At 59.9% G+C, this 57,671-nt stretch carries 52 protein-coding genes and 1 tRNA gene (2 of these 53 running past the window's edge); 38 read left to right on the top strand and 15 right to left on the bottom strand.

The features are described from left to right. Together ppnN and queF are read right to left on the bottom strand one after the other, a co-directional pair. On the bottom strand, positions 1 to 315 hold the start of the coding sequence (gene ppnN / locus B3229_RS06720) for a nucleotide 5'-monophosphate nucleosidase PpnN (RefSeq protein ID WP_286870171.1). It extends 1,047 nt beyond the left edge of the window; only the first 315 of its 1,362 coding nucleotides appear in the window; its start codon is at positions 313 to 315; its stop codon lies off the left edge, out of view. A gap of 169 nt (positions 316 to 484) precedes the next feature. Further along, positions 485 to 1,330, bottom strand: coding sequence for an NADPH-dependent 7-cyano-7-deazaguanine reductase QueF (gene queF, locus B3229_RS06725; RefSeq protein WP_048786946.1), 846 nt, complete (start codon positions 1,328 to 1,330; stop codon positions 485 to 487). Positions 1,331 to 1,392: 62 nt separating this feature from the next. Between queF and syd the strand changes: the two genes are divergently transcribed. The 4 genes from syd (at position 1,393) to B3229_RS06745 (ending at position 4,089) form a co-directional block, all read left to right on the top strand. Further along, the gene (syd, locus tag B3229_RS06730) at positions 1,393 to 1,962 is read left to right on the top strand and encodes a SecY-interacting protein (RefSeq protein ID WP_286870172.1); all 570 of its coding nucleotides are present in this window, start codon (positions 1,393 to 1,395) and stop codon (positions 1,960 to 1,962) included. 569 nt (positions 1,963 to 2,531) lie between these two features. Beyond that, a complete protein-coding gene (locus B3229_RS06735) occupies positions 2,532 to 2,855 on the top strand; it encodes a YqcC family protein (protein ID WP_048786944.1) in 324 nt (107 codons plus the stop codon). Next, positions 2,855 to 3,631, top strand: coding sequence for a tRNA pseudouridine(65) synthase TruC (gene truC, locus B3229_RS06740; RefSeq protein WP_048786943.1), 777 nt, complete (start codon positions 2,855 to 2,857; stop codon positions 3,629 to 3,631). The genes B3229_RS06735 and truC overlap by 1 nt, the downstream gene beginning before the upstream one ends. An 11-nt stretch (positions 3,632 to 3,642) precedes the next feature. Beyond that, positions 3,643 to 4,089 (top strand): flavodoxin, encoded by a 447-nt coding sequence (locus B3229_RS06745; protein ID WP_286870173.1) that lies wholly within the window; start codon positions 3,643 to 3,645, stop codon positions 4,087 to 4,089. Positions 4,090 to 4,127: 38 nt separating this feature from the next. Here B3229_RS06745 and garD read toward each other — a convergent pair whose 3' ends face one another. Continuing rightward, the gene (gene garD / locus B3229_RS06750; protein ID WP_048786941.1) at positions 4,128 to 5,687 is read right to left on the bottom strand and encodes a galactarate dehydratase; all 1,560 of its coding nucleotides are present in this window, start codon (positions 5,685 to 5,687) and stop codon (positions 4,128 to 4,130) included. Positions 5,688 to 6,261: 574 nt separating this feature from the next. Here garD and B3229_RS06755 point away from each other — a divergent pair. The 6 genes from B3229_RS06755 to B3229_RS06780 all read left to right on the top strand — a co-directional run bounded on the left by B3229_RS06755 (position 6,262) and on the right by B3229_RS06780 (position 13,249). After that, positions 6,262 to 7,608 carry an MFS transporter gene (locus B3229_RS06755; protein WP_048786940.1) on the top strand — a complete coding sequence of 449 codons (1,347 nt, stop codon included), beginning with the start codon at positions 6,262 to 6,264 and terminating at the stop codon, positions 7,606 to 7,608. Between the two features lie 9 nt (positions 7,609 to 7,617). Then, on the top strand, positions 7,618 to 8,964 hold the full coding sequence (locus tag B3229_RS06760) for an enolase C-terminal domain-like protein (protein ID WP_286870174.1): 1,347 nt from the start codon (positions 7,618 to 7,620) through the stop codon (positions 8,962 to 8,964). Positions 8,965 to 8,974: 10 nt separating this feature from the next. Next, the gene (gene gudD, locus B3229_RS06765; RefSeq protein ID WP_286870175.1) at positions 8,975 to 10,306 is read left to right on the top strand and encodes a glucarate dehydratase; all 1,332 of its coding nucleotides are present in this window, start codon (positions 8,975 to 8,977) and stop codon (positions 10,304 to 10,306) included. Between the two features lie 45 nt (positions 10,307 to 10,351). Further along, entirely contained in the window at positions 10,352 to 11,122 is a 771-nt protein-coding gene (garL, locus tag B3229_RS06770; RefSeq protein WP_033752898.1) for a 2-dehydro-3-deoxyglucarate aldolase, read from the top strand. 19 nt (positions 11,123 to 11,141) lie between these two features. Continuing rightward, positions 11,142 to 12,026, top strand: coding sequence for a 2-hydroxy-3-oxopropionate reductase (garR, locus tag B3229_RS06775; RefSeq protein ID WP_286870176.1), 885 nt, complete (start codon positions 11,142 to 11,144; stop codon positions 12,024 to 12,026). Positions 12,027 to 12,106: 80 nt separating this feature from the next. After that, the gene (locus B3229_RS06780; protein WP_286870177.1) at positions 12,107 to 13,249 is read left to right on the top strand and encodes a glycerate kinase; all 1,143 of its coding nucleotides are present in this window, start codon (positions 12,107 to 12,109) and stop codon (positions 13,247 to 13,249) included. 192 nt (positions 13,250 to 13,441) lie between these two features. Here B3229_RS06780 and B3229_RS06785 read toward each other — a convergent pair whose 3' ends face one another. The 4 genes from B3229_RS06785 to pepD form a co-directional block, all read right to left on the bottom strand. Next, positions 13,442 to 14,506 (bottom strand): sugar ABC transporter substrate-binding protein, encoded by a 1,065-nt coding sequence (locus tag B3229_RS06785; RefSeq protein WP_286870178.1) that lies wholly within the window; start codon positions 14,504 to 14,506, stop codon positions 13,442 to 13,444. A gap of 24 nt (positions 14,507 to 14,530) precedes the next feature. Beyond that, the gene (locus B3229_RS06790; protein WP_286870179.1) at positions 14,531 to 15,529 is read right to left on the bottom strand and encodes an ABC transporter permease; all 999 of its coding nucleotides are present in this window, start codon (positions 15,527 to 15,529) and stop codon (positions 14,531 to 14,533) included. Further along, on the bottom strand, positions 15,526 to 17,031 hold the full coding sequence (locus B3229_RS06795; RefSeq protein ID WP_048785606.1) for a sugar ABC transporter ATP-binding protein: 1,506 nt from the start codon (positions 17,029 to 17,031) through the stop codon (positions 15,526 to 15,528). Before B3229_RS06795 ends, B3229_RS06790 begins: the two co-directional genes overlap by 4 nt. A 432-nt stretch (positions 17,032 to 17,463) precedes the next feature. Continuing rightward, entirely contained in the window at positions 17,464 to 18,921 is a 1,458-nt protein-coding gene (gene pepD, locus B3229_RS06800; RefSeq protein ID WP_286870180.1) for a beta-Ala-His dipeptidase, read from the bottom strand. A gap of 253 nt (positions 18,922 to 19,174) precedes the next feature. Between pepD and gpt the strand changes: the two genes are divergently transcribed. From gpt to B3229_RS06820, 4 genes are all read left to right on the top strand, one after another. Then, a complete protein-coding gene (gene gpt, locus B3229_RS06805; RefSeq protein WP_033752804.1) occupies positions 19,175 to 19,636 on the top strand; it encodes a xanthine phosphoribosyltransferase in 462 nt (153 codons plus the stop codon). A 176-nt stretch (positions 19,637 to 19,812) separates the two neighbouring features. Then, positions 19,813 to 21,060, top strand: a complete 1,248-nt coding sequence (frsA, locus tag B3229_RS06810; protein ID WP_286870181.1) for an esterase FrsA — start codon at positions 19,813 to 19,815, stop codon at positions 21,058 to 21,060. Positions 21,061 to 21,118: 58 nt separating this feature from the next. Continuing rightward, on the top strand, positions 21,119 to 21,517 hold the full coding sequence (gene crl, locus B3229_RS06815; protein WP_286870182.1) for a sigma factor-binding protein Crl: 399 nt from the start codon (positions 21,119 to 21,121) through the stop codon (positions 21,515 to 21,517). Positions 21,518 to 22,003: 486 nt separating this feature from the next. Next, the gene (locus B3229_RS06820; protein ID WP_286870183.1) at positions 22,004 to 27,970 is read left to right on the top strand and encodes an autotransporter outer membrane beta-barrel domain-containing protein; all 5,967 of its coding nucleotides are present in this window, start codon (positions 22,004 to 22,006) and stop codon (positions 27,968 to 27,970) included. Positions 27,971 to 28,223: 253 nt separating this feature from the next. On the opposite strand, the gene ompC is transcribed toward B3229_RS06820, so the two are convergent. After that, positions 28,224 to 29,336 carry a porin OmpC gene (gene ompC, locus B3229_RS06825; RefSeq protein WP_286870184.1) on the bottom strand — a complete coding sequence of 371 codons (1,113 nt, stop codon included), beginning with the start codon at positions 29,334 to 29,336 and terminating at the stop codon, positions 28,224 to 28,226. 255 nt (positions 29,337 to 29,591) lie between these two features. Here ompC and proB point away from each other — a divergent pair, with 255 nt between their 5' ends. From proB to B3229_RS06900, 15 genes are all read left to right on the top strand, one after another. Further along, positions 29,592 to 30,695, top strand: coding sequence for a glutamate 5-kinase (proB, locus tag B3229_RS06830; protein WP_048785595.1), 1,104 nt, complete (start codon positions 29,592 to 29,594; stop codon positions 30,693 to 30,695). 11 nt (positions 30,696 to 30,706) lie between these two features. Beyond that, the gene (gene proA / locus B3229_RS06835) at positions 30,707 to 31,960 is read left to right on the top strand and encodes a glutamate-5-semialdehyde dehydrogenase (protein ID WP_048785593.1); all 1,254 of its coding nucleotides are present in this window, start codon (positions 30,707 to 30,709) and stop codon (positions 31,958 to 31,960) included. A 361-nt stretch (positions 31,961 to 32,321) separates the two neighbouring features. Then, positions 32,322 to 33,053 (top strand): XRE family transcriptional regulator, encoded by a 732-nt coding sequence (locus B3229_RS06840; protein WP_048785591.1) that lies wholly within the window; start codon positions 32,322 to 32,324, stop codon positions 33,051 to 33,053. Between the two features lie 424 nt (positions 33,054 to 33,477). Next, positions 33,478 to 33,756, top strand: a complete 279-nt coding sequence (locus B3229_RS06845; RefSeq protein ID WP_033752796.1) for a hypothetical protein — start codon at positions 33,478 to 33,480, stop codon at positions 33,754 to 33,756. A gap of 201 nt (positions 33,757 to 33,957) precedes the next feature. Next, complete coding sequence (locus tag B3229_RS06850; protein ID WP_048785617.1) at positions 33,958 to 34,425, top strand: glycoside hydrolase family protein; 468 nt, start codon at positions 33,958 to 33,960, stop codon at positions 34,423 to 34,425. Beyond that, positions 34,422 to 34,769 (top strand): hypothetical protein, encoded by a 348-nt coding sequence (locus tag B3229_RS06855; protein ID WP_048785589.1) that lies wholly within the window; start codon positions 34,422 to 34,424, stop codon positions 34,767 to 34,769. The genes B3229_RS06850 and B3229_RS06855 overlap by 4 nt, the downstream gene beginning before the upstream one ends. Then, entirely contained in the window at positions 34,766 to 35,059 is a 294-nt protein-coding gene (locus B3229_RS06860) for a hypothetical protein (RefSeq protein WP_048785587.1), read from the top strand. The genes B3229_RS06855 and B3229_RS06860 overlap by 4 nt, the downstream gene beginning before the upstream one ends. Before the next feature lie 28 nt (positions 35,060 to 35,087). Further along, positions 35,088 to 35,213: a hypothetical protein gene (locus tag B3229_RS06865; protein ID WP_275043380.1), complete on the top strand. Its 126-nt coding sequence runs from the start codon at positions 35,088 to 35,090 to the stop codon at positions 35,211 to 35,213. Positions 35,214 to 35,255: 42 nt separating this feature from the next. Further along, positions 35,256 to 37,004, top strand: a complete 1,749-nt coding sequence (locus B3229_RS06870) for a glycosyl hydrolase family 28-related protein (RefSeq protein ID WP_048785585.1) — start codon at positions 35,256 to 35,258, stop codon at positions 37,002 to 37,004. A 188-nt stretch (positions 37,005 to 37,192) separates the two neighbouring features. Continuing rightward, positions 37,193 to 37,268 (top strand) — tRNA-Thr (locus tag B3229_RS06875). Positions 37,269 to 37,621: 353 nt separating this feature from the next. Next, entirely contained in the window at positions 37,622 to 38,629 is a 1,008-nt protein-coding gene (locus tag B3229_RS06880; RefSeq protein ID WP_286870185.1) for an alpha/beta hydrolase, read from the top strand. A 130-nt stretch (positions 38,630 to 38,759) separates the two neighbouring features. Further along, a complete protein-coding gene (locus B3229_RS06885; RefSeq protein ID WP_286870186.1) occupies positions 38,760 to 39,161 on the top strand; it encodes an acyl-CoA thioesterase in 402 nt (133 codons plus the stop codon). A 714-nt stretch (positions 39,162 to 39,875) separates the two neighbouring features. Continuing rightward, the gene (locus tag B3229_RS06890; RefSeq protein WP_286870187.1) at positions 39,876 to 40,865 is read left to right on the top strand and encodes a glycosyltransferase family 2 protein; all 990 of its coding nucleotides are present in this window, start codon (positions 39,876 to 39,878) and stop codon (positions 40,863 to 40,865) included. 2 nt (positions 40,866 to 40,867) lie between these two features. Next, positions 40,868 to 42,157: an oligosaccharide flippase family protein gene (locus tag B3229_RS06895; RefSeq protein WP_048785577.1), complete on the top strand. Its 1,290-nt coding sequence runs from the start codon at positions 40,868 to 40,870 to the stop codon at positions 42,155 to 42,157. A 16-nt stretch (positions 42,158 to 42,173) separates the two neighbouring features. Next, positions 42,174 to 43,169, top strand: coding sequence for a glycosyltransferase family 2 protein (locus B3229_RS06900; RefSeq protein ID WP_048785575.1), 996 nt, complete (start codon positions 42,174 to 42,176; stop codon positions 43,167 to 43,169). A gap of 104 nt (positions 43,170 to 43,273) precedes the next feature. On the opposite strand, the gene B3229_RS06905 is transcribed toward B3229_RS06900, so the two are convergent. Both B3229_RS06905 and B3229_RS06910 read right to left on the bottom strand, forming a co-directional pair. Continuing rightward, the gene (locus tag B3229_RS06905; RefSeq protein WP_286870188.1) at positions 43,274 to 44,842 is read right to left on the bottom strand and encodes a methyl-accepting chemotaxis protein; all 1,569 of its coding nucleotides are present in this window, start codon (positions 44,840 to 44,842) and stop codon (positions 43,274 to 43,276) included. A 391-nt stretch (positions 44,843 to 45,233) separates the two neighbouring features. Then, positions 45,234 to 46,196 carry a chemotaxis protein gene (locus B3229_RS06910; RefSeq protein ID WP_033788740.1) on the bottom strand — a complete coding sequence of 321 codons (963 nt, stop codon included), beginning with the start codon at positions 46,194 to 46,196 and terminating at the stop codon, positions 45,234 to 45,236. Between the two features lie 177 nt (positions 46,197 to 46,373). Here B3229_RS06910 and B3229_RS06915 point away from each other — a divergent pair, with 177 nt between their 5' ends. Continuing rightward, on the top strand, positions 46,374 to 46,766 hold the full coding sequence (locus B3229_RS06915; RefSeq protein ID WP_048785571.1) for a YgiW/YdeI family stress tolerance OB fold protein: 393 nt from the start codon (positions 46,374 to 46,376) through the stop codon (positions 46,764 to 46,766). A gap of 63 nt (positions 46,767 to 46,829) precedes the next feature. Here the strand turns inward: B3229_RS06915 and dbpA are convergent, their stop codons facing one another. Beyond that, the gene (gene dbpA, locus B3229_RS06920) at positions 46,830 to 48,212 is read right to left on the bottom strand and encodes an ATP-dependent RNA helicase DbpA (RefSeq protein WP_286870189.1); all 1,383 of its coding nucleotides are present in this window, start codon (positions 48,210 to 48,212) and stop codon (positions 46,830 to 46,832) included. Positions 48,213 to 48,619: 407 nt separating this feature from the next. Between dbpA and B3229_RS06925 the strand changes: the two genes are divergently transcribed. The 5 genes from B3229_RS06925 to yniD all read left to right on the top strand — a co-directional run bounded on the left by B3229_RS06925 (position 48,620) and on the right by yniD (position 51,744). Further along, positions 48,620 to 48,832: a hypothetical protein gene (locus tag B3229_RS06925; RefSeq protein ID WP_286870190.1), complete on the top strand. Its 213-nt coding sequence runs from the start codon at positions 48,620 to 48,622 to the stop codon at positions 48,830 to 48,832. 242 nt (positions 48,833 to 49,074) lie between these two features. After that, on the top strand, positions 49,075 to 49,842 hold the full coding sequence (gene lldR / locus B3229_RS06930; RefSeq protein ID WP_048786463.1) for a transcriptional regulator LldR: 768 nt from the start codon (positions 49,075 to 49,077) through the stop codon (positions 49,840 to 49,842). A gap of 18 nt (positions 49,843 to 49,860) precedes the next feature. Then, on the top strand, positions 49,861 to 51,048 hold the full coding sequence (lldD, locus tag B3229_RS06935) for an FMN-dependent L-lactate dehydrogenase LldD (RefSeq protein WP_048786465.1): 1,188 nt from the start codon (positions 49,861 to 49,863) through the stop codon (positions 51,046 to 51,048). Between the two features lie 44 nt (positions 51,049 to 51,092). Then, positions 51,093 to 51,521: an OsmC family protein gene (locus B3229_RS06940; RefSeq protein WP_033752779.1), complete on the top strand. Its 429-nt coding sequence runs from the start codon at positions 51,093 to 51,095 to the stop codon at positions 51,519 to 51,521. A 115-nt stretch (positions 51,522 to 51,636) separates the two neighbouring features. Beyond that, positions 51,637 to 51,744 (top strand): small membrane protein YniD, encoded by a 108-nt coding sequence (gene yniD, locus B3229_RS06945; protein ID WP_096072666.1) that lies wholly within the window; start codon positions 51,637 to 51,639, stop codon positions 51,742 to 51,744. A gap of 116 nt (positions 51,745 to 51,860) precedes the next feature. On the opposite strand, the gene B3229_RS06950 is transcribed toward yniD, so the two are convergent. The 3 genes from B3229_RS06950 to B3229_RS06960 all read right to left on the bottom strand — a co-directional run bounded on the left by B3229_RS06950 (position 51,861) and on the right by B3229_RS06960 (position 53,146). Beyond that, entirely contained in the window at positions 51,861 to 52,100 is a 240-nt protein-coding gene (locus B3229_RS06950; RefSeq protein WP_033752778.1) for a hypothetical protein, read from the bottom strand. A 109-nt stretch (positions 52,101 to 52,209) separates the two neighbouring features. Further along, entirely contained in the window at positions 52,210 to 52,380 is a 171-nt protein-coding gene (locus B3229_RS06955; RefSeq protein WP_094078501.1) for a hypothetical protein, read from the bottom strand. Between the two features lie 118 nt (positions 52,381 to 52,498). Then, positions 52,499 to 53,146, bottom strand: a complete 648-nt coding sequence (locus B3229_RS06960) for a CPBP family intramembrane glutamic endopeptidase (RefSeq protein ID WP_033788745.1) — start codon at positions 53,144 to 53,146, stop codon at positions 52,499 to 52,501. 217 nt (positions 53,147 to 53,363) lie between these two features. On the opposite strand from B3229_RS06960, the gene B3229_RS06965 reads away from it, so the two are divergent. After that, entirely contained in the window at positions 53,364 to 55,958 is a 2,595-nt protein-coding gene (locus B3229_RS06965; RefSeq protein WP_286870191.1) for a bifunctional diguanylate cyclase/phosphodiesterase, read from the top strand. Positions 55,959 to 56,223: 265 nt separating this feature from the next. Next, positions 56,224 to 56,520 carry an I78 family peptidase inhibitor gene (locus B3229_RS06970; RefSeq protein WP_216492215.1) on the top strand — a complete coding sequence of 99 codons (297 nt, stop codon included), beginning with the start codon at positions 56,224 to 56,226 and terminating at the stop codon, positions 56,518 to 56,520. Positions 56,521 to 56,663: 143 nt separating this feature from the next. Here the strand turns inward: B3229_RS06970 and B3229_RS06975 are convergent, their stop codons facing one another. Further along, the gene (locus B3229_RS06975; protein ID WP_286870192.1) at positions 56,664 to 56,912 is read right to left on the bottom strand and encodes a biofilm development regulator YmgB/AriR family protein; all 249 of its coding nucleotides are present in this window, start codon (positions 56,910 to 56,912) and stop codon (positions 56,664 to 56,666) included. A 404-nt stretch (positions 56,913 to 57,316) separates the two neighbouring features. Here B3229_RS06975 and B3229_RS06980 point away from each other — a divergent pair, with 404 nt between their 5' ends. Continuing rightward, positions 57,317 to 57,671: the start of a multidrug efflux MFS transporter gene (locus B3229_RS06980; protein WP_286870193.1), read on the top strand. It continues 917 nt past the right edge of the window; only the first 355 of its 1,272 coding nucleotides appear in the window; the start codon lies at positions 57,317 to 57,319; its stop codon lies beyond the right edge, outside the window.

Genomic DNA, 57,671 nt, shown 5'->3' on the forward strand with positions numbered 1-57,671 from the left:
CAGAATGTCGCGCAGCACGGCGAACAGGTTGGCCTGCAGCGAACGGATAATGCGTCCGTCGACAAACGCCTCTTCCGGCGGATTGATCAGTTCCAGCTTGACGCCGCGCTCGCGGCGCAGCACGTTGATGTCGAAATTTTCAAAGCGGGAAAGCAGTTCGTGGCTGCTGTCGGTCTGGCTGCCTGAATTCAGTACGGCAAGGGAGCAGTTGCGAAACAGCTGGTAAAGGTCGCTGCTCGCGGTGCGCTTGAGCATGTCCACTTCCAGCTGAGAGAGCAGATCCATCGAGCCAAGAGGGCTGATATGCGTAATCAAATGAACTCCGTTACACCCGCCTGGGTGACTAATGACACCGCCGTTGCGGTGGCGAAAATCCCTGGTCGGCGATCCTCCGATCGCCGCCTTTACCAGAGTGCCTTGTCGACCCTCAATGCTCAAGGGGAACGCAACCTCTGACGCGCAGGCTGCGAGAGGCCTCGCAAAGCTACTGACGCGCCAGACGAGAATATCCTGGCGTAAAAGGCACGTTGCTGCGCCACGGATTAATATCCAGGCCGCCGCGGCGCGTGTAGCGCGCATAGACGGTAAGCTGCTGCGGCTGGCAGAAGCGCAGCAGATCGTTAAAGATGCGCTCTACGCACTGCTCATGAAACTCATTGTGCTGGCGGAAAGAGATGAGGTAGCGCAGCAGCGCTTCGCGGTCGATGCGCGGGCCTTTGTAGCGGATCATCACCGAACCCCAGTCGGGCTGATTGGTGATCAAACAGTTGGATTTCAGCAGATGGCTGACCAGCGTCTCTTCCACGACTTCGCCGCCCGCCGCACCGGAAAGGTAGTCGGCATTAAAGCTGTAGTCGGTTATGGCGATATCCTGCTCGTCGATGCAGTAACCGCTAAACTGACCGATGGGCTGGCCCTCGATTTCGCTCAGGCGGAACAGCGCGACGCTCACCTCGCCCTGCGCGCAGGCGCTGAGGTCGCGCTCCAGCGTCTGGCGCACGTCGCCCCAGTTGGCGAAGCGCGTCTGGTTAAAGCTGTTAAGGTAGAGCTTAAAGCTCTTCGACTCGATAAGATGTTCGCTGGTGGCGTTCAGCACCACTTCGCCCAGCGCCACCTGCGGCACGCCCTTGCTGTTAAGCCAGGAGAGCTCGTAGAGCGTCCAGATATCCGCGCCGGTAAAGGGCAGCGAATCGGGCGTCAGTCCCAGCGGCGCGCGGTTCAGGCTGCGCGGCACCGCCTGCAGCAGGCTGGGATCGTATTGATCGTGATAGGCTGTGGGTTTGCCCAGGGTCAGGTTGCTCAGCGCCTGATCCTTTTCATATAAAGACATAGCGGTTACCCGTGATACAAAACAAAGTGGATAAGTGTAACCCATCAGACGTGAGAAAAAGAGTGATGCAACAGACTGTGGATGCCCTGCGCGAATTTACCGCCCGCTACTACGACGCCTGGCAACAGCGCACCGGCCACGCGCCCGCCAGCCAGGCGCTTTATGGCGTGCCGTCGCCCTGCATTATCGCTACCCAGGCGGATGAGGTATGGTGGCAGCCGCAGCCCTTTACCTTGCCCGCCACGCTGGAAGCGGTAGAGCGCGCGCTGGAGATCACGCTTCAGGAGGATATCGCCGCCTTTTACACCACACAGTTCGCGGGCGATATGACGGCGCGCTGTGCGCACCTTGAGCTGTCGCTACTGCAGGTCTGGAGCGAAGAGGATTTTTTGCGGCTGCAGGAGAATCTGATCGGGCATCTGATCATGAAGCGCCGCCTGAAACAGACGCCGACGCTGTTTATCGCCGCCACCGAATCGGAACAGGAGATCGTCTCGATTTGCAACCTGACCGGCGAGGTGATTCTTGAACAGCCCGGCACCAAAAAACGTGAAATTCTGGCGGAAAATGCTCAGATATTTCTTAAGAATTTACAGGTGGTTATGCCGGGCTTTGCAGATAATCGCCAGTGACTTTGTGAGATATCTCTTACATGTGCTGTGAGAGATTGGCATTTCTCTCAAGAGACATCCAGAAGGCCTGAATGTAAAAAGATTGTGAATCATTGACTTAATGGCATTACTCCTAAATCTGGTCTATAAACAAATAATGTAACGCTGTTTAGTACCTTGTTTATTCAGCGGCCTCTGCCAGAATAGTCAGCAGTTGGCAGGAAGCCAGAGGATTGAAGATAGCGTCAGGATACGTCATGCCAGGAGGCGGGACCGTAACGGAGTTTACGTCACACGGAAGGCTTCAGGATGAAGCAGGATACTCAGGAGAGAGTCAGGGACACCTCCAGGAAGGAGAACGAGAGCCGCACATGATGCGCGGCGGGCCTGGAAGCCAAAGGAATTATCAGGACGATAAGCGCAGGACGGCGCACAGGAAAAGTTGTCACGGATGAGGCAGGGAGCATCAAAGTAGCGGGAAAGCTGCAAACGAACCGGGAGCACTGTTTTAACAGTGCTCCCTTTTTTTGCGCCCGCGTCCGGCGGTGGTATGCTTGCGGCCCGAATTTACCGCTCGCTGGAGGTGGCCTATGACCCCTTTACTGTTACAACGGCTGGAGCAGCTCGAAGCGCTGCTGCGCGATCACCATCACTGGCAGGAAACGCCCCCGTCCGCCAGCGCCCTCGCCAGCAGCCAGCCTTTCTGTCTCGACACGCTGGAGCCGCTCGAATGGCTGCAGTGGGTTCTCATTCCGCGTATGCGGGCGCTTATCGCCGCGCAGCAGCCGCTGCCGCAAAATTTTGCTATCGCCCCCTATTTTGAAGTCGCGCTGACCGCCGCCACGCCGGGCCATGCGCCGATTCTGCACAGCCTGACCCAGCTCGACGCGCTGTTTATGGACGATCCTGCCTGATGCTGGAGATTATCTATCAGGATGAATGGCTGGTGGCGGTCAATAAACCCGCTGGCTGGCTGGTGCACCGCAGCTGGCTGGATCGCAAAGAGAAGGTGGTGGTGATGCAGACCGTGCGCGACCAGATCGGCCAGCACGTCTTTACCGCGCATCGGCTCGACCGTCCGACCTCCGGCGTGTTGCTGATGGGCCTCTCCAGCGACGTCGGGCGCCTGCTGTCGCAGCAGTTTGAGCAGCATCAGATGCAGAAAACCTACCACGCGGTCACGCGCGGCTGGCTGCAGGAGAGCGGCACGCTCGACTATCCGCTGGTGGAAGAGCTAGACAAGATTGCCGATAAGTTCGCCACGGAAGCGCGCGCGCCGCAGCCGGCGGTGACCGACTATCAGGCGCTGGCCTGGGCGGAAATGCCGGTGGCGATTGGCCGCTATCCGAGCGCGCGCTACAGCCTGATGCAGCTTTCGCCGCGCACTGGCCGCAAGCATCAGCTGCGCCGCCATATGGCGCATCTGCGTCATCCGATTATCGGCGATACCACCCACGGCGATCTGCGGCAAAATCGCGGCGCGGCGCAGCATTTCGGCGCCGACCGCCTGATGCTGCACGCCAGCAGCCTGGCGCTGACGCACCCGGTGACCGGCGAACCGCTGGTGATCCGCGCCGGGCTGGATGCGGTTTGGCACCGGCTGGCCTGCGAGTTCGGCTGGCAGGCGGCGTTCGCCGCCGCAGGGCTTGAGTTTGCCGCCGCGGCAGGCGAGGATAGCACCTCAGCTTAAGGAGCAGGCACATGGCGAAGATTGGCATTTTTGTAGGTACGGTATACGGCAACGCGCTGCTGGTGGCGGAAGAGGCGCAGCCTGTTTTACAGGCGCAGGGTCACGAGGTTGCGCTCTATGACGATCCGACGCTCGGGCAGTGGCAGGCATACGGCGGCGACGTCGCGCTGGTGATCACCTCGACCACCGGCCAGGGCAATTTCCCCGACAACATCGCTGCGCTTTATCACGACGTGAAAGATAAGCTGGGCTATCAGCCGACGCTGCGTTACGGCGTCATCGCGCTCGGCGACAGCAGCTACGATCACTTTTGCGGTGCGGGCAAAACCTTTGACGCGCTGTTGCAGGAGCAGGGCGCGCAGCGCGTCGGCGCGGTGCTGCTGGTGGACGCAACCGAAGATCCTGAGCCGGAGACGGTCACTTCGCCCTGGGTCGAGGCCTGGGGAAAACAGCTGTGAGTTAATCGCGCGCTGCCGCAGCGCAGCGCGCGTCCTTATCAGGTCACCGGCGCCGGATTGAACACCGCCAGCTGATTGCGAATGCCCCAGCGATCCGACCAGGTTTGCTGGCGGCCGCTGGCAATATCCAGAATCAGGTGGAAGAGCCGCCAGCCAACCTGCTCGATAGTCTCTTCGCCCGTGGCAATGGTGCCGGCGTTGATATCCATCAGGTCGTGCCAGCGATCGGCCAGCGCGTTGCGCGTCGCCATCTTGATCACCGGAATCGCCGCCAGGCCGTAAGGCGTGCCGCGTCCGGTGGTAAAGACCTGTAGCGTAATGCCCGACGCCATCTGCTGGGTGCCGCAGACGAAATCGCTGGCGGGCGTGGCGGCGTAAATCAGCCCACGCCGCGTCGGCCGCTGGCCCGGCGACAGCACTTCGACAATAGCGCTGCGGCCCGACTTGGCGATCGATCCCAGCGCTTTTTCCACCACGTTCGCCAGTCCGCCCTTTTTATTGCCGGGCGAAGGGTTGGCGCTGCGGTCAGTCTGGCCCTGATCGAGATAGTCGTCATACCACGCCATCTCTTCCAGCAGCCGCTTGCCCACCTCTTCATTAATGGCGCGCGGCGTCAGCAGATGGATAGCGTCGCGCACTTCGGTCACTTCGGAAAACATCACCGTTGCGCCGCAGCGCACCAGCAGATCGGAGGCGAAGCCCACGGCGGGATTCGCGGTCACGCCGGAAAAGGCGTCGCTGCCGCCGCACTGCGTGCCGACAATCAGCGCGGAGGCGGGGCAGGTCTCGCGCTGGCGGCGGTTGAGACGCTCAAGGTGCCTTTTCGCCACGCTGAGGATTTCTTCCACCATCGCGCCGAAGCCGATATGGCGCTCATCCTGCAAACGCACAATGTCGCTATCGTCCAGCGAGATCGCCTGCACGTCGCTGGTGCCGGTCAGCAGACGCTCGGGCTGCAGCTTCTCGCAGCCGAGGCTCACCACCATGATTTCGCCGCCGAAGTTGGCGTTCAGCGCCAGGTTATGAATGGTGCGGATCGGCACCACCGCCGCCGGCGCGTTAATCGCCACGCCGCAGCCGTAAAGGTGGTTCAGCGCCACCACGCCATCGACGTTCGGGTAGTTCGGCAGCAGATCGCGCTCGATAATCTGCACGACATAGTCCACCACGCCCGCCACGCAGTGCACGCTGGTGGTAATGCCGAGCAGGTTGCGCGTGCCGACGCTGCCGTCCGCGTTGCGGTAGCCTTCGAAGGTATAGCCTTCCAGCGGCGGCAGCTCGGGCGGCACGTTAGTCGCCAGCGGCAGGCTGGCGAGCGGCGGCGCTTCGGGCAGTGCCACCAGCGACTCGTCGATCCAGCCGCCTTGCGCGATATCGCGCAGCGCATAGCCGATCACTTCGCCATAGCGGAGAATGGCCGCGCCCTGCGGAATGGCGGCGAGCGCCACTTTATGCCCTTGCGGCACATGCTCCGTCAGCGTCAGCCCGTCGGGAAAGGTCGTGCCTGCCGGCAGCCCCTGGTTGTTGACCACGATAGCGACATTGTCATCTTCATGGACTTTGATATAAAGCGGCGGCTCATTGAGAATTCGGTTCATCGCTCACCTTCCAGTCATGCATACGCGAGTCATTAATAAAGTGCCTTCGCAGGCGAAAGCCTGCCCGCAGGCCGGGTCAGTGGCCTGGCGCGCCGTACGTGGCGGCGCGTTATCGTTCTTCATGTCGCACATCGGATTTGCCAGCCTTAGTATATGAACGCGGGTTGCCCGCCGCATTGTGCAACTGTCCGGCATTTACACCCATTTCCGCTGCTTTTTGGTTCGCTTTTCCAAAAGCAAGTGAAGAGTCTCACAAAGGCGCCGACCTTCGCTTAATTAATCGCCATTTCGGGCGGGAAAAACCGGGTTCCGTGAGGCGCGCCGCAGTCGGCTGTGCAACTGCCAGACAATGCGTGCATTAGCGGCTTAATTGTCAGGCGTTCTTCCAGTGCCTCCGCCTTTTGTCATTCCTATACTGGCTTTCGTTATACGACGTTAGGTTATTCGTCACGACGCACTATCGGTTTGCCCCTATAAAAAATCGCCGTGTTTAACCCGACTTCTCTCTGATACCCAACGCGATGTGTATGCAGTCAGAGCGAATGTAGCGAACGCTATATTTCAGGAGTGCATCATGAATAGTTACAGCCAGACGGCGGAAGCGGTGCAGAAGCGCACCAACGCCCGCTACTGGATCGTGGTGATGTTGTTTATCGTCACCTCGTTCAATTACGGCGACCGCGCCACCATTTCTATCGCCGGTTCCGCCATGTCGAAAGATATCGGCCTCGACTCGGTCGGACTGGGCTACATCTTCTCGGCGTTCTCGTGGGCCTACGTTATCGGCCAGATCCCAGGCGGCTGGCTGCTGGACCGCTTTGGATCAAAACGCGTCTACTTCTGGAGTATCTTCCTCTGGTCGCTTTTTACTCTGCTCCAGGGCTTTGTCGATGTCTTTAGCGGCTATGGCATTGTGGTTTCACTGTTCATGCTGCGCTTTATGGTTGGTCTGGCAGAAGCGCCATCCTTCCCAGGCAACAGCCGTATCGTCGCGGCCTGGTTCCCGGCGCAGGAGCGCGGTACCGCCGTCGCCATCTTTAACTCGGCCCAGTATTTCGCCACGGTGATTTTTGCGCCGATTATGGGCTGGCTGGTATCAGAAGTGGGCTGGGCGCACGTGTTCTGGTTTATGGGCGGTCTTGGCATCATCCTCAGCTTTATCTGGCTGAAAGTGATCCACGATCCCAACGACCATCCTGGCGTGAATAAAGCCGAGCTGGAGTATATGGAGCAGGGCGGCGCGCTGATCAATATGGATGCGAAAAAGGCGCAGCAGAAAGTGAGCTGGGATGAGAAGTGGTTCCAGATCAAGCAGCTGCTCTCCTCGCGCATGATGCTGGGCATCTATCTCGGCCAGTACTGCGTCAACGCGCTCACCTACTTCTTTATCACCTGGTTCCCGGTCTATCTGGTGCAGGCGCGCGGCATGTCAATTCTGAAAGCGGGGATGATCGCCTCGATTCCCGCGGTGTGCGGCTTTCTCGGCGGCGTGCTGGGCGGCGTCATCTCCGATTACCTGATGCGTAAAACCGGCTCGCTTAACATCGCGCGCAAAACGCCTATCGTGCTCGGCATGCTGCTCTCTATCAGCATGGTGATGTGTAACTACAGCGACACCGAATGGGTGGTGGTGTTCTTTATGGCGCTCGCCTTCTTCGGCAAAGGCATTGGCGCGCTGGGCTGGGCGGTGATGGCGGATACCGCGCCGAAAGAGATCAGCGGCCTGAGCGGCGGCCTGTTCAATATGTTTGGCAACTTCTCCGGCATCGTCACGCCTATCGCTATCGGCTACATCATCGCCACCAGCGGTTCGTTTGAAGGCGCGCTGATCTATGTCGGCATCCATGCGTTCGTCGCCGCCTTCAGCTTCCTGGTGATTGCGGGCGATATCAAACGTATCGAACTGAAACCGCGGACATAAGGAGAGAGTATGTCTACGCAAAGCTCACCGGTGATTACCCGCATGCAGGTAATCCCGGTCGCCGGATACGACAGTATGCTGCTGAATATCGGCGGCGCGCATAACGCCTGCTTTACCCGCAATATCGTGGTGCTGACCGACAGCGCCGGACATACCGGCGTCGGCGAAGCGCCGGGCGGCGACACCATCTACCAGACGCTGGTGGAGGCGATCCCGCAGGTCGAAGGCCAGCAGGTGGCGCGCATGAACCGGCTGGTGCAGCAGGTGCATAAGGGTAACCAGTCGGCCGATTTCGACACCTTCGGCAAAGGCGCCTGGACCTTCGAGCTGCGCGTCAACGCGGTCGCCGCGCTGGAAGCGGCGCTGCTTGACCTGCTCGGCCAGTGCCTCGGCGTGCCGGTGGCGGAGCTGCTCGGTCCCGGCCAGCAGCGCGACGAGGTGACGGTGCTGGGCTATCTCTTCTATATCGGCGACCGCTGTAAAACCGATCTGCCCTACCAGAGCGGCGAGAACGGCGACCACGACTGGTATCGCCTGCGCCATCAGGAGGCGCTGACGCCCGACGCGGTGGTGCGTCTGGCGGAGGCGGCGCAGGACAAATATGGCTTTAAGGATTTCAAACTCAAAGGCGGCGTGCTGCCGGGCGAGCAGGAGATAGCCTCCGCGGCGGCGCTGAAGCGGCGCTTTCCGGACGCGCGCATTACCGTCGATCCCAACGGCGCATGGACGCTGGACGAGGCGATCCGCCTCTGCAAAGGCATGGGCGAAGTGCTGACCTACGCAGAGGATCCGTGCGGCGCCGAGCAGGGCTATTCCGGCCGCGAGGTGATGGCGGAGTTCCGCCGCGCCACCGGGCTGCCGGTCGCCACCAATATGATCGCCACCAACTGGCGCGAGATGAACCACGCGGTGATGCTCAACGCGGTCGATATTCCGCTGGCCGATCCGCACTTCTGGACGCTGAGCGGCGCGGTGCGCGTGGCGCAGCTCTGCGACGAGTGGGGCCTTACCTGGGGCTGCCACTCCAATAACCACTTCGATATTTCGCTGGCGATGTTTACCCACGTCGGCGCAGCGGCGCCGGGCATTCCGACCGCGCTCGATACCCACTGGATCTGGCAGGAGGGCGACCAGCGCCTGACCAGACAGCCGCTGCAGATCCGCAACGGCAAAATCGCCGTGCCCGACGCGCCGGGGCTCGGCGTCGAGCTGGACTGGGATCGGCTGCGCCAGGCCAACGACCTCTTTAAATCGCTGCCGGCGGGCGCGCGTAACGACGCTACCGCCATGCAGTATCTGATTCCCGGTTGGACGTTCGACCGTAAGCGCCCGGCATTCGGCCGCGCCACAGTGTAAGGAGCAGGAGATGAGTTCGACACCGAAAGTCACAGCGATGCAGGTTATTCCGGTAGCCGGATATGACAGCATGTTGCTCAACCTGAGCGGCGCGCACGCGCCTTTTTTCACCCGCAATATCGTGATTATCAAGGATAACGCGGGCCACACCGGCGTCAGCGAAATTCCCGGCGGCGAGAAAATTCGCCAGACGCTGGAAGATGCGGCGGCGCTGGTGATCGGCAAAACGGTTGGCGAGTACAAAAACGTACTCAGCCTGGTGCGCAGCACCTTCGCCGATCGCGATTCATCGGGGCGCGGCAGCCAGACCTTTGATCTGCGCACCACCATTCACGTGGTCACCGGCATTGAGGCGGCGCTGCTCGACCTGCTGGGCCAGCATCTGCAGGTCAACGTCGCCACGCTGCTGGGCGACGGACAGCAGCGCGACCGCGTTGAGATGCTCGGCTACCTGTTCTACATCGGCGACCGTAAAAAGACGGCGCTCCCCTACCAGAGCCAGGAAGATGAGGCCTGCGACTGGTATCGCCTGCGCCACGAAGAGGCGCTGACGCCGGACGCGGTGGTGCGGCTGGCCGAGGCGGCGTACGACAAGTACGGCTTTAACGACTTCAAACTCAAGGGCGGCGTGCTGCGCGGCGGCGAAGAGGCGGAAGCGGTGACGGCGCTGGCGAAGCGCTTTCCAGAGGCGCGCATTACGCTCGATCCCAACGGCGCCTGGTCGCTCAACGAGGCGATCCTGCTCGGCAAGCAGCTGAAAGGGGTGCTGGCCTATGCGGAAGATCCGTGCGGCGCCGAGCAGGGTTATTCCGGCCGCGAGGTGATGGCGGAGTTCCGCCGCGCCACCGGGCTGCCGACCGCCACCAATATGATCGCCACCGACTGGCGGCAGATGGGCCACACGCTGTCGCTGCAGTCGGTCGATATTCCGCTGGCCGATCCGCACTTCTGGACCATGCAGGGCTCGGTGCGGGTGGCGCAGATGTGCCACGACTTCGGCCTGACCTGGGGCTCGCACTCCAACAACCACTTCGATGTCTCGCTGGCGATGTTCACCCACGTCGCGGCCGCTGCGCCAGGCGCTATCACCGCCATCGATACCCACTGGATCTGGCAGGAGGGCAACCAGCGCCTGACCAAAGAGCCGCTGCAGATCAAAGGCGGCATGGTGCAGGTGCCGCAGAAGCCGGGGCTGGGCGTCGAGCTGGATATGGATCAGGTGATGCTGGCCAACGCGCTGTATCAAAAACATGGACTGGGCGCGCGCGACGATGCGCAGGCGATGCAGTTTCTCGTACCGAACTGGACCTTCGACAATAAACGTCCCTGTCTGGTGCGCTAACTTTTAGGCTCCCTGCGGGGAGCGGTTGTAACGGGAGAAGAGATGATGAGTAACACAGCCTGGCCGAACGCATTTCGCCGTCGTCTGCTGGCAGGAGAAACCCTGATCGGCAGCTGGTGCGCGCTGGCGAACCCTATTACCACCGAAGTGCTCGGCCTGGCCGGTTTCGACTGGCTGGTGCTGGACGGCGAACATGCGCCCAACGACATTACCACCTTCGTGCCGCAGCTGATGGCGCTCAAGGGCAGCGTCAGCGCGCCGGTGGTGCGTCCGCCCTGCAACGAACCGGTGATCATCAAGCGCCTGCTGGATATCGGCTTCTACAACTTCCTGATCCCGTTTGTGGAAACGGAAGAGGAGGCGCTGCGCGCCGTGGCCTCGACCCGCTATCCACCCGCCGGCATTCGCGGCGTCTCGGTGTCGCACCGCAGCAATATGTACGGCACGCTGCCCGATTACAACGCCACGGTGAACGACAACATTACGGTGCTGGTGCAGATTGAAACCCAGCAGGCGGTCGACAATATTGACGCCATCGCCGCGGTAGAGGGCGTCGACGGCATCTTCGTCGGGCCGGGCGATCTCTCCGCCGCGCTCGGCTATCTCGGCCAGCCTGCGCACCCCGAGGTGCTGAAGGTCATTAAGCATGTTTTCGAGCGCGCCAAAGCGGCGGGCAAGCCGAGCGGCATCCTCGCGCCGGTCGAAGCGGACGCGCGTCGCTATCTGGAATGGGGCGCCAGCTTCGTGGCAGTGGGCAGCGACTTAGGGGTCTTCCGCAACGCGACTCAGGCGCTGTGCGACAAATTTAAGAAGTAACTGACGAAGGGGAAAGGCAATGAAAATTGGATTTATCGGCCTCGGCATCATGGGCAAACCGATGAGTAAAAACCTGGTGAAAGCCGGTTATTCTCTGGTCGTGCGCGATCACAACGCCAGCAACGAAGCGGAATTAAGCGCGCTGGGCGCCACCGTAGCCAAATCGCCGAAAGAGGTGGCGGAGCAGGTTGACGTGGTGATCACCATGGTGCCCAACTCGCCGCAGGTGAAAGAGGTTTGCCTGGGCGAGAACGGCATTATCGACGGCGCGAAGCCGGGCCTGATCGTCATCGATATGAGTTCTATCGCGCCGCTCGCCAGCCGCGAAGTACATGACGCGCTGGCGGAGAAAGGCATCAAAATGCTCGATGCGCCGGTGAGCGGCGGCGAGCCGAAAGCGATCGAAGGAACGCTTTCCGTGATGGTGGGCGGCGACAAAGAGATCTTCGATCGCTGCTACGACATCATGAAGGCGATGGCGGGATCGGTGGTGCACACCGGCGATATCGGCGCGGGCAACGTCACCAAGCTGGCGAACCAGGTGATCGTGGCGCTCAATATCGCCGCAATGTCGGAAGCGCTGTCGCTGGCGACCAAGGCGGGGGTCAATCCCGAGCTGGTCTATCAGGCGATCCGCGGCGGGCTGGCGGGCAGCACCGTGCTCGACGCCAAAGCGCCGATGGTGCTGGATCGCAACTTCAAGCCGGGCTTCCGCATCGACCTGCATATCAAGGATCTGGCCAACGCGCTCGATACCTCGCACGGCATCGGCGCGCATCTTCCGCTCACCGCCGCGGTGATGGAGATGATGCAGGCGCTGCGCAACGATGGCCAGGGCAACGCCGACCATAGCGCGCTCGCCTGCTATTATGAAAAATTAGCCAAAGTTGAGATAACCCGTTAACGCGTCGCGGCGGCCGGCGCGGCCGCCGCACTACGCCATCACGGATGATGAATCGTCTATCAACAGCGCCTGGATTGCCTATGAAAATCGTAATCGCACCGGATTCATACAAAGAGAGTTTATCCGCCTCAGGCGTGGCAACCGCGATTGAAGCGGGCTTCCGCGAGATTTTTCCTGACGCCACTTACGTGAAGATACCGGTTGCCGACGGCGGCGAAGGCACGGTTGAGGCGATGGTGGCGGCGACGGCGGGGAGTATCGTTAACCTGCGCGTAACCGGACCGCTCGGTGCGCCGGTAGACGCCTTCTACGGCCTCTCCGGCGACGCACGCACCGCCTTTATCGAAATGGCGGCCGCCAGCGGGCTGGAGCTGGTGCCCGCCGCGCAGCGCGATCCCCTGACCACCACTTCGTTCGGCACCGGCGAGCTGATCAAGAGCGCGCTGGACAAGGGCGTCGGGCATATCATTATCGGCATCGGCGGCAGCGCCACCAACGACGGCGGCGCGGGCATGATGCAGGCGCTGGGCGCGCGGCTGCTGGACGAACAGCAGAACGAGATCGGCTTCGGCGGCGGCGCGCTGCCGGGGCTGGCAAAAATTGATATCAGCGGACTGGACGCGCGCGTGCGGCAGTGCCGTTTCGAAGTGGCGTGCGACGTGACTAATCCGCTGACCGGCCGCGACGGCGCGTCGGCTATCTTCGGCCCGCAGAAAGGTGCGACGCCGCAGCTGGTGAAGCAGCTGGACAGCGCGCTGGCGCACTATGCGGCGATTATTCAGCGCGATCTCGATATCGACGTGCTGCATATTCCCGGCGGCGGCGCGGCGGGCGGCATGGGCGCGGCGCTGCACGCCTTCTGCCAGGCGGATCTGCGACGCGGCATCGAAATTGTCACCGAGGCGCTCGGGCTGGCGGAGCTGGTCAAAGACGCTTCGCTGGTGATTACCGGCGAAGGGCGCATCGACAGCCAGAGCATCAACGGCAAGGTGCCGATTGGCGTGGCGCAGGTGGCGAAACGGTTTAATAAGCCGGTAATCGGTATTGCCGGCAGCCTGACGGCGGATGTCGGCGTGGTGCATCAGCACGGTCTGGACGCGGTATTCAGCGTGCTCTACAGCATCTGTACGCTGGAGGAGGCGTTGACGAATGCCGAAACCAATCTGCGGCTGGCGGCGCGCAATATCGCCGCGACGCTGAAGATTGGCGGCGTAATAGAGTAAAAAAGCGGCCCTCAGACGGCTAACAAACTTAAAATGTGGATGACATGGATCGAAGAGCAAAGCGTCCCGCGCAAGGGACTGCGCGGGTCGAGCTGTCAGGGATGACGCTTTTTGCGTCTTTGCGATCGAGCCATGTCATCCACATCAGCGCTTTTTCAGTAATCTCAAGCAGCCCTCAGGCCGCTTTCTGTTTTACTTTTTGTATTTCGCTTCCAGCGTCGCGAACCACGGCGCGACGAAATCGTTATTGCCGCCCCAGCCGGGGACGATCTTGTTCAGCGACGCCACGTTAATCGCGCCCTGCTGGCTGTTCAGCTGCTGCTGAGAGATTGAGGCGCCTTTGAAATCGTAGCTGGCGGGCGTGGCTTCGCCGGCGATCTTATTCGCCACCAGGCGCATATTCACCGCCCCGATGGTTTTCGGATCGACCGCCACGGTCTGCACCCAGGGACTATTCTTCTCGCGCATCAGCTGCAGATCCTGGTTAGAGACGTCGATGCTGTAGAGCTTGATCTCGGTGCGGCCGTTCTCCTGCAGCGCCTTATAGGCGCCCTGGCTAAAGGCGTCCCACGCGCCCCAGATCGCGTCGATCTTTCCTTTCGGATACTTCGCCAGAATCGCGCCGATCTTATTGGCGGTATCGCCCTGCACGTCGGAGGAGACCGCGCCGATCGACTCCAGCTGATGAATGCCTGGATTCTCCTTCAGCAGCTTCTCATACACCACCTGACGGCGCTCCATTGCCGGGAAACCGGCCACCCACAGCTTGACGATATTGGCCTTGCCGTTGAAATCCTTGATCAGCTGGCCGAGCGACGACTGCGCCAGCGAGGCGTCATCCTGCGCGGTGACGGTCACGCCGGGGATCGGCGTATCGACCGGCGTGTCGAACACCGACACTTTGATGCCCGCGTCGGCGACGCGCTTCACCAGACCGCTGGCGTAGGGCGCTTTGCCGTGTGACAGAATAATGCCGTCATACTTCTGGCTGATCGCCTGATTAACGAAGTCCTGGAAACGCGCGTCGTCGCCGTTGCTGAGAAAGGTGCTGACCTTAAAGCCCAGCTTGCGGCCTTCCTGAATGGCGCCGGCGACAAACTGCGTGGTGTTGTCGTCGGAGCCCAGGTTACGGATCACCGCGATGCGCACCGGTCCTTCGTGACTGGCGATGGGAGCAGGCACGGGAGCGACCGTATCGGCGACGGCGCTGGCGGCGATCAGGCTGACGGCCAGCAGAGAGAGCGTTATTTTTTTCATTGTCTTTTTCCAGGTTAATCAGCGTTAGCGGCGCTGAACGTAGGTCATCGCCAGTGCCAGAGCCAGCACCAGTCCTTTAATAATGTCCATGGCGTAATAGGGAACGGAAAGCATCACCAGCCCGTTTTGCAGCACGCCGAGCAGCACCGCACCTACCAGCGTGCCGAGCGCGTTAGGCTTGCCGGCGCCCGCCAGCGACAGCCCGATCCAGGCGGCCGCCACGGCGTCCATCAGGTAGCCGCCGCCAGCGTTGACCTGCGACGAACCGATGCGCGACGCCAGCAGAATGCCGCCCAGGCCCGCCAGCAGCGAGGCGATCACATAGGCCAGCACGCGATAGCGCGTGGTGCGGATGCCGGAGAGGCGCGCCGCTTCCGGGTTGCCGCCCAGCGCATACATGCGGCGGCCGTGCGTGGTGAGCGACAGCGCCAGCTGCGCCGCCGCCGTCACCACCAGCATAATAATGACGATCACCGGCACCTGGCCGAGCAGGCCGAAGCCCGCCGGAATAGCGCCTTCCGCCATATCGCCGCTCGGCATCACCATGTTTTCCGTGATCGAACCGCCGAAGCTATAGGTCATCGCTACGCCCTGGATAATAAACAGCGTGGCGAGCGTCGCCAGCATATCGGGAATGCACAAAATCACGATCAGAAAGGCGTTGAACAGGCCGATCAGCGTACAGAGCGCCAGGGTCAGCGCAATCGCCTCGACGCTGTTCATGCCGTACCAGACGAACAGCGAGATCACCAGCGCGTTGGCCAGCGAGGCGGTGGAGCCGACCGACAGATCGAAGCCGCCGACGGTCAGCGACACCGAGACGCCCACGGCGATCACCGTCACGATGGCGATGGAACGCAGAATATTGATGATGTTGTTGGGTTCCAGAAAACTGTCGGAGGCGATGCCGAAGCCGGCAATCAGCAGGGCGACCGTGATCAGCATGCCCCACTTATAGAGGAAGTCGAACAGTCGATGGCGCAGCGGCGTCGCCGCGGTCAGGGTAATCTCTTTGCTGCTCACGCAGGGGTTCCTCCAGTGGAATAAAGCAGAAGCGTCTCTTCGGTGGCCGCGCGCCCGTCCAGCTCGGCCACGATGCGCCCGTCCCAGAGCACGCAAATTCGGTCGCACAGCCCAACCAGCTCGGAAAATTCGCCGGAGGCGTAAATCACACCTTTGCCTTCCTGAGCCAGACCGCTAATTAAGCGGAACAGTTCGGTTTTCGCCTTGATATCGACGCCTTTGGTCGGCTCATCGAAAATCAGCACGTCGGCGTGGCTGCGCAGCCACTTGCCGATGGCAATCTTCTGCTGGTTGCCGCCGGAGAGGCGGCGCAGCGGCTGCCCCGGACCGGTGGTGCGCACGTTCAGACGCTGGATCACCGCTTCCGCCCAGCGCCACGCCTGGCGATGGCCGAACAGGCTCCAGCGCGAAAAGCTGCTGTCGGCGCTGACGCTGAGGTTCATCGCCACCGGCTCGTCGATAAAAATGCCCTCTTTGCGCCGCTCTTCCGGCACCAGCGCCATGCGCCGGCTCACCGAATCGTGCGGCGAGCGCGGCCGCCACGGCTTGCCGTGCAGCTCGCCGCGCGTTACGCGGCTTTTGCTGGCGCCGAACAGCGCTTTGCACAGCTCGGTTTTGCCCGCGCCCGCCAGCCCGGCGATGCCGAGGATCTCGCCCTGGTGCAGCCGCAGCGAAATATCCTGCAGCAGCCGATCGTCGTGCAGCCCCTCTACCGCCAGCAGCAGCGGCTGCGCGCTGGCGGGACGGCGCGGCGGATAGATATCGGTCAGCTGATGGCCGAGCATCTTCTCGACGATCTGCTCGCCGCTGAGCGCGGCCATCGGGCCGCTCTCGATCAGGCGGCCGTCGCGCAGCACCGTCAGACGGTCGCAGATCGCCTTCAGCTCATGAATGCGGTGCGAGATAAACACCACGCCGATGCCGCTGTTTTGCAGGCGGCGCACCACGGCGAAGAGCCGCTCGCTTTCGTGCTGGTCGAGCGGGGCGGTCGGTTCGTCGAGGATCAGAAAGCGGCAATGGTGCGACAGCGCGCGCGCCAGCAAAATCTGCTGCTTCTCCGCCAGGGTGCAGCGCTCCACCAGTTGGTTCACGTCGATATTCGCCTCGAGCTGCGCCAGCAGGGCGCGTGCCTGGCGGCGAATAGCGCGCCAGCGAAAACCGTGTCCCGGTTCGGCCAGCCGATCCAGCAGGATGTTTTCCGCCACGCTGAGCTGAGGCACCAGCGCCACGTCCACCTCCTGCTGCACCAGGTGAATGCCGAGTCGTTTCGCGTCGCGCGGGCTGCGTATCGACACCGGCGCGCCGTCCAGCCGGATTTCGCCGCTGTAGTGGCCGTGCGCGCCGGACAGCACCGCCATCAGCGTCGATTTGCCCGCGCCGTTAGCGCCGGTCAGCGCATGCACCGAGTGGCCTTCCGCGACGAAATCCACCTGCGTCAGCGCGGCGAATCCGCCGAATGCGAGTGAGATATTACGCATCTCAAGGCGGTTTAAGGCACTCATTAGCTGAAGCTCCCCTGTTACTGGCTGGCCGCAATTTTTTCCTGAAGTTTCAGGCGCGGCAACAGCCGAAAGCGCATAAGCTAGCACGAAATCTTATTAGCCATCCAGACATCTGGATAGTTTGGCGGCTAAAGCTGGCACGCCCGATAACGCTGGTGTTTTACAACAGGGAAGGAAAGAGAAGTGGTGTTTTATGCTGGCGCGGCGCGCGGGCATAAAAAAACCAGGCCGAAGCCTGGTTGCATGCAGCTGATAAACTCACTACGCGGATGACATGGACCGAAGAGCAAAGCGTCCCGCGCAAGGGACTGCGCGGGCCGAGCTGCCAGGGATGGCGTTTTGCGACTTTGCGATCGGGCCATGCCATCCGCGTTAGCGCAGAGCAACATTCCTAAACCAGACCGAAGCCTGGTTTATCAAAACATGACGCGCTTACTTTTCTGGAATCACATTCAGCAGAGTAGTGAGCAGTTTCCAGTAAAGGCCAACGCTCTCAATATGCACCTGCTCGTCCGGCGAGTGCGGACCGGTGATGGTCGGGCCGATAGAAACCATATCCATGTTCGGGTAAGGCTTCTTGAACAGACCGCACTCGAGACCGGCGTGGATCACCTGAATGTTCGGCGTTTTGTCGAACAGCGCGATATAGGTCTGACGGGTCAGCGCCATAATCGGCGAGTTGGCGTCAGGCTGCCAGCCCGGATAGCCGCCTTTCGGTTTAGTCTGCGCGCCAGCCAGCTGGCCGAGGGAGGTCAGCATCTGCACCACGTAGTCGCGGCCGGTGTCGATCAGCGAACGGATCAGGCAGTTAATCTCCGCCTTGTCATGATCCATGGTGACCACGCCGACGTTCAGCGAGGTTTCCACCACGCCTTTCGCCACGTCGGAGTTGCGGATAACGCCGTTCGGCGTGCTGTTCAGCAGGTTCAGGAAACGGTCGCGGCTCTCTGCGCTCAGCGCCTCGCCCTGATGCGCCAGCGGCTCGGTAACGACGTTGATGTTCTTCTCGTTCACGCCGTGCTCGTTTTGCAGCGCCAGCAGGAAGTGCGCCGCGGCTGATTTCAGCGCGTCGACCTTATGGCTCTCGACCGCCAGCGTAGCGAAGGCCTCGCGCGGGATAGCGTTGCGCAGCGTGCCGCCGGTAAAGTCAATCAGACGCAGGTCGAGCTCGGCGGCGTGCGCGGCGAGGAATCGCGCCAGCAGCTTGTTGGCATTGCCGAGACCCATATGGATATCCGCGCCGGAGTGGCCGCCGCGCAGCCCTTTCAGGGTCAGCTTCAGGGTGTCGAAATCAGCCGGAACCGCTTCGCGCGTCAGCGGCAGGGTAGTGATAAAGTCGATGCCGCCGGCGCAGCCCATGTAGATCTCGCCTTCCTCTTCCGAGTCGGTGTTGATCAGGATCTCAGCCTGCAGCCAGTTCGGCTGCAGACCGAAGGCGCCGTCCATGCCGGTCTCTTCGGTCATGGTGAGCAGCACTTCCAGCGGGCCGTGAGTCAGGCTGCTGTCGGCCAGCACCGCCAGCGCGGACGCCATGCCGATGCCGTTGTCGGCGCCCAGCGTGGTGCCGCGCGCCTTCACCCATTCGCCATCAATATAGGGCTGAATCGGATCTTTAGTGAAGTCATGGGCGGTGTCGTTGTTTTTCTGCGGCACCATATCGAGGTGAGCCTGCAGCGCCACCGGCGTGCGGTTTTCCATCCCGGCGGTTGCCGGTTTGCGGATCAGGATATTGCCGACCGCGTCGCGCTCGACCCAAAAACCTTGCTCTTTCGCCCAGCCGACAATATAGGTGGCCAGCGCTTCTTCATGAAAAGAGGGGTGCGGAATGGAGCAGATTTTGGCGAAGATATCCCACAGCGGTTGGGGAGAAAGCTGAGACAATTCAGACACGACAGGTCTCCTGTGTCAGTGCGCCGGCCAGGCCGGTGTGCGCGAGTTTCCAGTGAATGGTCGCCGTCAGCGAATCTGACGTGATGGGGCTGAGAATATCACTGTTATCGCCGGGTGCGTACTCAGGCGCGCTAAAAAGCCGCAACCAGTGGTTCGGATGCTGGTTTTTAGCGCTGAGGATCCTTATAATCTCGCGCAACCTTTTTCCCGTTGCACATTTTTAAGCCGATTAAACTGGCTGGGATCGCTATTCATGAGTGAAAAATACGTCGTTACCTGGGACATGCTGCAGATTCATGCCCGCAAACTGGCTCAGCGCCTGCTGCCTGTCGAACAGTGGAAGGGCATTATCGCGGTCAGCCGCGGCGGCCTGGTGCCGGCTTCTCTGCTGGCGCGCGAGCTCGGCATTCGCTATGTCGACACCGTCTGCATCTCCAGCTACGACCACGACCATCAGCGCGAGATGACCGTGCTTAAGCGCGCGGAAGGCGACGGCGAAGGCTTTATCGTCATCGACGACCTGGTGGACACCGGCGGCACCGCGCAGGCGATCCGCGAGATGTATCCTAAAGCGCATTTCGTCACTATCTTCGCTAAGCCGGCAGGCCGCCCGCTGGTGGACGACTACGTGGTGGATATCCCGCAGAACACCTGGATCGAGCAGCCGTGGGACATGGGCGTGGTTTACATTCCGCCTATCGTTAAAGGCGCCTGATCGTTTCGTGTTAACAGCGCCCGGCTTGCCGGGCGTTGTGCTTTCTGCCGCCGGCATCCGATAGACGGCGGGTAGCATGGCCTGCCCGCAACGCGTCCTGCGCTCTTTTGCACCTCGCGCCGCCCCTGACCCTGCAGTACACTTAGCCTCTGCCAGAGCCGTCAGGAGAACCGAGCATGTCGAGCAAAAATCTCAGCGAAGAGCTATTTAAGCCGCACTACAACTACCCCGAAACCTCCTCGCTGGTGCATCGCCAGCATCACGCCCAGGTAGACGTCGAAGCGACGCTGGACGGCAGCAGCCAGCACGGCTGGTATCGCATGCTCAACAAACTGATGTGGACGTGGCGCGGCGTGCCGCCGCAGGAGATCATCGAAGTGCTGGCGCGTATCGCCAACAGCGACCAGCGCCATACCGACGACGCGCTGCTCGACACCGTGATCGGTTTTCGCAGCGGCAACTGGGCGTTTGAGTGGTCGAAGCAGGCGGGCCGCTGGCAGGCGCGCGCGCAGGAAGAGCGCGACGACAGCCTGGCTGGCGAATACTGGCTGCGCGCTTCGCACCTCTTTAGCATGGCCGCCTATCCCTATATCAAAGGCGACGAGCTGGCGGATCAGGCGCAGACGCTGGCGAATCGCGCCTACGAAGAGGCGACGCGTCGACTGCCCGGCGAACTCAGGGCGCTGAGCTTTAATATCGAGGGCGGCAGCCCGATCACCGGCTTTCTGCATATGCCGCCCAACGTCTCGGCGCCGTATCCCACCGTGCTGCTGTGCGGCGGCCTCGACTCGCTGCAAAGCGATCACTATCGCCTGTTCCATGACTATCTGGCGCCGCGCGGCATCGCCATGCTGACGCTGGATATGCCGTCGGTGGGCTTCTCCGTGAAGTGGCGGCTCAACCAGGACACCAGCTTCCTGCATCAGCAGGTGTTGCGCGATCTGGCGAACGTGCCCTGGATCGATCACCGGCGCGTGGCGGCGTTCGGCTATCGCTTCGGCGCCAACGTCGCGGTGCGGCTCGCCTATCTGGAAGCGCCGCGCCTGCGCGCCGTCGCGACGCTCGGGCCGATGGTGCACAGCCTGCTGACCAGCGCGCAGCAGCAGGACGCCATCCCGGATATGTATATGGATATGCTCGCCAGCCGCCTCGGCATGGCCTTTACCAGCGACAGCGCGCTGCGCACCGAGCTGAATCGCTACTCGCTCAAAGTGCAGGGGCTGCTGGGCCGCCGCACCCCGACGCCGATGCTGGCGGGCTACTGGCCGGACGATCCCTTCGGCCCGGAAGAGGACGCGCGGCTGATCGCCAGCTCCTCCGCCGACGGCAAACTGCTGCCGATCGCCGTCAGGCCGGCGCTGGCGAATTTCGAGCGCGCGCTGAATGAGGTTTGCGACTGGCTGGCAAAGCGGTTACAACAGTAGCTGGCAAATTCACAGCGGTTTGCTTTAATACTAACGGTCAAACTTATGGAGAATTAGCATGACGTTACCGAGTGGTCATCCCCGTAGTCGCCTGCTTAAGCGCTTCACCGAGCTGGGACCGTATATCCGCGAAGGGAAATGTGAAGAAACGCGGTTCTTTTTCGACTGCCTGGCCGCCTGCGTCAATGTCAAACCCGCGCCGGAAAGCCGTGAGTTCTGGGGCTGGTGGATGGAGCTGGACGCGCAGCAAGACCATTTTACCTACGTTTATCATATTGGCCTGTTCGATAAAGACGGCGACTGGTCCGTGGCGAACATCAAGGGAAAAGAGAACAATCAGAAGGTGGAAGAGACGCTGCGTAACTTCCATACCCGGCTGAAAGCGATGTTGCAGGAGCTGAATCTGGGGCTGGCGCCCGCCAGCGGCTTTAAAGAGCCGGTCGATCTCAGCGCTTAATTCTGAACCCTGAATGGCAGGCATAGTTCGATTCGCTTCGGCTATGCCTGTTCTGCATTATTGCTGCGCTTGCGCTGCGTTTATATTTCCTCCTCTTTATTGCTATTTCCTGACGCGTCAGTTTTTACCTCTTTTACTCCCGCTTTTATTTAATTTTCCCATTCAGACAAAAAACATTTCCGCTGCTTATTTGATTATGGATATTAACTAAACCTGCTTTATAAAAGCAGGATAATCAACGTTGCCAGCCGAAATAGCAGATCCAGATAAATCAGAGTGCGGCACGGCATAATTCTTATTCTCATTTTATTGAGGGGGATCGCACTGACGATTTGTAGACGTTTTCCTGACGAAATGGTGTGATACCCGCCAGCGCGACTGCAACTGTCGCGGCTTTTCTCCGTTTGTTATCGGCAAAAAAAGAATGCCAACCCGGACACCTAAAAGTCTGGGTGGTCCTGTGCTGTCTCTCTGGAGGAAAACCCTTTGTTTAAATTAAATCCGCTGTTATTAAGCCTGGCCGCTGCGCCCGGGCTGCTTTTTCCGATTACCGGTAGTCAGGCCGCTACGTTAAAACCTTTTTCCCCGTTATTAAATGACAATAAGGCAGGCGTATTTTGTGTCTGTAATGGCTCGACGCAAACCCTGAGCGGTATTCAGCGCTTTCAGCCGGGCGAGGATGGCGGCCGCCCCATTACCGTCGGCGAATTATTATCAGGCGGCAGAATTATTTCCGATGACAATGTTATCGGCGCGGATCGCCTGACGTTCGGCGCGCAGGATTATCTGATTAACGTGCCTGACGGCAACGGCAGCGGCAATAATCCGCTGCCGGTGTTTAATTCGGCGAATATCAGCGCGCTCGCCTCGGTCACGCCCGCCAGCGAATTACCCAACTACTACAACGTCAACGGACAGCAGTATATCGATGCCCGCGTGGCGCAGGTGAGCAACGGCACCATTAACGTCGATATCGGCGTCGACGGCGCGGCCACCACCGCCGCCACCAACGGCTGGAGCATGGCGGCGAAGCAGAGCCAGCTGTTTACCGCCAGCGGCAGCGGGGCGATGAACTGGCAGTCGGCTAACCGCATCGCCTTTACCGGATCCTATACCGAATACACTTCCAACCTGGCCTGGTGGGTAGATAACGTCGCCCAGTACAGCGGTCCCTTCAGCGTCACCACGCTGGACGGCAACAGCCGCGAATTCAACGTCGCCAGCCTGAGCGATCTGCGGCAGTACAACGACTGGCTGATTGAGCAGCTGCAGAGCGGCAACCTCAGCGCCGGCAGCTACAACGGCGAATTCAATAAGGCGCTGTCGCTCTACAGCGCGCCCATCGCCTATGTGATCGACGCCGATGAATACAACGACGAGGTGACGCTGCCGGTGGGCGAGCGCTCGGTGCTGAGCGCCGACGGCCCTGGCGCCAGCGTCTCGGTGCAGAAGGGCGCCACGCTGGAGGTGGTCGACTCCGACGGCGGCGCGGTGCGCGCCACCAACGGCGCGAAGGCCACCATTGACGGCAAGCTGGCCGCCAGCGGATCGGCGGCCCATGACAACACCGCGCTGCGGCTGGCGGGCGCCAGCGGCGTCAATAACGGCGTCATCAACGGCGGCTTCTTCAACAACGCAGACGGCAGCGGCGTGGATGCGGCGACGCTCGGCTACAGCGGCACCGCGGTGCTGGCGACCGGCGGCAGCCGTTTCGTCAACAACGGCGTGCTTAATTACGCCACCACGCAACCGGGCAGCGCGCTGCGGCTAAGCGACGCCCAAGGGATCAATAACGGCGCGATTAACCTCGGCGTGGCGGCGTCGAGCGGCAGCCACAGCAGCGCGGGCGTCTTGCTCGACACCAGCGGCGCCAGCTTTATTAACACCGCGGGCGGCGTGATCTATGTCGGCCGCGCGCCGCAGAACGCGAAAAGCGACATCGTGGAGGAGGTGGCGATTAACCAGAGCGGCGGCGTCAGCGCCATTTCGCAGCGGTTTAACTCCACCGCGATCAACGACGGGCGCATCGTGCTCGGCAGACTGGTGCAAAATGCCGCCGCCATGCGCGTCGAAAGCGGCCCGGAGGCGATTGCGCTCAACAACGGCACCATCGATCTCAACGGCCGCGCGCAGTTTCGCCCGGCGGAAAGCATCGGCCTGCTGGCGATCGATTCCGGCAGCGGCGGACTGGTGGGCAACAACGGCACCATCAACCTTAACGGCGACGGCGGCACCGGCATCAAGGTCATCGCCAGCGACGGCGAGCGCGCCAGCGCCTTTTCCAGCGGGGCGATCAACGTCACCGGCCGCGCCGATACCCTGAACGGCAGCTTCAACACGGCGGTCTGGGTCAACGGGCAGGGCAGCGGCGACGCCTCCGCCACGCTGAGCGGACCGATCGCTCTGCAGGGCTACGGCGCGGTCGGCATTCGCGCCGAGGGAGACGCCACGGTCGATCTCACCGCCGATGCGGTGCCGCAGCTCGGCGGCAGCGGAGAGTATCAGATGGGTTTCCTCGCCATCGGACCGAATGCGCACATCAATCTGCCGCAGGCGGGCAACTATGCCACCGGCCCTGACGACTGGTACGCCACCATTTTTCGCTATCAGGACGGCGCGGACTTCGACGGCGCCGGGCTGACCATCGCGCCGGGCGCGGCGTTCTCCACCGGCATCGAAGCGGTGGGCGAGGGTTCGGTGGTCAACACCCACGGCGCGACGTTTAATATCGGCAACACCTCGACCGGCCTGCGCATCGAGGGCGGCGCGCAGGGCACCATCGATGCGGCGACGCAGCTTAACCTCAACGTCGGCGGCGCGACGGCGGCGGTGGTGGACGGCAACTACTACAACCTGACGCGCTACATCACCAACAGCTTCGACCAGCCTTTCGCCTCGACGCTGGTCAACCACGCGAATATCAACGGTCAGAGCGGCCTGCAGGTCGGTTTGATCGCCCAGTACGGCGGCGCGCTGACCAACACCGGCGACATCAGCCTGCGCGGCGAACAGAGCTACGGCATCCAGGCGCTGGTCGGCGGCCAGGCGACCAGCAGCGGCACCATTAGCGTCAGCGACGGCGCGGTGGCGCTCTTTGCATCGGGCTACGTCTTTGCCGATCCGGGAAACAGCACCATTACCAGCAGCGGCACGCTGAACGTGACGGCAGGCAGCGCGGACGGCTTTTTCCCTACCACCGGACTGTATGCGGTGGGCGATGGGGCGCGCATCGAGCAGAACGGCACGATTAACCTCTACGGCGAGAACGCGCTGGCGGGCGAGGCGCTCTACGGCGGCTGGATTACGCTTGGCCCGCAGAGCAAAGTGGTGTTCCACGACGCTAACCAGACCGGCTACCGGCTGGTGGAGGGCGGCGGCATTCTGAATACCCAGGGCGGCAGCCAGGATGTGACAACCAGTGGGTCAACGCTCTATCGACTCGCCAACGGCGCGATTTTCGGCGCGCAGGCGGCCAGCATCACCCTGAGCGGCGACGACACCACCGGCATTCATATTTCAGACTACGGCACCACCATGTACGGCAACGATAACTACACCCTGAACGGCAAAGGCGCGGTGGCGCTGCGCGCCGATAACGGCGCCTATGCGGAGCTCAGTAATGTCGTGCTGAACGGCGAGAACAGTATCGGCGCCATCAGCGAGAACGGCGACGGTGCGGTGTTCAGCTATGGCGAACTCAGCGGCAGCGGCAAAAATATTACTGGCCTGCAGGCCAGCAGCGGCGCCACGGTGATGAATATCGGCACCGTCAATCTTACCGGCGAGAACAGCACCGGCGTGCGGCTATTTAACAATGGCCGCGCGATCAACGAAAGTCTGATCAGGGTCGCATCCGGCATCGGCATCAACGTCAGCCAGGGGGCCGGATTGTATCAGCCTTATAACGGCACGGTGCAGGTAGACGGCGGCATCGCCGGGGCGCGCGTCGGCGAAAACGCCACGCTCAATATCGACGGCGACGAACTGTTCCGCAGCGGTATCTGGACCAACGGCGGCGCGGATGCGGTGCTGCTGGATCGCGGCGCGGCGGGGCTCCAGGTGAGCGACATTATCCTCAGCGCCCAGGGGGGCGGTAGCGTGATCAACAACCGCGCGGAAACCGCCAACATAGCCTTGAACAACGCCTATATGGTCGCCGTGGATGGCGCAGGCATCCGCTCCGCCACCTCGTTTGACTATAGCGGCAGCGCTTTTATAGAGGCGATGGGCAGCGCGACCGGCTATCTGTTCCAGAATGAGGATGGCTCAACCACCGCTAACGATCTGCGGGTAGGGCCGGGCTATCAGATTATCGTCAGCGGCAGCGGCGACGCGATCCGCGCTAATACCAGAGGGCGAGTCTTCTCCGACGGCTTTATCGCCATCACCAGCGAGAGCGGCGGGTCGGCCATTGTTACCCGCACCGCCAGCGAGGTCGTTAACCGCGGATCGATCTTCTCCAACAGTCGCGTGGCGCCGGTGATCGATCTGCGCGGCGGCCAGACGCTGTTTATCAACCAGGGCGATATCAGCACCACCTATCCGGACACGCCTGTCGTGGCGGGCGGCGCCACTAATGACCAGCTCGCCTTTATCGGCGGCAGCGTCATCGGCGAGGTCGATACCGGCAACGGCAGCGATACGCTTGTCGTCACCGGCGGCACCCTCAACGGCAGCCTGACCATGGGCAGTGGCGCAAACAACCAGGCGCTGATTGAGAACGTCAGCCTGGCGAATACCCGTCATATCACCACCGCGGGCGGCGTCGGCAGCACGCTCAGCTTCAGCAACATCGACGCCAGCGGCGGCTCCCTCAGCGCCGATGACCTCAGCAAGGGGGTTAACCTCGGCGCGGGCTGGAGCACGCTTAACTTCACTAAAACCCAGTGGACGCTGACCGATAACCTGAAGCTGGCGCACAGCACCATCAATATCGACCGCGACTCCACGCTGTTTGCCGGGAATAACGTCAACCCGCTGCTGGCGGGCGCCACCGACGACTCGCTGGTGGTGAACAACGCCGGTACGCTCGATCTGAGCAACGGCGGCGCGGGCAACAATCTGCTGACCATCGACGGCACGCTGGCGTCGCTCGGCGGCACGCTGCGGCTGGCGACGAGGCTTAGCGGCGCAGGCGGCCAGAGCGATGCGCTGCGGGTGAACGGCGACGTCACCGGCACCACGCTGATTGACGATCGTATTCTCGCAGGCAGCGCCGCGACGCAGAGCGACGCCAGCGGCGACGGCGCGATCGACGGCCGCGAAGGCGTCTCGCTGGCGCAGGTTTCCGGCAACGCCAGCGCCGACAGCTTCGCGCTGCAGGGCGGCTATCTTGCCGCCGGGCCCTGGCAGTATGGGCTATATGCGTTTGCGCCCGACGGCAGCGGCGCGGGCTGGGACTACCGGCTTGCTAACCGCTATGTCTGCGAGGACGGTACGCTGTGCCAGCCGCAGGCGGGCCGCGCCGCATCGCGCGCGGCGCGTCCGGCGCTGGCGCCGCAGGTGCCCTCGTATCTCTCCGCGCCGGTCGGTCTGGCCTACTACACCCAGGCGATTACCGACGATCTGCATAAGCGTCTCGGCGAACTGCGCGACGGCCAGCGCAGCGGCGCGGGCGGCGAGCTGTTCCTGCGCTATCTCGGCTCGAATCTGACATATCAGAGCAACCGCGACTTTAGCGACTACGGCTTTGACGCCGATATCGACTACAGCGCGGTGCAGCTCGGCGGCAACCTGCTGCAGCTGGACGGCGCGAGCGACAGCCTGCGCGGCGGCGTCGCCTATACGCGCGGCAATACGCGCATTCGTCCGCACGCGGCCGACGGCTACAGCGCTACCACGTTCGACAGCGACAGCGTCTCGTTCTACGGCACCTGGCAGCGCGACAGCGGCTTCTATCTGGACGGCTCGCTGAGCTGGAGTTGGCACCGCGGCGACACCGATATCGCCCGGCAAAAAGAGGTGGCGAAGCTGAAGGCCGACGGCTGGAGCGCCTCGCTGGAAACGGGATATCCCTTTGTTTTTGCCAACGGCCTGCGTCTTGAGCCGCAGGCGCAGCTCACCTGGATGCGCCTTAAGTTCGACGACGCTACCGATAAGGATGGCACCACCGTGAAGTTCGACGACGACGATCAGACCATCGGCCGTCTCGGCGCGCGGCTGGATCGCACCTGGCAGGATGACGCGCAGCGCGAATATACGCCTTATCTGCGCGCCAACTACTCTCGCGGCTGGGGCGGCGGATCGAAGGTGAAAGTCGGCGCGGCGGGGAGCGACATCAGCCAGGATTTCAACAGCGGCAGGTTCGGGCAGATGTGGGACGTCGGGGTAGGCGGCACCACCCGCTTCCGCAACGACGTGTCGCTCTACGCCGAAGCGGACTACCGCAAGGAGATTGACGGCAACGGCGCGAAGGGGTGGCGTTATAATGCCGGGGTACGCTGGACGTTCTGAGTGCGAATGGCAAACCGCACGGATGTTAAAGCGCGGGTGGGGCGGGACGAAGAGCAAAGCGTCCCGCGACAGGGATGTCGCGGGCCGAGCGCGCAGGGAAGCCTTGAGCGACTTTGCGATCGGGCCGCCCCACCCGCGCCGTGCCCGCAGAAGAAAAAGAAAGGGCCGCTGATGAGGCGGCCCTTGTTTATCAGACACATTGAGGGGAAAGCACTGATGCCGTCGCGCGTCGCGTCGCGGCGGCGTCAGATTTTTAGAACTGGTAGGTCATGCCCAGCGCAACCACGTCGTCGTTGTTCAGGCTTAGACGGTTGTCGTCGTCCAGCTGGTTGATTTTGTAATCCACGAACGCCGACATGTTTTTGTTGAAGTAGTAGGTGGCGCCCACGTCGATATATTTCACCAGATCCGCATCGCCGATACCGTTTTCGATATCTTTGCCTTTGGTCTGCACGTAGCCCAGTGACGGACGCAGGCCGAAATCAAACTGATACTGCGCCACCAGCTCGATATTCTGCGCTTTGTTCGCCGCGCCCGCTGCCGCCAGACCCGTTGCGCGGTTGGTGCCGCTGAACGGCGTCATATTGCGCGTTTCGGTATAGATAGCGGCCAGATAGACGCTGTTGGCATCATATTTCACGCCTGCGCCCCAGGAGTCGGCACGGTCGCCCTGACCGTAAACGCGCGCCTGCTGCTGGTTGGTGCGGTCGGAAGAGGTGATTGCCGACATCACGCTGATGCCGGTATCGGCGATGGTGTAGCCCAGCGACGCGCCGTAGCCGTCGCCGTTCTGACGGTTGATGTCGGTACGCGAGTTGGCGCCGTTGGCGTCGTTGCGGCCCTGGTACTGCAGCGCGAAGCGCAGGCCGTCAACCAGACCAAAGAAGTTGTTGTTGCGATAGGTGGCTACGCCGGTGGCGCGCTGCGTCATATAGCTGTCCGCACGCGCGGTGCCGTCGCCGCCGAATTCCGGGAAGACGTCGGTCCAGGCTTCGACATCATAGAGCACGCCGTAGTTGCGGCCGTAATCGACAGAGCCGTACTGACCAAACTTCAGACCGGCAAAGCCCAGACGGGTTTTGTTGCCGTTATTGGCGTCGGCGCCTTCAGAGTTATTGACGTTGTACTGATATTCCCACTGGCCGTAACCGGTCATCAGGTCGTTGATCTGGGTCTGGCCTTTGAAGCCGATACGTACATAGGACTTATCCCCGTCCTGGCTGTCCGCGTCGCTCAGGTAGTGCATCGCTTTTACTTTGCCGTAGAAGTCCAGCTTATTGCCGTCTTTGTTATACACTTCCGCCGCGTGAGCAGCAGAAGTCAGCGCCAGAGCAGAGACGACGAGTGCCAGTGTACTTTTCTTCATTTGCTATCAATCCCGATGAGTAAAATGTGTTATGCCCCTGAAAAGGGCTTATAAAACAGGGGACGTTTTACCGTCTGGAGATGAACGTTTTATGACATTTTTTCTGATTTCTTGTGATATGCGAACTTTTGGTCTACTCGCTTGTCTCGGGTTTTTCGTGCTTTTCCCCGGCGGAGAGTTGGCTTCGCTTCCTACTCCTGATAAAAAGTTCCTTCGCAGAAATTTTTTTCTTTTTTTACTTAAACGGCAGGAAATATGAGCGGCAGTCAGACCCTGGTGGTCAAATTGGGGACCAGCGTCCTTACCGGCGGTTCGCGCCGGTTGAATCGGGCGCATATGGTGGAACTGGTTCGTCAGTGCGCGCAGCAGCACGCGGCCGGCCATCGCATCGTGATCGTCACCTCCGGCGCGATGGCCGCCGGGCGCGAGCACCTGGGTTACCCGGAACTGCCCCCTACCATCGCCTCAAAGCAGCTGCTGGCTGCGGTGGGGCAGAGCCGTTTAATTCAGCTGTGGGAGCAGCTGTTCTCTATCTACGGCATCCATATCGGCCAGATGCTGCTGACCCGCGCGGATATGGAGGATCGCGAGCGTTTCCTCAACGCCCGCGACACCCTGCGCGCGCTGCTGGACAACCATATCGTGCCGGTGATTAACGAAAATGACGCGGTGGCCACGGCGGAGATTAAAGTCGGCGACAACGATAACCTGTCGGCGCTGGCAGCGATGCTGGGCGGCGCCGACAAGCTGCTGCTGCTCACCGATCAGCAGGGGCTCTATACGGCCGATCCGCGCAGCAATCCGCAGGCGGAGCTGATCGCCGACGTGCATGAAATCGACGACGCGCTGCGCGCGCTGGCGGGCGACAGCGTCTCTGGCCTGGGCACCGGCGGCATGTCCACCAAGCTGCAGGCGGCGGACGTCGCCTGTCGCGCCGGCATCGACACCATTATCGCCGCGGGCAGCCGTCCCGGCGTGATCGCCGACGTGATCGCCGGCAACCCGGTCGGCACACGCTTTCACGCCATGCAGTCGCCGCTGGAGAACCGCAAGCGCTGGATCTTCGGCGCGCCGCCGGCCGGTGAGATCACCGTGGACGACGGCGCGCTGGCGGCGATGCTGGAACGCGGCAGTTCGCTGCTGCCGAAAGGCATTCGCGAGGTGCGCGGCAACTTTTCGCGCGGCGAGGTGATCCGCATTCGCAGCCTGCAGGGCCGCGATATCGCGCACGGCGTCTCCCGCTACAATAGCGATGCGCTGCGCATCATCGCCGGCCATCACAGCCAGCAGATCGGGGAGATCCTCGGCTACGAATACGGCCCGGTGGCCGTGCATCGCGACGACATGATCGTCAGTTAAGGAGCGGTCAAATGCTTGAAGAAATGGGAAAAGCGGCGCGCGCCGCCGCATATAAGCTGGCCGATCTGTCGACCGCTGAGAAAAACCAGGTGCTGCTGGCGATCGCCGATCGTCTCGACGCGGAGCGCGAGGCGATTCTGGCGGCTAACGAGCAGGATCTCGCCGATGCGCGCGCCAGCGGCATGAGCGCCGCGCTGCTCGATCGCCTGATGCTCAATCCACAGCGCCTGAGCGCCATCGCCGACGACGTGCGCAAAGTGTGCCAGCTCGCCGATCCGGTCGGCCAGCTGATCGACGGCGGCCTGCTCGACAGCGGACTGCGCATCGAACGTCGCCGCGTTCCGCTCGGCGTGGTCGGGGTGATCTACGAAGCGCGCCCTAACGTCACGGTGGATGTCGCCAGCCTGTGCCTGAAAACCGGCAACGCGTCGATTCTGCGCGGCGGAAAAGAGACGTGGCGCACCAACGCCGCCACGGTACGCGTGATCCAGAACGCGCTGCAGGCGTTTGGGCTGCCGGCGGCGGCGGTGCAGGCGATTGAAAATCCGGATCGCGAACTGGTGAATCAGCTGCTGAAGCTCGATCGCTACGTCGATATGCTGATCCCGCGCGGCGGCGCCGGCCTGCACAAGCTGTGCCGCGAAAACTCCACCATTCCGGTGATCACCGGCGGCATCGGCGTCTGCCATATCTATCTCGATGAAACCATGGAGGTCGCACCGGCGCTGGAGGTGATCGTCAACGCGAAAAAACAGCGGCCCAGCGCCTGCAACTCGCTGGAAACCCTGTTGATCCACCGCGCCGCCGCCGACCGTTTCCTGCCGGCGTTTACGGCGCGTATGGCGCAGGAAGGGATCCCGCTGCACGCCGACGAAAATCTGCTGGCGCGGCTGCAGGATAGCCCGGCCAGCGTGACGCCAGTCAGGCAGGGCGACTACGATGACGAGTGGCTGTCGCTCGATCTTAACGTGAAGCTGGTGGATGACATGGACGCGGCCATCGACCATATCCGTACGCACGGCACCCAGCATTCCGACGCGATCCTGACGCGCAGTACGCAGAACGCCAGTCGCTTTGTGAAACAGGTCGACTCCTCGGCGGTGTACGTCAACGCCAGCACGCGTTTCACCGACGGCGGCCAGTTCGGTCTCGGCGCGGAAGTGGCGGTGAGCACGCAAAAGCTGCATGCGCGCGGCCCGATGGGGCTGGAGGCGCTAACGACCTACAAATGGGTCGCGTGGGGCGACGATACGCTGCGCCCCTGATTGCGACTTTATTTAACAAAAAGGGTGTCCAGAGCGGGCGCCCTTTTTTTTAACCCCTGTTTTTCGATCCAGTTAATTTTGGAGTTTTCAGGTGCAACATTCGACGCGTCTGGACGCCACTTTTTTTTCAACAAAGTGGCTGGCTGTTTTTTGCCCGTTTTTCTACGGAACATTCCTGAAAGCCGCGCCGCAACGGGGCGCGGCGCGATCGAGACTGGTTGCCCAGAGCATGAGGAGGATAATGATAATTAGCGTTGCTTTACAAAAGCAATTGGGTAGCAAACGGACGGTAATATAAAATGAACTGGTAGCAATAATGAAAATAACATCCAGTATCTCCTCTATGGCAGATTATTAACTAATGGTTAAAAAAGAGAGTACGAGACAAGCTTTTACTGCCAGGCTGATTGCCGCGTGCGAAAGTGCGGGAATTGTCGGACATGGACGAAATAAACAGGTTGCCAAAGCGTTACAGCAGCTGGGGTGCAAAATATCGACGCCGGGCGTGTGGAAGTGGTTCAACGCGCAGTCCGTGCCTGATGATAATAATTTGCTGGCGCTAAGCCGTTTGCTGGGCGTACGGGTTGAATGGCTGCAGTATGGAATGGAAAAGCCCGCCGAATCGCTGTCGATCGACAGCCTGAAGGCGCAGCGCAACGTCTTCCGTATTGAAAGCCTCGATATTGGGCAAAAGTCAGCATCGGGATTGCACGCGCGCGATGAGTTTGTTGAGACCATTCATGCCATTGAATATGGCGTGGATGAGGCGCGCGTGCTGTTCAACGGTCGGCCGGCGGAAAATATTCGGTTGATAGCGATCAACAGCGATTCGATGGTAGAGACCTTTGCGCCGCGCGATCAGCTGTTCGTGGACATCAGCGTGAAGTTTTTTGACGGGGACGGCATCTATATTTTTACCCTCGATAACCAGCTCTACCTCAAGCGTTTGCAGCTTCAGCATAAGAAAATCGCTGTTATTTCAGATAATAAGCGTTATGAAACCTGGTATCTCAATCGGGAGGACGTCGACAGTATGCAGGTGATGGCCAAGGTGATTCTGAGCCAGGCGCGGCACTATCAGCTGCTGGGTTAACCTCTGGCTAAATTCTGTTCAGCTGCAAGCTGCTGAAAAAAAATAATTCAGCAGAATTCAAAAATTTAACCAATGGTAAATAAAAAATTAACTGTTGGTGTTTGATAAAGCATAAGAACAGGTTAATAATTTGAGCGTGGACCAACGAAGCCCTTCTCTCACGGAGTGAGCCGCTCTTAAACAATCGAGGCGCTGCACAAGCGCGAATCAAACCATCCAAAGTCAGTGAACTTTGGGATGGGGTGGATGCGCACATGCAGCGTCGTCAGATGCCGCCTTTTTCTCCCAACTCGCGCTTAGCCTGGCTGTTATTACAGCCGGGGCATTGCGTCGTGAGCGGAAAACGCGCCATCCGGGACGGTTCGGCTTGCCGAAAACCCATGCCTGCCACCCCATCGCCAAAGACTCATTCACAGGAGGAGTTATGGCGATAATACACTATGGCAAAAGCGTCTTTGTAGGTAATGCCCGTACCCGCAGGCATCGGCGGCGCCAGCCGCTCAGTCGACTCAAGCTCAGCATCGATCAGGCGCTGGGCTGCGAACCCGAAAATCCCCCGTTACGTCACGCCGAGCGCATCGCTCAGCGTCCGGTGACCTCGCGTGTTGAGCGGGCGATTGCCCCGACGCCCGTTAACCGTTCTGAAACCGCCAGTTTCGACAACTGCTGTTTGCCGCATGTGCATCTCTACGCCGTGCGCTAAATCTGCTCTCTATCCGCCTGTACCGCTGTATCTCACCTTTTCTCCCGTTTTATCTGGACGGGAATTCTCAACGCACTGTTTAGTTCCGCTGCTGGTTTCGCCTGCAGTTTTGCTGGTGTTATCTCTGGCACTGATCAGTGCGATTTAACTGTCGCTGTCGCATTGGGAATATCTTCCCATGCCCGGAAAAGAGGAATGATCATGAGCCAGATTATTGAGATTCTCAATTTTGAAGAGGGTTACGTCGAAGCGCCTTATCTCGACACGCAGGGGTTTCCCACCGTGGCGGGGGGCATACGCATCGGCCCGAAAGGCGCGTCGCTCAATAACTATGTGTTTCGCGTGCCGCGCCAGGTCGGCGACGTCTGGAAGAAGTGCATTATCGAAGGCAAAGCCCAGCAGATGCAGGGCCTGCCGCTGCTGCAGCAGGCGCTGGCGAAGTGCAACGACGCGCGCAGCGATGTGCTCTACAGCATGGCCTATCAGCTCGGCGTCGATGGACTTTCTTTGTTTAAAAACATGCTGACCGCAGTGGCGGCCGAGGATTACGACAGCGCGGCCAACTCCATGCTCAATAGCCTGTGGGCGCGTCAGACGCCGGGACGCGCCCGCCGTCATGCCGAAGTGATGCGCAGCGGCACCTACGACGTCTACAGGGGGCTGCTATGAGATGGCTCTTTTTTATCATCGCCGTGCTGATGGTGGTGATCGTGCTGCTGATTATGCAGCGCTTTACCACGCTGGAGTTCGTGGCGCATGCGCGCCTGCTGTTTAAAACCTGGTCGGTCTGGCTGGCGTCGCTCGGGTCGATGCTCAGCGCCTGGGTGCAATCTTTTCCCGCCGCCTCGGTAGACGCCTGGAACACCCTGCCAGAAGACGTGAAATCCATTCTGCCCCACAACTATCTCGGCCTGATCGGCGCCTTTATGGTGGCGATGGGCGTAATCGCGCAGTTTGTGCGGCAGAAGAATCTGGTGCAGCAGAAGCAGCAGCTTGAGGCGAAAAAATCATGAGTTTATTTACCGCACTGCTTAGCGGCGGCTGGCACTGGCTCGCCGTCATCGGCGCGCTGATCGCCGCGCTTGGCGCCAGCTATTTCGGCGGCAAAAAGATCGGCAAGGTGCAGCAGCAGGCCGAAGCCGATACCAAAAGCGCGCAGAAAGAGGCGGCGCAAACCGCCGCCGTCGCGCAACAACAGCAACAGCATCGCGAGGAGGCGACCCGTGTTAGCACCGAGAACAGCAATCTTGATGACGCTGCTGCTCGCGACAAGCTGCAGCAGTCGAAATACAACAAACCCTGAGCCCACGGCCATTACCGATTCGGCCTGCGTGCTTTTTTCCCCGATTTACACCCACGGCGACGACGCGCAGCGCATGGACGTTCGCACCGTTCGCGCCATCAATACCCACAACGACATGTGGGATCGGCTTTGCGGCCACCCGGCTAAACCCTGATTAACAACGTGCTTTAGTACCCTAAATCCTGAGGAGGATACCATGATTGAAGTAAACTCATTTGCTGAGCTGCGTACCACCAAACCCGCAACAGCAGGCCAGGTCGCCAGCCTGAACCGTTACTACGACAAGGACTCCACCTTCCGCGGCGGCGGCGATTTTGTCGGCTATCTCGGCACCACCACGCTCAAAGATGACGGCGGCACCATTGCGGTTGGCGACGGCTTTTACTGGAAGCGCACCATCAACGATCCCGCCGAGCTGAACGTGCTGCACTTCGGCGCGAAAGGGGATGGCTACGCCGACGATACCGAAGCCTTCATGCGCATGTACAACTGGACCAAAACCTGGAACGCCAACTGCGTCGCGCTGCCCGTGCGTTTTCCCGGCGGGAAATACCTGATCAAGCCGATCGATCTCAGCGCCACCGACGCGACCTTCTTTGGTCTGCTCGGCGACGATTCGCCGCTGGGCTCGCTGCCGCGCACCACCATTATCTCCGATAAGAGCGATGCGCCGGTGTTCAAGGTAAAAGCGCGCCGCACGGTGATCACCGGGATGGCGTGGAACGGTCAGGCGAGCGCCGACACCGTCGCCAATACCGGCACCATTACCGCCGATCTGGTGAGCAACAAGCAGCCGTTCTTCGAGAACACCTGTATCGAGGGGGAAACGGTGAATATTCACTGCTTCCGCGCGCAGAATACCGGTGGCACGGTGTTCAAGCTGCTGGATACGCTCGACAGTAAGTTCGACCAGATCTATACCCTCTACACCTATTCGCGCGTGTTCGATGTAGGCTGGTCAAACTCACCGCGCGGCGTCTGGGACCATTCGACGGCGATCGAGCTGAGCAACGCTAACTTCCAGACCGGCTACGGCGACGCCACGCTCTATATGCCGCGCGTCACCCAGGGGATTATGCGCAACGTCTGGATTGAGCATACGCGCAACCCGGGCGATCTCTCCGACGGCGGCTGGACCATTGACACGCTGAACATCGAGGATTGCGGTAGCCCGTTCAATCTGAACAATGCGCGCGTGGTGATGCGTCAGATCGGCCTGCAGTCTGGGGCGAGGATCTCTCAGGACGCCGCCAGCGGCCGCTGGCTCTCGACCTTCGAGTATGGTTATCGCCGCGATGAAAACCACGGCACCTTTATGACCGGCTCGCTGCGGGTAGGGTACTTCAGCGGTTATAAGGTCACCAACAATACCGCTACCGATAACTGGTATCGCCTCGGTCAGTTCTTTTTCCCTAACGCCAACCAGCAGTGGGTCATCGAAATGATCGGCAAAGGCGACGCCACTTCGCCCTCCACCACCGCCGCTTCGCCGGTGAATATGGTGGGCACCGGTAAAACCTGGATTAACCTGCAGCGGCTGGAAACCGTCTGGGCCGACGCGCACCATATGGGGCAGCCGGCCGTGCTGGATATCCGCTACAACCGCGTCGGCACCACCTACGCGGTGGTCTGGGTAAAGCTGGCCGCGAACAGTGGGGACACCCTGTTCAACCTGAAATGTACCGGCCCGACGCGCTTCGATACCGGTTCATGCTCGCTGTTCCAGTCTGATCTGTCGATGGTAACGGATACCACTAAAATAGGGACGCTGAAACCGGCGGCACGCTTTGGCCTGCACAATGGAGTGGCGGGCATCGGCGCCAACGAGAAAGGCGTAGTCACGCTCGCGACGACCGCGGGTACGCCGACTAATAAAACCACGCCTTCGGGCTTTGTGCTGATCAATATCAATGGTACCGACCGCAAGGTTCCTTATTACGATTGATGAAAGGCACGTTTTGGCGAGGCTGCGGCCTCGCCTTTTTTTGTTTTTGGCATGGTAGCGCGCAGGGAAGGGCGGCTGCCGTGCTGTTTTCGTTATCAGATGACGAGAAAAGCAGCATCCGCGCGCTGCGGCTCTTGACGGAAGTGACGCTTTTTTCTAACTTAATGCCCCGTAGTTCTCGCCTCTATGCCGGTGTAGCTCAGTTGGTAGAGCAGCGCATTCGTAATGCGAAGGTCGCAGGTTCGACTCCTGTTTCCGGCACCAGTTATTTCAAGTCTGTCGCGCTGATCCCCCTCTTTTTCTTGATTTTGTGGGACAGATTTGTCACAGCAGCGGTCCCGTCTTATTCCCGCCAGAAAACGCAAGATTATCTGCTCGTCCTCATCGTTAGCTTATCTGTCATCCTTTTTGCAAACGCTTAGCTTTACGTGTCTGTTGAATGATTTAAACACATTAATTATCAATTGCTTGCTTTAATTTCGGCATGTCGCGGTTATTTTTTGTTTGCTATTAAATAGTGCGCTATATATATTCACCTCATCCCAAATGCACCGCTGCGAAGAGGGTGCATTTAAATAGTGTGCGATTTAATAGCGAAAACTTGAAGGAGTCACCTTATGACCATCAAACATACCGTTTTAGCGCTGGCGCTGGCCGCCGCGTCCGCTAACAGCTTCGCCGACGCGCCGCAGCCGGAGCGCCACGTACAGACTTTTTTGAACGCGCTGAACAGCAGCGGCGGCAAACCTATCGAGCAGCTCGCGTCGCAGGCGGCGCGCGAGGTGCTGATCGGCGCGCAAAAGGGCGCGACGCTGCCTGAGGCCGAGGTTACGGAAAAAACCATTGAGGTGAACGGCCAGCCTTTAAAACTGAATATCGTTAAGCCCAAAGGGGCGCAGGGCACGCTGCCGGTGTTTATGTTCTTTCACGGCGGCGGCTGGGTGTTAGGGGATTTTCAGACCCATGAACGTCTGGTGCGCGACCTGGTGAACGAGTCGGGCGCCGCCGCGGTCTTCGTTAACTACACGCCGTCGCCGGAAGCGCACTTTCCCGTCGCCATCAACCAGGCCTACGCCGCTACCCGCTGGGTGGCAGAGCATGGCGCTGAGATTGGCGTAGACGGCAAGCGCCTGGCGCTGGCAGGCAACAGCGTCGGCGGCAACATGGTGGCGGCGGTGGCGCTACAGGCGAAGCAGCAGCATACCCCGGCGATTCGCTATGAGGTGATGCTGTGGCCGGTGACCGATGCGCGCTTCGATACTGGCTCCTATCAGCAGTTTCAAAAGGGCTATTTCCTGACGCGCAATATGATGAAATGGTTCTGGGATAACTACACCACCAAAGCAGGCGACCGTAATAATATTCTGGCGTCGCCGCTGCGTGCGACCCGCGAACAGCTGCAGGGGCTGCCGCCAACCTTAATCCAGACCGCCGAGCTTGACGTGCTACGCGACGAAGGCGAGGCCTTTGGCCGCAAGCTGGACGCGGCAGGCGTCGACGTCACGGTAACGCGTTACAACGGGCTGATCCACGACTACGGCTTGCTGAACGGGCTGAGCGACGTGCCGGCGGTGCGTACTGCGCTGCGCCAGGCGGCCGATGGGCTGAAAACGCACCTGAACTGATGCTGCGCCAGGCGAAACGCCTGGCTTTTTTTCCTTTGCCGCAGCACAAAAAAAGCATGGCATCCGCGACCGGCCAGGTTAGATTAGCAAAATCATACTGTTAATCTACTCACTACTGCAGGATACGGACATGTTTGCAAAACACTATGAGGTTGATGAAAAGCATATCGATTTCCAGGGCATCGTCGACGGCCTCTATTATCCGTTTTATATGGAATGGACGCGCCATGCCTACATGCGTGAAGCGCTGGGTATCGACATCGAAGAGGAGTTCAAACAGGGACGCCTTTATATGGTGCTGGAATATTCGCTGCGCTTCCGTAAAAGCCTGCAAAAAGGCGACCGCCTGGAGGTGACCTGCGCGCTGGAAAAAAATAGCAAGCGCAACCGGGTAAACTTCGTTCAACAGATCAGAGTCGATGGCGTCACCTGTGCCGAAGCGACCTTTGTCTGCACCTGTCTCAGCAACGGCAGGCCCAGCATGCCGGATGCGGTCATGAACGCGCTGAATGCGCTTGAACCCCTTGCGTGAAGAGAGAAAGCCAGCCCTTCACACAATGCGCGGCGCCAGCGCCTTGTTTTCCTCTGCCCTGACGCCTCGCTCAATTCTTAGTCCGACCGGCAAAATTTACGCGATCTGCGTCACGTTAACCGCCTTAATTTTTCCCCGCTTTTTTCTCGCTTTTTTCACATCAGCGTTGTTTAACCTGGCGCTATGCTTTAAATGCATATTGTTATTATCCTTAAGAGAGCATAATTAACCGCTGATAAATAGCGACGCTTTCGAGAAATAAAAATTATTAAGCCCGATTAATAGGATTGTGTGTTTAATTTTGCGATGTCATGAAAGCACTGCAATTTTTATTTTTCTCTACCAGGATAATTCCTAATGGATAAGCGTTTTCTGGCGTCGCCGAAGCGCAATTTTTATTCGAGGATTTTCCGACTTTTAATGGTTCCTGTTCCGGGAGGCGATGGATCTCACAGATAAGCGTAATGCCCGCTTATCCATTAATTCTGATGGATAAGCAGAGCGTCTGTGCGGAAATTCCGGTTTAGCGCTCGCCCCATTGACGCAATAAAAGCGCCACGTAATATCTCCTCATTCAATCCTGATTTTTTCTGTAGTCGCACAACACTTATCCGGGAAAAAAACAAAAACGCTGACGTGAGCCCGGCATTAAAACTTTATTGCGGTTATTACCGCGCTTTTTAGCGCGGAGGTAAAAACTTTTCCAGAGGATCTATGGTGACGCTTAACAACCCGTTAATTAGCGTAATTGTGCCGGTCTATAATGCCGAAAACTCGATTATTCGCTGCGTTGAAAGCGTGCTGGCGCAGCGGGCGCCGCGCGTCGAACTGATTCTGGTGGACGACGGTTCAACCGACAGTTCACCGCTGATACTGGAGAGCTGGAGCGACCATCCTCAGGTGCGCATTATCACCCAGCGTAATGCCGGCGTTTCGTCGGCGCGCAACGCCGGTATTGCCGCCTCGCGCGGCACCTATTTGCGCTTCGTCGATGCAGATGATTTTCTACCCGCCGACGCGTTGAGCCTCTGCCTGGCGCTGATGAATGACGAAGTCGGCCTGATTGTCGGCGAGTCGCAGCACTTTACGCCGCAGGGGCAGCCGATTGCGCGCGCCTTTCCGCCGGAGGCGCAGCGCGTACTCAGCGCCAGCGACGCGGTCAACGATCTGCTCTATTTCCATCCGCGCCACGGCATCTGCGACAAACTCTTTAACGGCGAGCTGATTCGCGCACATCAGCTGCGCTTTAACGAACAGATCGCCAACTTTGAGGATCTGCTGTTTGTGATGCAGTATCTCAGCCTGCTCAGCACGCAGCGGGTCATCTGCATCAACAGCGTGATTTATCACTACGTCGAGTCAGAGAACTCGGCGACGCGCTCGTCGGTACGCGAAAAGCATTTCTCCTTCGCCCGTTCATTTAGCGAAATGCAGCGGCTGCTGTCGCGCAGCAACGACAAGTTTTTCTATTTTCTGCTGCTAAAAGTCTCTTCAGCCTATTTATATAAGGCCATCGCCTCCGGCGAATTTAACGCCGCCTTTATCAACGACCATATTCGGCGCTATCGCAAAGCCTTTAAAGCCTATCTCTCTTCCGGCGTCATCGTTAACGGCTGGAGTCTCTACTTCACGCTCTTTTTCTGCTCGCCGCGCCTGGTTTCGCAACTGCGCAAGCTGGCGCAACACGTGGGGCGCGAAGGATAACCATGAAAGATAAACTGAAGAACTCAATGTGGATGATCGCCGAAAAGATCATCGCGGTTTTCGGCCTGATTTTCGTCACCTCTTTTGTGGCGAAATATGTCGGCCCGACCACCTTCGGCATCATTTCCATTTCGCTGCTGGTGTTTCAGTTTTTGCAGACCGTGGCCTATATGGGCAGCGATGTCATCCTGCTGAAACGGCTGTCGCAGAATAAAGCGTCCGGTATCAGGCTGATGATCTCCGCCTCGGTGCTGATCGTCACGCTCTACCTGGCGCTGGCGTCGGTCGGGATGGTGATCATGCACGAAGAGATGAGCTCGCAGGCGCAGATCTTTATTGTCGCCGCGGCCATCGCCTGTCTCTTTTCCGCCATCGATCTGGTGAACGTATTTAACGAGGCGATGCTGAATGCGAAGCTGAACGTTATCGCCAACGTCATCGGCTTAACCATCAGTTTGACGATACGCTTCGTTATCTCCAGCTGGGGGCTCGATCCCGCCTGGCTGGCGCTGCCGATCGTACTGGCGACCTTTATTCCCTTCGTGATTAAGCTGGCGCTGTTCCGCCGCTACGAAGGCGCGGTGCACAGGCCCAACCCTAAACAGTTGAAAGCCTATTCGCGCTACATGCTCGCCTCCGGCGGCACGCTGATCTTCTCGGTGATCGCCGTGGCCCTCTATACGCGCCTCAACCAGTTCAGCGTCAGCTATTTTCTCGGCGTAAAAGAGGCGGGCGTATTTTCCGTGGCCTTAACCCTCTCCGGCGCCTGGGTCTTTTTGCCCAATGCGCTGCTGGCGTCCTTCTATCCGGCCTTTTTCTCGGAGCGCGATCCTAAACGCGCCATCGTTAAAATTCAGCAGCTGCACCTGCTGGTGGTCGGCGTGTCGGCGCTGGTCATTGCCGCCGTCGCGCTGCTGGCGCCGCCCTTTATTCACTACTTTTACGGCCCGGCCTACCAGGATGCGGTCGCGCCCACGGTCTGGCTCTGCCTGGGGGCGATGTTCGGCCTGCTGAGCAGCGTAATGGATCGCTTTATTATCAAGTACAACGGCTACGCCTATCTGGTGAAAAAAACCTTTTTCGTACTGCTGATTTGCCTGGTTTCTTCCGTCGTGCTGGTGCCGCTCTATGGGCTAACCGGCGCTGCCTTTAGCGTTATTTTGACCGAGCTGCTCTCCTTTACGCTGTTGAATTACTTTTTTGCCGCTCAACCGATGTTCACTATTCATCGCTCTTTTTTCAGTCCCAAAAAAATATGGTTTTTATTAAACGACGCCAAGACCCTCAGATAGTTAAGAGGAATGAAAAATGATTCCAGCACCAAAGTTCAGCATTATTATTCCCGCGTGGAATGCGCAAAAAACATTGAGAAGAACCTTAATCAGTGTGCTGCAGCAAACCTGCGATGATTATGAAGTAATCGTGGTTAATGACGGCAGCACCGACGGCACCGCCGCGCTGCTGGAGGAGTTTAGCTATCAGCCGACGATCCGCGTTATCAATCAGCCTAACGGCGGCGTCAGCGCGGCGCGCAATCGCGCGCTAAAGCAGGCGCAAGGGGATTTTATTATTTTCCTCGACGCTGACGACTGGGTGGAAGAGTCTTTCCTCGCCAGCTTTCAGCAGTCGCTGGATAACAGCCACGGCCGGCCGGTGGATTTAATCGTCGGCAACCTGGTGGACGACCGCATCGGCAGCATCCGCAAATATGGCTATTTTGCGGCGCAGGAGATGCCTTATCTGCTGGGCGAGCTGGAGATGAGCGACAATATCGGCTATCTGCACAACAAGTGCTACAGCCGACGGGTGATCGAGGTGAACAATCTCTATTTCCTCGAGGGCATCTCCATGAGCGAGGATCTGCTGTTCAACCTCAAATATTTCTACAATATCAGCAACTGTCTGGTGATTGACAGCGCCGCCTATCACTATGAAAACGTGATGGATTCGCTGTCAAAAAAGCGCGTGCAGTACAACGAGCTCAAGGCGCGCAAGCAGTTTCTGACCGGGCTTTACGACACCATTATGAGTAAATATACGCACCGCGATCTCGACTACTTCCTCAAAGGGGTATCGAAACGGGTGCTGGCGCTGGATATGCAGATTGTGACGTCGATGTACCACGACTCCTTTACGCACAATGAAATCTCGCGCGAAATTAACGAAATCAAGCGTGGCAAATATTCGAAAGGGATTTTTATTCTGCTGAACCGCAATGAAAAGCTGAAATATATTATTATGAATTTCAACAGCTTTGCGGCTTACTACTGCCTTTACGCCCTGTATAAGGCGCGTGCATTTTAATGGATGTGTTTCATCCGCTACACACGACCAGGTTTGACGTTTCTGTGGTTTACCCGCGCTAATCACATCGGGCGGCCCTTTCGGGTCGCCCGATGCTGAACGGCTTACTGCGCCGGACGCAGCGCGCCGGTTTTAAACACGCTCATCGCCTGCGCCATGCGCTCTGCCTGATCCTGCAGCGCCTGCGACGCGGCGGAGGCTTCCTGCACCAGCGCGGCGTTCTGCTGCGTTACCGCTTCCATCTGGGTAATCGCCATATTGATCTCGCTGATGCCGGTGCTCTGCTCGCTGCTGGCAATAGTGATTTCACTCATAATGCCGGCCACGCTCTTCACGCTGTTGACCACCTCGCCGATGGTTGAGCCGGCATGGGAAACCAGCTTGCTGCCTTCCTCTACTTTGGCCACCGAATCTTCAATCAGCAGTTTGATCTCTTTCGCCGCTGACGCCGAGCGCTGCGCCAGATTGCGCACTTCGCTCGCCACCACGGCGAATCCGCGTCCCTGTTCGCCCGCGCGTGCCGCTTCGACGGCGGCGTTGAGCGACAGGATGTTGGTCTGGAAGGCGATAGAGTCGATGACGCTGATGATATCGACGATTTTCTTCGACGAGAGCGCAATCGCCTCCATCTTCTCAATCACCTGTTCCATCACTACGCCGCCTTCACGCGCGACCGCTGAGGTGCTCGCCACCAGCTGATTGGCTTCGCGCGCGTTGTCGGCGTTGTGCTTCACGGTAGAGGTCATTTGCTCCATCGCCGAGGCGGTCTCCTCCAGCGAGCTGGCCTGCTGCTCGGTGCGGGTGGAGAGATCCAGGTTGCCGCTGGAGATCTGATTCGAGGCGACGGCGATGGTGTCGGAGCCGGTGCGCACTTCGGTCACAATGCTCAGCAGGTTGTCGTTCATCTGCTGCAGCGCGCGCATCAGCACGCCGGTTTCGTCGCGGCTGTCGATGGTGATTTTCGAGCTCAGATCGCCGGCGGCGACGCGTTCGGCGACGCCGACCGCTTCGGTCAGCGGACGCACAATAGAGCGGGTCAGGTAGATGCCCAGCATGATCGAGGCGAGGATCGCCAGCGCGGCGCACACCAGCGTAATCATAATTGCCGTGCTGGCGGCGCTGACGATGGTCTGGCCTTCGCTGCGCAGCTGCGCATCCTGCGAGTTGGCGAATTTCTCCGCGCCCTCAAGGAAGGCGTTCTGGCTTGGCGTCATGGTTTTCAGCGCGTAGACCCCGGCATTCTCGAAATCGCCGGCTTTGATCAGCGCGATCAGCGCGTTTTTTGCGGTTTCAAACTGCTGACCCGCCTCAATCAGTCCCTGAATTTTCTTTTTGCCGACGGCGGTGACCTGAATGGCGGCAATGCGGTTCATCGCGGTATTGGTGCGCTGGGTCGCTTCATCCAGCTGGCCGTAACGCTTGAGGTTTCGGTCGGGATGCGCGGTGTCGATCACCAGGCCGCGCAGGTATTTAATCTGATCGTTTACGCCGTCGCGCACGTCGAAGGCGAGGCGCACTTTGACGTAGCGGTCGTCGACGATAGCGGAAATGCCGCTGTTAATGCTCTGAATTTTGCTGACGGTAGTGACGCCGATGATCACCATCAGCACCACCACAATGCCGAAGGCGACGCCAAGCCGGGCGCCGACCTTCATATTTTTTAAACTCCACATCTCTGTTCTCCCGCGATGACATCGAATGTTGCTGCTGCAATAGTTAAGTTTTTTAACGCCTGTGCGTGACCAGCCCAGGCCGCCCAATAGCGATTAAAAATGAGAGCTGGCGCACAGGTTATCGGATGTTTTTGTTTTGACTTTAATTTTTTCCAAGCGGAATCTGCCCGACAGAACGGCATTAAAAGGACGTTGAACAGCAACCATAAGCCGCGAAGGCGGCACTACGGCGGCGATGGGCGATCAGATTAACCAGGCTAAGCAGTTGAATAACGGCGGTCAGCGAGTAGACGGGCAGGACAGCAAGGCGAGAAGGAGAAAGCGGCAGGAGAGGCGATGAGAGGGCAGCAGAAAGGGAACACGCGACGTAGCGTCGCGTGTTGAGTGCGCATCAGGGCGCTTTTTCCAGCACGCTGTGGATCACGGCGGAAAGCTCGTTGATTTCAAATTTGGCGACGTAGCCGTCGGCGCCGACTTTACGCACGTGATCTTCGTTGGCGCTACCGGAGAGCGAGGAGTGGATCACCACCGGAATGCGCTTCAGCGTCTCTTCGCGTTTGATATTGCGGGTCAGGGTAAAGCCGTCCATCTCCGGCATTTCGAGGTCGGTCAGCACCAGCGCAATTTTATCGTGGATCGATTCGCCCGCCGCCTGCGCAGCTTCGTTCATCTCTTTAATCTTCAGCCAGGCTTCCAGCCCGGTGTTGTGCATCAGCGCGGGAATGCCCATGCTCTTCAGGCCCTGCTCCAGCAGCTGACGCGCCACTTTTGAATCTTCCGCCACGATGGCGACCGCGCCGGGCTTGAGTTTAAAGCTGCGCACGGTCTCCGGCGCCGGCTCGACGCCGCGCACCGAAGGGATAACGTCATAGAGGATCTGCTCGACGTCGAGCACCATCGCCAGGCTGTTGCTGCCCTTTTCATCGTCAAGGCAGGCGATGCTGGTGATATTGCGGCCGCCAATCCCTTTCTCGGCGGTATGCACCTGGCTCCAGTCGAGGCGCACGATGTTATCCACCGACTCCACGGCGAAGGCCTGGGTGTTGCGCGCATACTCGGTGACCAGCAGCAGGTTCAGGCCGGTTTCCGGCGTGCAGCCCGCTACCGCCGGCAGATCGATTACCGGGATAAACTGGCCGCGAATATTGGTCATGCCCAGCAGCGGCGAGCGCATGCCGGCCGCGCGGGTGATGGGCTGCATCGGCACAATTTCGCGCAGCTTGAAGACGTTAATGCCGAACAGCTCCGATTTACCTTTGGCCTGATCGGTACCGAGACGGAACAGCAGCAGTTCAAAGCGGTTCGATAACGCCAGATTCGCTCTTTCATCTATCTCTTTTTGAAAATTATCCATCGTTGCTCTGCCTTGCTGCCGCCTGTGACGCGGCGAAAGTGAATGATAAGAGCGTTATCGGCACGGTTGGCTAAAAAGTGAGAGGCGGGCGCGCAAATTTGATCGCGCGGGCAGTTAGCGATTCTTGTGCCAGGCTTAGTGGGTAACAACGGAAAAATTTCACTAAAGGAGCGCACCATGAAAAAAGTCATGACGTTTACGCTGTTGGCCGTTTTGAGTCTGCCAGCGCTGGCTGAGAAGGGCGGTTTTGAAGCGGGCGCGACGCCGCCGCCGCAGAAAAAACAGGATGCAGGTTATAAAGGTTCAGAGGATACCGGCCAGACCCACATCAACCAGATCCGCGATTTTCGTCAGGACGGTTACGTCACGCTTGAAGGCTATATTCTGAAGAAGCTGCAGGGCGATAACTACCAGTTCCGCGACAGCACCGGCACCATCACCATTATCGCGCCGGAGAAAACCTTCGACGGCAAAACTTATAAAGCGGACGAGCAGGTGCGCGTCAGCGGCCGCGTACACGGCAAAGGCGAGAAAACGGTGCTGCACGTCACGCAGATCGATCTGCCGTAACCATCAGACCCTTTTATTCCCGGCGCGGGCAAGTTAACGCCCCGCGCCGTTCCAGCGTGACGCTCAGTCCTGCAGCAGAATCGCCCGCACGCTTTTACCCTTCATTTTTCCCTGCTTTAGCCTGACCAGCGCCGCTTTAGCTTCGCTCGCCGCGACGGCGACATAGGCGTGAGTAGGGGTGATATCGATTTTGCCGATCTGATCGGCGCGAAAGCCCGCGTCGCCGGTCAGCGCGCCGAGAATATCTCCCGGACGAATCTTCGCTTTACGGCCGCCGTCGATGCAGAGCGTCATCATGGCGGCCGGCAGCGGCTGGCGCGCGCCTTTTTTCAGCGCGCTTGCCGCCAGCCAGCGAAGCGGCTGCTGGAGAAAATCTTCCAGCGCGTGGGCGCGCGCCATTTCGTCCGCCGCGACAAAGCTTACCGCGCTGCCCTGTTCGCCGGCGCGCCCGGTGCGGCCGATGCGGTGCACATGCACCTCGGGATCCCACGCCAGCTGATAGTTCACCACCATCGCCAGCGCTTTAATATCCAGGCCGCGCGCCGCCACGTCGGTCGCCACTAATACGCGCCCGCTGCCGTTGGCGAAGCGGATCAGCACGCGTTCGCGATCGCGCTGCTCCAGATCGCCATGCAGCGCCAGCGCGCTGATGTTCTGCTGGTTGAGCGCGGCGGCGATATCGTCGCACTCGCGTTTGGTATTGCAGAACACCACGCACGAGGCCGGCTGACGCTGCGCCAGCAGTGCCTGCAGCAGCGGCAGCTTTTCGCTCGGACTCGCTTCGATAAATTCCTGTTCGATCGCAGGCAGCTCGCTCACCTCTTCGGTGGCAACATGCAGCGCGTCGCGCTGAAAGCGCGCGCTGAGCGAGGCGATGCTCTCCGGCCAGGTGGCAGAGAAGAGCAGCGTCTGGCGGCTGGCGGGCGTAAGCGCCGCCACCGCTTCCATATCGTCGCGGAACCCCATCTCCAGCATGCGATCCGCCTCGTCGAGCACCAGCGTGTCGAGTTGATCGAGCTTCAGCGTCTCGCGTTTCAGGTGATCGAGAATACGGCCCGGCGTGCCGACCACGATGTGGGGCGCGTGCGCCAGCGAGTCGCGCTGCGCGCTGATGGGCTGGCCGCCGCACAGGGTGAGGATCTTAATATTGCGAGTAAAGCGCGCCAGCTGACGCAGCACGTTGCTGACCTGATCCGCCAGCTCGCGCGTCGGGCAGAGCACCAGCGCCTGAGTAACGTAGCGGCTGCTGTCGATATGCTGCAGCAGGCCGATGCCGAATGCCGCCGTTTTGCCGCTGCCAGTTTTGGCCTGCGCCCGCACGTCGCGTCGCGCCAGGATCGCAGGCAGGGTGGCGGCCTGAACAGGGGTCATCTCAGTGTAGCCCATGTCGGCCAGATTGGCGATCTGGCTGGCGGGAAGATCGGTAAGGGTAGTAAATGCGGTCACGGGCGGCCTCGGCGGCAAAAGGTGGTCGAAAAATAGCGCGGCAAGTCTGGCAGAATGTGCGTCGCGCGGCAACCTGCGAAAAGGGTTACCTGCATGATAGCTTCACCCGGCGGGCGTTTAGGAATAACCCGAAGATCGGTGAGAATGGATGTTATCTTCTAATGATTTTACCCGCCGGCAGGCTGTTTGTGCATATCGTGTGGCGTTTCAAGGCCAATGAAAACTTTATAACTGCTCGAATAAGCAAATTAATTTCTTTTTGTATCAGATGATTCCCTTTTTTATACTCCAGCAAAAGAATTAATCATTAAATAAAGTCACCGATGCAGCCGATAAAATAATCACCGCAATTGCTTTATATTTAGCGCGCCATACTTCTATTACAACGACAGTTTGAGGGTTCTCCATTGAGTAATATTGCCCAGGGATCACATGAAGAAGTGCTGAAAATCGTTGACCGCGCAGTGCTTACGCTGCATGTCCACGGTGAAAGCTTATCTGCTGACAAGGTTGTCTCAATGATCGGCTGCTATGCCGAAAGCGCGGAACAGAACCAGCAGCAGCTGTTTGCGCTGGCGATGGAGATGATGACGGCCCAGAAATGGGCGAAGAGCGCCTGACGTCGTCGTCTCAGTTGAACCAAGCCTCCAGCCGGAGGCTTTTTTTATGCCTCTCTCTTTTTTTTCGACTCGCCTTATTGGTCCTACCAATTCAAGCCTGCTTTTTAGCACCAGTCACAGAAGCGGAAAAATCGCGCCGTAAAGGTTGTCTCTGGTTAACAAAAGATTAACCATTCAAACTCTTATTGTCGCGCAGCGCGCCTTTGGTCCGACCAAAAAAGCGCGCCGCTTTGGGATAACGCATGAGTGAATCGACTTCGACGGCCGCAGAGCATCTTGTGGTGCGGCTGCGGCGCTATATCGAGCAGCAAAAGCTGGAGCCTGGCATGAAGCTGCCCGCGGAACGCCAGCTTGCCGCTGAGCTGGGCGTGTCGCGATCGTCGCTGCGCGAAGCGCTGCAACAGCTGATCAGCAGCGGCCTGCTGATCAGCCGTCGCGGCGGCGGCACCTGGCTGCGTCAGCAGCTGGCCCCCTGGGCGGAACAGCGCATTGTCGCGCCGGTGCGTGCGCTGCTGCAGGATGACCCCGACTATCGCTACGACATTCTCGAAGCGCGCCATGCCATCGAGGCGAGCACCGCCTGGTATGCGGCGCAGCGCGCCACCGAGGCGGATAAGGAGCGGCTGCGGCTCGCTTTCGACGCCACGCTGAAGCTGAAGGAGAGCGACGATCCCGACCTCGCCGCGCAGGCCGACGTGCGCTTTCATCTCGCTATCGCCGAAGCGTCGCACAATGTGGTGCTGCTGCAGACCATGCGCGGCTTCTTTGCGCTGCTGCAATCCTCGGTGCTGCAAAGCCGACAGCGTATGTACAGCCAGCCGCCGATTTTCGCCCGCCTCACCGAACAGCATCAGCGCCTGCTCGACGCCATCCTCGCCGGCGAGGCCGAGGCGGCGCGCCGGGCGGCGATGGATCACCTCGGCTTTGTCCACGCCACCCTGAAAAGCCTGCATGAAGATGAAGCGCGCCAGGCGCGCATCACGCGTCTGCCAGGCAATGACACTTTTTAACCGCAAGGAAACTGACCTGTGATTATCTCTGCCGCTTCCGATTATCGCGCCGCCGCGCAGCGTATTCTGCCGCCGTTTCTTTTCCACTACATCGACGGGGGCGCCTATAACGAGCGCACCCTGCAGCGCAACGTCGAAGATTTGGCCGACGTGGCGCTGCGCCAGCGCGTGCTGAAGAATATGTCCGATCTCAGCCTGGAAACTCGCTTGTTCAACGAAACCCTGGCGATGCCGGTGGCGCTGGCGCCGGTCGGGCTTTGCGGTATGTACGCGCGTCGCGGCGAGGTGCAGGCGGCGCGCGCCGCGGCGCTGAAAGGCATCCCTTTTACCCTGTCGACGGTCTCGGTCTGTCCGATAGAAGAGGTGGCGCCCGCCATTAACCGCCCGATGTGGTTCCAGCTCTACGTGCTGCGCGACCGTGGCTTTATGCGCAACGCGCTGGAGCGCGCCAAAGCCGCTGGCTGCTCGACGCTGGTGTTTACCGTGGATATGCCGACGCCCGGCGCGCGCTATCGCGACGCGCACTCCGGCATGAGCGGGCAGCACGCCGCGCTGCGCCGCTACTGGCAGGCGGCGACGCACCCGCAGTGGGCGTGGGACGTCGGCCTGCACGGTCGTCCGCACGATCTCGGCAATATCTCGACCTATCTCGGCAAACCGACCGGGCTGGAGGATTATATCGGCTGGCTGGCGAACAACTTCGATCCCTCTATTTCCTGGCGCGACCTGGAGTGGATCCGCGAATTCTGGGACGGCCCGATGGTGATCAAAGGCATTCTCGATCCTGAAGACGCGCGCGATGCGGTGCGTTTCGGCGCGGACGGCATCGTGGTGTCAAACCACGGCGGCCGCCAGCTGGACGGCGTGCTCTCCTCGGCGCGCGCGCTGCCCGCTATCGCCGATGCGGTGAAAGGCGATATCACTATTCTTGCCGACAGCGGCATTCGCAACGGGCTGGACGTGGTGCGCATGATCGCGCTCGGCGCCGACAGCGTGCTGCTGGGGCGCGCCTGGCTTTATGCGCTGGCGACGCACGGCCAGCGCGGCGTAGAAAACCTGCTTTCGCTGGTGGAAAAAGAGATGCGCGTGGCGATGACCCTGACCGGCGCGAAATCAATCGCCGAGATCACGCGCGACGCGCTGGTGGATGCCGGCGCGGCGCTCACTAATGCAGCCGTCGCGCCGCGTCCGCGTGCCGTTAGCTGAGGCTTGTCTATACTTACTCACTCTTCATCAACAGGAGGAATAAAATGACTATTCACAAGAAAGGATCGGCGCACTGGGAAGGCGATATCAAAGGTAAAGGCACCATCAGCACCGAAAGCGGCGTGCTGAGCCAGACGCCTTACGGTTTCAACACCCGCTTCGAAGGCGAGAAGGGCACCAACCCGGAAGAGCTGATCGGCGCGGCGCACGCCGCCTGTTTCTCCATGGCGCTGTCGCTGATGCTGGGCAATGCCGGCCATAAGCCGCAGAGCATCGATACCACCGCTGACGTCTCGCTGGATAAAAAAGGCGAAGGCTTCGCCATCACCAAAGTGGCGCTGAACAGCACCATCAGCCTGCCGGGTATCGACAGCGCGGCGTTTGACGAAATCATTCAAAAAGCGAAAGCGGGCTGCCCGGTCTCGCAGGTGCTGAACGCCGAGATCACCCTCGATTATACCCTGAATAATTGATCCAGCAGGTCGCCCTCAATCGGCGACCGCGCTATGCTGGCTGACACGGGTTCTGATGAACCGCAATGGATGCGCCCTGGGGCGCATCTTTTCTTTCTGCGGAAGGAGGAGAAGCGTGGCGAAATATCTGCCGGCAAAAAGACACTGGAAAATGGTGCTGGTGCTGCTCTGTATTTGCGGCGCGTTGATGCTGATCCGCTGGGCGGCGATGATATGGGCCTGAAGGCGTGGATTTGCCGCCACAAGCTGGGCGTATTAGTGATGATCGTGCTGGCGCTGGAGCTGATTCACTTTCTGTTGACCTCATCCTGGCTGCCCTGGGTCTCCCACTGAGCCGCGTCACACATATTCACGCTCTTCCTGCTCGCGCCGTTTAGCGCGCACGTCGCTACGGGCGATACGATACGCCTTGCCAGGATCGCCGGCGACGAACTCGAAGGTCGGCGAATAGTAAAACGGCAGCCAGCCGCCGAAGCCGCTTTCCCACTCCCAGCGCACCGGGCAGGGCCAGATAATGCCGTCATACAAAATGTAATAAACCCAGCGTCCAGTCGGACGACGGGGGCGTGGTGTTTTCATGGGGATCACAACGATAATAGGTTAAAACAGCTTATATTTTGAACGCTGTTGCCGCAGGCTGCAACGTTTAAACCGCTTCTTTTTTCTTCACATCCTTCAGCGGCCTTAATTAACGATGCACTTCGCCGCACAGCAGGACCACGCCAGGGCGCACTTTATGAATACGATCCGCCATGGTTTCACAGGCTGCTTTGGTCGGGTAAATGCGCTCCGACACCGGCAGGGCATCGCAGGCATCATGGCCGCAGGCGCTCACTAACAACACAAATCCAATCAACATGGCTCGACTCCTTTACACGGTCTCGTTGGTACGGACTGTGATGCTTAGATTCCTTTTTTACGATCCAGTATAGACAAACGTGACGGCGCGGCATTATCAGCCTGAGCGGTATTGCGTCTCAGGAGAAAAACCAGGCGGGCAGCAGGGCGATAAGGTTGTTGAAGGTATGCAGGAAAATCGGCAAGGCCAGGCTGTTGCTGCGCAGGCGCGCATAGCAGAGCAGCAGGGAAAAGAGCGTCAGCGCCACCAGGGTTTCCCAGTGTACGTACTGAGTATGCATCGCCGCGAACAGCAGCGACGTCAGCAGCATGCAGGCGAAGCGGCTGCGCGGCGCCCACAGCAGAAATCCCTGCAGCAGAAAGCCGCGAAACAGCACCTCTTCGAACACCGGCGCCAGCAGCACAGCGGTCAGCAGCAGGATCAGCATCGAATTGCGGCCCTGCTGCGCCTGCTCTACCAGCCAGCCTTCAGGCTGCAAAAACTGCGTCTGGGCCGCCATCAGCGCAAACAGCGCCAGGATAAACAGCAGCGTCTGACGAATGCGCAGCTCGCCCAGCGGCAGATCGCTGCGGCGCTGGCAATAAAAGCGGTAAAGCGGATAGATCACGGCGAATTCAAACAGGCAGAGCACCGGCACCAGAAGACCGTCGTTACGCAGCACGCCGTAGTTGGGAAACAGCGTAATCAGCATCGTCACGAGGTAATAGACCACAAAGCTGCCGACGTAGAACAGCGTCAACGTCACTCTGTCGGGATTGGTGTTCATAGGCAACCCAGCCACTGGAGGAAAGCGCATAGTAGCAACGCGCCCGATCCCTGTCGAGGGAGGCGCGCGTACAAACTTAACGCAGTAATTTGCCGCCTCAGGCTAAAACCGCGACGCCGCGCGCCGATAACCGATTAAACCTGTTTGGGCCTGCGACGTCAGCTGTCGACGCGCTGTTGCCCGAGCCTCTTTTATCGCTTTGCTGTGAGCGCCCCTGATGACTTTTGACCCACCGGAATCGCCGTCGCGCCGCTCTGCGCCGGCGGCTGAAGATCGCACTCTGCGCAGCACGCGCCGCAGCCTGCGCATCTTTTCGCTGCTACTCTCCGGCGTGCTGCTGCTCGTCGTGCTGATGGTGCTCGTTATCGCCCAGCGGCAGAACCGCGACGCGACGGATCACGATCGCCAGCGGCTGCGCCAGGCGTGGGACGCCCGGCAGGAGACGATGCTGACCGACGTGCGCGACTACGCCTTCTGGAGCGAGGCGTGGCGCAACCTGCATCTGACGCTAAACAAACGCTGGGCATGGGATGAGGAGAATATCGGGCCGGATCTCTACAACGAGTATCACTACGAAGGGGTGTTCGTGGTGGATAATGCGGGCCGCACGCGCTACGCGGTGATTAACGGAAAACTCGCCGATCTGCCGCTGGAGGCCTGGCTCGGCGCGCACAGCGCCTCGCTGCTGCGCGACGCGCGCGGGCTGCAGAACGCGGCGCTGGCGCGCAACGTCGTGATTGAGCAGCAGCCCGCCATTGTCGTGGCGGCGCCCATCTCAAGGGGCAAAGCGGCGGGTCTCTCTGAGCGGCCGGGCGCTCCCTCGGTGCTCGTCTTCGTTAATCTGTTCACGCCGGCCAAATTAGAGGCGCTGGGCAAAATGCTCGACGTCCTGGCGCCGCGCGGCACTGCGGACAATGACGCGCGCCAGCGCCCGACCATGACGCTGGAGGCGATAGACGGCGGGACCGTGGCGCTGCGCTGGCAGCCGAAAATGCCAGGCACGCGCCTGCTGATGCTGCTGCTGCCGATACTGGCGGCGGTGGCGCTGCTCACCGGCTGGATTACGCGCCGCGTCAGTCGCCACGCGCTGCATCACGCCCTGCTATCCGATCGCCGTTTCGCCATGCTGACCCAGAGTCAGCAGGAGCTGGCCAACAGCGAAGCGCGCTTCCGCGACCTGGCTGAAGCGGCTTCAGACTGGATCTGGGAAACCGATGAGCACGGACGGCTGATCTATCTCTCCTCCCGCTTCCATCGCCTGACAGGCCATCAGATTGCCGACTGGACGGGCGAGCATATCGATCGTCTGCTGACGCACTCCAGCCACTCGCTGGTGGCCTGGCTGATGCGACAGGAAGATAGCGACTCCTCCGCGCCGCTGCGCTGCCAGTTTATGAGCGCGCAGGGCGAACGCCGCATCGGCCATCTGGTGGCGAAAACCATCTGGCACGAGGGGCGTCGCGCCGGCTTTCGCGGCACGGTGTCGGATATCACTCAGGGAATGGAGGCGGAGGCGCGCATTCAGTTTCTGTCGCGCCACGACGCGCTCACTGGACTCGCCAACCGCATTCAGCTGCAGGAGTTCCTGACGCGCCATCTGGAGCCGCCGCTGCTGGCGTCGCCGCTGGCGATCGTCAGCCTCGATCTCGACCAGTTCAGGCCGCTGAACGATAACTGGGGGCACGCGGCGGGCGATCAGGTGCTGAATCAGCTGGCGCAGCGGCTGCAGCGCGGCGTCGACGCGCACGAGCTGGCGGCGCGGCTGGGCGGCGACGAGTTCGTGCTGGTGCTGCAGGAGGGTGACGCCGACGTGGTGGCGCACCGCTGCGCCCGGCTGCTGCAGGAGGTGCAGCAACCGATCTACACCGGCCAGCACGCGCACTATCTCACCGCCAGCATCGGCATCGCCTGCGCGCCGCAGGACGCCAGCCACCCCGAGGCGCTGCTGCGCATGTCGGATATCGCCCTGAACGAAGCGCGCGCCGCGGGACGCAACCGCTGGGTCTGGTACGCCAATAATATGGCCAGCCAGCGCGAGCATAAGCGCGAGATGGCGAAACGCATCGAACAGGCGTTGCTCAACGACGAATTTTGCCTGCATTACCAGCCGCGCTATCAGCTGCAAAGCGGCAGGCTGGCGGGAGCGGAGGCGCTGATTCGCTGGCAGCCCGAGGAGGGGCCGCCGATTACGCCCGATCGCTTTATTCCGCTGGCGGAGGAGAACGGCCTGATCGTGGCCATCAGCGACTGGGTGCTGGCGCGCGCCTGTCGCGACGCCAGCGCCTGGGGCGCAGAACGCTATGTGTCGGTCAATATCTCGCCGGTAGAGTTTCGCACCAACGATTTGGTGCAGCGCGTCGCGCGCGCGCTGGTGAGCAGCGGGCTGCCCGCCACGCGGCTGGAGCTGGAGATCACGGAAAACGTGACGTTCGAGCATCCGCAGCAGGCGCTGGAAGTGATGCAGGGGCTGCGCGCGCTCGGCGTCAGGCTGACGGTAGACGATTTCGGCACCGGCTATGCGGCGCTGGGTTATCTGAAGACCTTCCCGTTTAACGGCCTGAAGATCGATCGCTCCTGGATGAAAGATTTTCCAGAGTCGCAGCAGGCGGAGTCGGTGGTAGCGGGCATTATCGCGCTGGCGCACGCTTTTGCGCTGACGATTACGGCGGAAGGGATTGAGACAGAAGCGCAGCTCGACCAGCTAAAGCGGCTATCCTGCGAAGAGGGGCAGGGCTACTTTTTGGGACGCCCCGTGCCGCTGTCGGACTTTACTGCGCTTCTGGAAACCCCATCTCAATCCATTCGGGCTTAACGCACTTTGACCGCTACGGCGGTCATCAGAACGGCAAAGCCCACGAAAATTGCCAGTTCCATACGATCCTCCTCAGAAAAGTCCTAATAATTTTAGCGCTCCAGCGGAGAGGTTTTGTTCCGTAAGTGCGATTTATCTGAAAAGTTCGGGGCGCAACGTCGTAAACAGGCTGTTCGCGACCATCTTTTTAGCCTTTAAGGGTTAAGCCGGCCGCGCGCCTTTGCTACTCTCTGGGGCGAGTTCACCACGTTCATGAGGAGAAAACGTGAAATATTATGGAAAAGCGCTGCTGGCGCTGGGCATGTTCGCCTTAACCGCCTGTCAGTCAGCGAATAAACCTGATAACACCGCAGCAGACGCGGATGCGGCAAGCGACACCTGCGGCGCTTCGCAGTATCAGAGCTATGTCGGCAAGCCGATTAGCGCCGCCAGCAGCCTGCGTCTGGAAACGCCGGTGCGGGCCATTCGCTGGAACAGCGCGGTCACGATGGACTTTAACCTGCACCGCCTGAACTTCCTGGCGGACAAAAACGACGTTATCAGTCAGGTCTACTGCGGCTAAGGCGTCATAAAAAAAGCGTCGCATTGTCATGCACTGGTCATCAACGGAGCCGAGGATAGATCGTGGATAACAGAGATTTCCACGTCACTCTCAATATGCAATGCTCGTCTTGTTTATTCCCGCTTCGGCGGGAATTTTTTTGCTTATTCCGACGAACCGGTTTCCATTAACTGCGCCAGCAGTTGACGATAATTCTCCAGACGGCGCGCGTCGCCTTCCACCTCCAGCCGTTCAATAACCCGCGCGATCACCGCTTTATTGGTAGCGGGCTCGCCAGCTTCCATTAGCTCGCGCAGGATCACCGCCAGCAGATCGGACTCCTGCGGGGCGTTCCACGCGGGGCTGTTGAAATAGTCCACAATCGCACGGCTGGCACTGTTTTGAACTCTCATATTCACCTCCGCTAAGGCGACGGCGCGTCTGTCACGACCTGCGCAGCGCAGCGTGATAGTCAACGTGATGGGTAACTGTGGACCTCGCCGCGACGGGAAGTGGCGGAGGCGTTAGCGCAGCCGGAAAGCCGCACCTGCGCCAGAGAAACTGGCGTTTTTTTAAACATACAACCGACGTCTGAACTTGTCAGTAACAGGCTGACATATTTTTTCATCTCTGCTGACACTCAGCCAGCAGCCCCATCGACATTCACTGCAAAAAAGCGCTAACAGCCTATATACGGCAGTGAAAAGGGCCTGAGGCAGCGAAAAACGGTTTTTTTCTTTTCGTGCCATCATTTGTCGCTCAGCGACAGAGCGCCGTTGATAGACTGTGACCTCCCTCTGTCAGCGCCCGTTTGCTCATGCCACGCACAATTGAATCCTGGAAAATCAATCTTATCTCAGTCTGGTTCGGCTGTTTTTTCACCGGCCTGGCCATCAGTCAGATCATTCCTTTTCTGCCGCTCTATATCGAACAGCTCGGCATCAAAGGCGGTGATGCGCTTAGCCTCTGGTCAGGACTCACCTTCAGCATCACCTTTGTGATCTCGGCCGCCGTCGCGCCGCTGTGGGGCAGTCTCGCCGATCGTAAAGGACGCAAGCTAATGCTGCTACGCGCGGCGTTCGGCATGGGCGTGGTGATCCTGCTGCAGGCCTTCGTTACCCAGGCCTGGCAATTACTGCTGCTGCGCGCGCTGATGGGGCTGACCTCGGGCT

The sequence above is a fragment of the Pantoea sp. UBA5035 genome (assembly GCF_002415245.1).
GTDB classification, from domain to species: domain Bacteria; phylum Pseudomonadota; class Gammaproteobacteria; order Enterobacterales; family Enterobacteriaceae; genus Pantoea; species Pantoea septica.

Excerpts from the sequence above, each read along its gene's own strand:
- B3229_RS06795 (WP_048785606.1), bottom strand. The coding sequence starts at position 17,031 with ATGAGTGCCTTAAACCGCCTTGAGATGCGTAATATCTCACTCGCATTC.
- B3229_RS06760 (WP_286870174.1), top strand. The coding sequence starts at position 7,618 with ATGTCTACGCAAAGCTCACCGGTGATTACCCGCATGCAGGTAATCCCG.
- B3229_RS06895 (WP_048785577.1), top strand. The coding sequence starts at position 40,868 with ATGAAAGATAAACTGAAGAACTCAATGTGGATGATCGCCGAAAAGATC.
- B3229_RS06845 (WP_033752796.1), top strand. The coding sequence starts at position 33,478 with ATGGCGATAATACACTATGGCAAAAGCGTCTTTGTAGGTAATGCCCGT.
- garD (WP_048786941.1), bottom strand. The coding sequence starts at position 5,687 with ATGAACCGAATTCTCAATGAGCCGCCGCTTTATATCAAAGTCCATGAA.
- garL (WP_033752898.1), top strand. The coding sequence starts at position 10,352 with ATGAGTAACACAGCCTGGCCGAACGCATTTCGCCGTCGTCTGCTGGCA.
- B3229_RS06940 (WP_033752779.1), top strand. The coding sequence starts at position 51,093 with ATGACTATTCACAAGAAAGGATCGGCGCACTGGGAAGGCGATATCAAA.
- ompC (WP_286870184.1), bottom strand. The coding sequence starts at position 29,336 with ATGAAGAAAAGTACACTGGCACTCGTCGTCTCTGCTCTGGCGCTGACT.
- B3229_RS06785 (WP_286870178.1), bottom strand. The coding sequence starts at position 14,506 with ATGAAAAAAATAACGCTCTCTCTGCTGGCCGTCAGCCTGATCGCCGCC.
- B3229_RS06915 (WP_048785571.1), top strand. The coding sequence starts at position 46,374 with ATGAAAAAAGTCATGACGTTTACGCTGTTGGCCGTTTTGAGTCTGCCA.
- B3229_RS06780 (WP_286870177.1), top strand. The coding sequence starts at position 12,107 with ATGAAAATCGTAATCGCACCGGATTCATACAAAGAGAGTTTATCCGCC.
- B3229_RS06885 (WP_286870186.1), top strand. The coding sequence starts at position 38,760 with ATGTTTGCAAAACACTATGAGGTTGATGAAAAGCATATCGATTTCCAG.
- B3229_RS06965 (WP_286870191.1), top strand. The coding sequence starts at position 53,364 with ATGACTTTTGACCCACCGGAATCGCCGTCGCGCCGCTCTGCGCCGGCG.
- frsA (WP_286870181.1), top strand. The coding sequence starts at position 19,813 with ATGTCGAGCAAAAATCTCAGCGAAGAGCTATTTAAGCCGCACTACAAC.
- B3229_RS06950 (WP_033752778.1), bottom strand. The coding sequence starts at position 52,100 with ATGAAAACACCACGCCCCCGTCGTCCGACTGGACGCTGGGTTTATTAC.
- B3229_RS06735 (WP_048786944.1), top strand. The coding sequence starts at position 2,532 with ATGACCCCTTTACTGTTACAACGGCTGGAGCAGCTCGAAGCGCTGCTG.
- crl (WP_286870182.1), top strand. The coding sequence starts at position 21,119 with ATGACGTTACCGAGTGGTCATCCCCGTAGTCGCCTGCTTAAGCGCTTC.
- queF (WP_048786946.1), bottom strand. The coding sequence starts at position 1,330 with ATGTCTTTATATGAAAAGGATCAGGCGCTGAGCAACCTGACCCTGGGC.
- B3229_RS06890 (WP_286870187.1), top strand. The coding sequence starts at position 39,876 with ATGGTGACGCTTAACAACCCGTTAATTAGCGTAATTGTGCCGGTCTAT.
- B3229_RS06870 (WP_048785585.1), top strand. The coding sequence starts at position 35,256 with ATGATTGAAGTAAACTCATTTGCTGAGCTGCGTACCACCAAACCCGCA.
- B3229_RS06975 (WP_286870192.1), bottom strand. The coding sequence starts at position 56,912 with ATGAGAGTTCAAAACAGTGCCAGCCGTGCGATTGTGGACTATTTCAAC.
- gpt (WP_033752804.1), top strand. The coding sequence starts at position 19,175 with ATGAGTGAAAAATACGTCGTTACCTGGGACATGCTGCAGATTCATGCC.
- B3229_RS06840 (WP_048785591.1), top strand. The coding sequence starts at position 32,322 with ATGGTTAAAAAAGAGAGTACGAGACAAGCTTTTACTGCCAGGCTGATT.
- B3229_RS06855 (WP_048785589.1), top strand. The coding sequence starts at position 34,422 with ATGAGATGGCTCTTTTTTATCATCGCCGTGCTGATGGTGGTGATCGTG.
- lldR (WP_048786463.1), top strand. The coding sequence starts at position 49,075 with ATGAGTGAATCGACTTCGACGGCCGCAGAGCATCTTGTGGTGCGGCTG.
- proA (WP_048785593.1), top strand. The coding sequence starts at position 30,707 with ATGCTTGAAGAAATGGGAAAAGCGGCGCGCGCCGCCGCATATAAGCTG.
- B3229_RS06910 (WP_033788740.1), bottom strand. The coding sequence starts at position 46,196 with ATGGATAATTTTCAAAAAGAGATAGATGAAAGAGCGAATCTGGCGTTA.
- B3229_RS06745 (WP_286870173.1), top strand. The coding sequence starts at position 3,643 with ATGGCGAAGATTGGCATTTTTGTAGGTACGGTATACGGCAACGCGCTG.
- truC (WP_048786943.1), top strand. The coding sequence starts at position 2,855 with ATGCTGGAGATTATCTATCAGGATGAATGGCTGGTGGCGGTCAATAAA.
- B3229_RS06860 (WP_048785587.1), top strand. The coding sequence starts at position 34,766 with ATGAGTTTATTTACCGCACTGCTTAGCGGCGGCTGGCACTGGCTCGCC.
- gudD (WP_286870175.1), top strand. The coding sequence starts at position 8,975 with ATGAGTTCGACACCGAAAGTCACAGCGATGCAGGTTATTCCGGTAGCC.
- B3229_RS06955 (WP_094078501.1), bottom strand. The coding sequence starts at position 52,380 with ATGTTGATTGGATTTGTGTTGTTAGTGAGCGCCTGCGGCCATGATGCC.
- B3229_RS06905 (WP_286870188.1), bottom strand. The coding sequence starts at position 44,842 with ATGTGGAGTTTAAAAAATATGAAGGTCGGCGCCCGGCTTGGCGTCGCC.
- proB (WP_048785595.1), top strand. The coding sequence starts at position 29,592 with ATGAGCGGCAGTCAGACCCTGGTGGTCAAATTGGGGACCAGCGTCCTT.
- B3229_RS06960 (WP_033788745.1), bottom strand. The coding sequence starts at position 53,146 with ATGAACACCAATCCCGACAGAGTGACGTTGACGCTGTTCTACGTCGGC.
- B3229_RS06755 (WP_048786940.1), top strand. The coding sequence starts at position 6,262 with ATGAATAGTTACAGCCAGACGGCGGAAGCGGTGCAGAAGCGCACCAAC.
- B3229_RS06880 (WP_286870185.1), top strand. The coding sequence starts at position 37,622 with ATGACCATCAAACATACCGTTTTAGCGCTGGCGCTGGCCGCCGCGTCC.
- garR (WP_286870176.1), top strand. The coding sequence starts at position 11,142 with ATGAAAATTGGATTTATCGGCCTCGGCATCATGGGCAAACCGATGAGT.
- B3229_RS06850 (WP_048785617.1), top strand. The coding sequence starts at position 33,958 with ATGAGCCAGATTATTGAGATTCTCAATTTTGAAGAGGGTTACGTCGAA.
- B3229_RS06900 (WP_048785575.1), top strand. The coding sequence starts at position 42,174 with ATGATTCCAGCACCAAAGTTCAGCATTATTATTCCCGCGTGGAATGCG.